Below are 57,671 nucleotides of genomic sequence, written 5' to 3'. Positions count from 1 at the left end.
GGGAGGTCGCCGAGGGCGGCGTCGGGGCCGCAGGCGGCGGACAGTCCGGCGTTCTTGCCGGGCAGCCACTCCAGGTTGCCGTGCTTGCCGAGGTGGATCATCGCGTCCGCCCCGAACCCGCCGTCCTCGGCGGCCGCGGCGATCCAGCGGTAGGCGGCCAGGTAGTGGTGGGAGGGCGGGAGGTCCGGGTCGTGGTAGATCGCGATCGGGTTCTCGCCGAAGCCGCGCGGGGGCTGGATGAGGATCAGCAGATTGCCGAAGCGCAGGGCCGCGAGGACGATGTCGCCCTCCGAGTTGCGGCTGCGGTCGACGAACATCTCGCCGGGGGCCGGGCCCCACTTCTCCTCCACCGCCGTGCGCAGATCCTCGGGGAGCGTGGCGTACCAGCGGCGGTAGTCGGCGGCCGGGATGCGGACCGGGTTGCGGGCGAGTTGCTCCTCGGTGAGCCAGTCCTGGTCGTGGCCGCCGGCCTCGATCAGCGCGCGGATCAGTTCGTCGCCGTCGCCGGAGGCCAGGCCCGGCACCTCGGTGTCCGTTCCGAAGTCGTAGCCCTCGTCGCGGAGCCGGCGCAGGAGGGCCACCGCGCTCGCGGGGGTGTCCAGGCCGACCGCGTTGCCGATGCGGGAGTGCTTGGTCGGGTAGGCGGAGAGGACCAGTGCGAGGCGCTTGGCGGCGGGCGGGATGTGCCGAAGTCGCGCGTGGCGTACGGCGATTCCGGCGACGCGGGCCGCGCGCTCGGGGTCGGCGACGTAGGCCGGGAGGCCGTCCTCGTCGATCTCCTTGAAGGAGAACGGGACGGTGATGAGGCGGCCGTCGAACTCGGGGACGGCGATCTGGCTGGCCGCGTCGAGCGGGGAGACGCCCTCGTCGTTCTCCTCCCAGGCGGTGCGCGAGCCTGTGAGGCACAGGGCCTGGAGGATCGGGACGTCCAGCGCGGTGAGCGCGCCCGCGTCCCAGGACTCGTCGTCGCCGCCGGCCGATGCCTCGGCGGGCTTGGTGCCGCCCGCGGCGAGGACGGTGGTGACGATGGCGTCGGCGGCGCGGAGTTCGTCGATGAGCTCGGCCTCGGGGGCGCGCAGGGAGGCGACGTACAGGGGCAGGGGCCGCCCGCCCGCCTCCTCGATCGCGTCGCAGAGGGCGCCCACGAAGGCGGTGTTGCCGCTCATGTGGTGGGCCCGGTAGTAGAGCACGGCGACGGTCGGGCCGTCGGCTCCCTCGCGGGCCGTGCGCTCCAGCGGGCCCCAGGTGGGCGCGGGCGCGGGTGCCTCGAAGCCGTGGCCGGTCAGCAGGACCGTGTCGGAGAGGAAGCGGGCGAGCTGCTCCAGGTTGGCCGGGCCGCCGTGGGCGAGGTAGGCGTGCGCCTCGGCGGCGATGCCGACGGGGACGGTGGAGGCGGCCATCAGCTGGGCGTCCGGGGCCTGTTCGCCGGTGAGGACGACGACGGGGCGGCCGTCGGCGAGGAGCAGGTCGAGTCCCTCCTGCCAGGCCCGGACGCCACCGAGGAGGCGTACGACGACCAGGTCGGCACCGTCGAGGAGACCGGGGAGGTCCTCAAGGGCGAGGCGGGCCGGGTTGGCGAAGCGGTACGGGACCGGGCCGGCCGCCGCGCGTGCGCTGAGCAGGTCGGTGTCGGACGTCGACAGGAGAAGGATCATGCGGCGTGTGGCCTTCCTCGGGGTGTCCGCGCCCCGGGCGGTGGTAGGACGGCGGGAGTTCCTGGCTCGCCCGGCCGGTGGGGGCCGGGCTCACAGTGGCGGGACCGCGCCGGACTCGCACCGGGCTTCCTCCCCTGTCGCCGTCGTGGCGTCGGCGGACCGGATGATCCGCCGCGGATCATAGTAAGGGGCAGGCGAAAAGGGCGGGGCGTACAGCGGGTGTGATGGTAGGTATGCTCGCCGCCATGTCCACGCCTGCCCTCCGTTCATCGCCCCAGGCCACAGCGGTCTCCCGGGACCGCGGTGACGCCTGCCCGGGGACGCTGCGGCTGCATGCGGCGGACGACGGCGCACTGGCCCGCGTCCGGGTTCCCGGCGGTGTACTGACCCTTCGGCAGGCGGAGGTGCTCGCCGACGCGGCGGAGCGGCTGGGCGACGGCGACCTGCATCTGACCTCGCGCGGGAACGTGCAGCTGCGGGGTCTGGCGGACGGCTGCGGCGGCGAGTTGACCGGGCTGCTGGACGCGGCCGGGATGCTGCCGTCGCACGCGCACGAGCGGGTGCGCAACATCGTGGCCTCGCCGCTGTCCGGCCTCGACGGGCGGGGCCTGCTGGACGTACGGCCCTGGCTGACGGCCCTCGACGCGGCGCTGTGCGCGAGCGAGGCGGCGCGGGCCCTGTCGGGGCGTTTCCTGTTCGCGCTCGACGACGGACGCGGTGACGTGGCCGGGCTCGACGCCGACGTGACGGTCCGGGCGACGCCGGACGGCGGGGCGCAACTCGGCCTGGGCATGGCCGGAACAGCGCTGCACGTCGCCGTCGAGGACGCGGCGCGGGCCGCGCTGGTGGCGGGCGAGACCTTCCTGGAGGCGGCGCGGACGAGCGGGGCGCGCGTCTGGCGTGTCGAGGAACTCGACCGCCCGGTGGACGAGTTGCTCGACGCGGTCGGCCGGCGTCTGACGGCCGAGGGCATCCGTCACGAGCCGCGCACCCGGGAGACCGGCCGCACCGACGGCCCGCCCCCGGGGGCCCTCGGCACGGCCCTCTCCGTGCACGTACCGCTGGGACGGCTCACGGTGCGCCAATGGCGCGAACTGACCCATACCGCCGCCGAGGAGCTGCGTCTGACGCCGTGGCGCGGTGTGGTACTTCCCACACAGGGGACGCCTGCGGACGAGTCCCTCGCGCGCCTCGCCGCCACCGGCCTCGTCACCGACCCCGACTCCCCCTGGCTGCGCGTGGGCGCCTGCATCGGCAGGCCCGGATGCGCCAAGTCGCAGGCCGACGTACGGACCGACGCGGCCGGGGCCCTCGGCGCGGTCGAGCCGCACGGGCTGCCCCTGTACTGGTCCGGGTGCGAACGCCGCTGCGGGCACCCCCGGGGCGACCGCGTCGACGTGGTCGCCGCTCCGGGAGGCGGCTACCGACTCTCCACCGCCGTGCACGGCCAGGAGTCCCGGACCACCTCGATGGACGACCCCGCCCGACTCGCCACCGCCCTGGCGGCGATCACCTCATGAGCCGTATGACGACCGAGAGCAGTGTGAAGACCACCGTGACCACGTACGACTACGAGAAGGACGGCCCGGCGATCTACCGCCAGTCCTTCGCCACCATCCGCGCGGAGGCGGACCTCGCGGCCCTGCCCGCCGACGTCAGCCAGGTAGCGGTCCGGATGATCCACGCCTGCGGGATGGTCGACCTCGTACGGGACCTGTCCTACTCACCGGCCGTCGTGGCCCGTGCCCGGCAGGCCCTGCGCTCCGGTGCGCCCATCTTCACCGACGTGCAGATGGTGGCCAGCGGGGTGACCCGCAAGCGGCTGCCCGCCGGCAACGACGTGCTCTGCACCCTCTCCGACCCGTCCGTGCCCGCACTGGCGGCGCGGCTCGGCACCACGCGCAGCGCCGCCGCGCTGGAGCTGTGGCGGGACCGGCTGGAGGGCTCGGTGGTCGCCGTCGGCAACGCGCCCACCGCCCTGTTCCGGCTGCTGGAGATGATCGAGGAGGGGGCTCCCCGGCCGGCCGCCGTCATCGGTGTCCCGGTCGGCTTCGTCGGGGCCGCCGAGTCCAAGGACGCCCTGGCCGCGCATCCGTCCGGCCTGGAGCACCTGGTCGTGCGCGGCCGTCGCGGGGGCAGCGCCATCGCCGCCGCCGCGCTCAACGCGATCGCGAGTGAGGAAGAGTGAGCGGCGAGCAGTCCAACGCGGGGCGGCTGTACGGGGTCGGGCTCGGCCCGGGCGACCCGTCCCTGATGACCGTACGGGCCGTCGAGGTCATGGCCGAGGCGGATGTGATCGCGTACCACAGCGCCCGGCACGGCCGTTCCATCGCCCGCTCGATCGCGGCGAAGCACATCCGCGAAGACCACATCGAGGAGCGGCTGGTCTACCCGGTCACGACCGAGACCACCGACCATCCCGGCGGCTACAAGGGCGCGATGGAGGAGTTCTACGCCGAGGCGTCGGCCCGGCTCGCCGCGCACCTGGACGCGGGGCGGACGGTCGCGGTCCTCGCCGAGGGCGATCCGATGTTCTACGGCTCCTACATGCACATGCACAAGCGGCTGGCCGACCGCTACGCGACCGAGGTGATCCCGGGCGTCACGTCCGTGTCCGCCGCGGCCGCCCGGCTGGGCACACCGCTCGCCGAGGGCGAGGAGGTGCTCACCATCCTGCCGGGCACCCTGCCCGAGGAGGAGCTGACCGCACGGCTCGCCTCGACGGACGCCGCCGTGGTGATGAAGCTGGGGCGGACCTTCACCAAGGTGCGGCAGGCCTTCGCGGATTCCGGGCGGCTGGGCGAGGCCCGGTACGTCGAGCGGGCCACCATGGCCGGGGAGCGGCTCGCCGAACTGGCGGACGTGGACGCCGAGTCGGTGCCGTACTTCTCGGTGGCCGTGCTGCCCAGCCAGGTGGACGCCGAGCGGCCTCGGACGCCGGAGCGGGGCGAGGTCGTCGTGGTCGGGACCGGGCCGGCCGGTCCGCTGTGGCTGACGCCCGAGACACGGGGTGCGCTGGCCGCCGCCGACGACCTGGTCGGCTACACGACCTACCTGGACCGGGTGCCGGAGCGTCCCGGACAGACACGGCACGGCTCGGACAACCGGGTCGAGTCGGAGCGCGCCGAGTTCGCCCTGGATCTGGCCGGGCGCGGGCGGCGGGTAGCGGTCGTCTCCGGCGGCGACCCGGGCGTCTTCGCCATGGCGACGGCCGTGCTGGAGGTCGCCTCCCGGAAGGAGTACGCGGATGTGCCGGTGCGGGTGCTGCCGGGCGTGACCGCCGCCAACGCGGCAGCGGCCCGCGCGGGCGCCCCGCTCGGGCACGACTACGCCGTCCTGTCCCTCTCCGACCGGCTCAAGCCGTGGGAGGTCATCGCCGAGCGGCTGCGCTCCGCCGCCTCGGCGGACCTGGTGCTGGCCCTGTACAACCCGGGCTCACGCAGCCGCACCTGGCAGGTGGGCAAGGCACGCGAGCTGCTGCTGGAGCACCGGGCGCCCGACACCCCGGTCGTGGTGGCACGGGACGTCGGCGGAACCGGCGAACGGGTGCGGATCGTACGGCTGTCCGACCTGGATCCGGCCGAGGTCGACATGCGCACGATCCTGCTGGTCGGCTCCTCCCAGACCCGGGCGGTCCGCCGCGGGGACGGCGAGGAGATCGCCTGGACCCCGCGGCGATACCCGGAGACCGGGCCCGGACCGCTCTCCTGACGATCCGGGACGCACGGCGCGGGGCCACGAGGAACGCCTGCCCCCGCGCCGTCGGCCGAAGGCACGGGCCCGGCGGGATCGGCTGAGGAGCCGGTGGGTAGGACGCAGGAGCCGCCAGAAGATCGCCCGGCGCCGGCGCCGCTCCCCGGGTCTGAGCCCGGCGGGTCTCCGGCAGGGCCGGGTCGTTCTCAGCCGGTGGTCCGGGAGTCACCCTCAAGTCGCTCCCCGACCCACCGGGCCGCCGACTCCGGGTCGGAGACGACCGGGACGCCCTCGGGGACGGGGGGCCGGCGGACCACGACCACCGGCAGCCCGGCCTCCCGGGCGGCCGTCAGCTTCGGCGCGGTGGCCCCTCCCCCGCTGTCCTTGGTCACCACGACGTCGATGCGGTGGCGGCGGATCAGCTCGCGCTCTCCGTCGAGGGTGAACGGGCCGCGCTCCAGCAGCACCTCCAGCCGGGCCGGGTGCGGAGCCTCGGGCGCGTCCACCGACCGTACGAGGAACCACAGCTCGTCCAGCGCGGCGAACGCGGCCAGGCCCATCCGCCCGGTGGTGAGGAACACCCGCCGGCCGAGCGCGGGCAGCAGCAGCGCGGCCTCCTCCAGGGAGCCGGCGTCGTGCCAGTCGTCCCCCTCGACGGGGACCCAGCCGGGGCGCCGCAGGGCGAGCAGGGGAACATGGGCGGTGGCGGCGGCCCACGCCGCGTGGAAACTGATCGTCCCGGCGAAAGGGTGGGTGGCATCGATGAGTACGTCCACCCGGTGCTCGCGCAGCCACGCGGTCAGCCCCTCCACCCCGCCGAAGCCGCCCACCCGTACCTCACCCGGCGGCAGCCGCGGACTCGCCACCCGCCCCGCGAGGGAGCTGGTCGGGGTCACCCCGGGTGTCGCGTGCAGGAGTTCGGCGAGACGGCGGGCCTCCGAGGTGCCACCGAGGATCAGTACGTGCATGGAAGTCCAGGTCCGTTCATGAGCAGCGAAGTGAAGGGCGGCCGCAGGGCCCAGCTGGAACACACCGGCCTGCGCCCCGGCTGGACCACCGGCGCGTGTGCGACGGCGGCCACGACGGCGGCGTACACCGCCCTGCTGACCGGCGAGTTTCCCGACCCGGTGACGATCACCCTGCCGAAGGGACAGACGCCGTCGTTCGCGCTGGCCGCCGAGGAACTGGGCGACGGGCACGCGATGGCGGGGGTCGTGAAGGACGCGGGCGACGATCCGGACGTCACCCACGGGGCCCTGGTCCGGGCCACGGTACGGCCGCTGCCCGCCGGGGCCGGGGTCGTGTTCAGGGCGGGGCCCGGGGTCGGCACCATCACCCGCCCCGGCCTGCCCCTGCCCGTCGGCGAGGCGGCCGTCAACCCCGTCCCCCGCCGCATGATGGGCGACCACGTCGCCGAGGTCGCCGCCCGGCACGGCGGCACCGGGGACGTCGAGATCACCGTCTCCGTGGACCACGGCGAGGAGATCGCCCGCTCCACCTGGAACCCCCGGCTCGGCATCCTGGGCGGCCTCTCCATCCTGGGCACGACCGGCATCGTCGTGCCGTACTCCTGCTCGGCGTGGATCGACTCCATTCGGCGGGGTGTGGACGTGGCCCGGGCGGCGGGCCGTACGCATGTCGCGGGCTGCACCGGGTCGACCTCGGAGAAGACGGTCGTCGCCGAGTACGGCCTGCCCGAGGACGCCCTGCTCGACATGGGCGACTTCGCGGGCGCGGTGCTGAAGTACATCCGCCGCCACCCCGTCGACCGGCTGACCGTCTGCGGCGGCTTCGCCAAGCTCTCCAAGCTCGCCGCCGGCCACCTCGACCTGCACTCCGCCCGCTCCCAGGTCGACAAGGGCTTCCTCGCCGAACTGGCCCGGCGCGGCGGCGCGGACGAGGCCCTGGCCGCCGAGGTGGCCGGGGCCAACACCGGCCTCGCCGCGCTCCAGTCCTGCATCGCGGCCGGGGTGCCGCTCGGCGACCTGGTCGCCACCACCGCCCGCGACGAGGCCCTGGCCGTGCTGCGGGGGGCTCCGGTGGCGGTCGACGTGATCTGCATCGACCGGGCGGGGACGGTGGTGGGGCGCAGCGCGGTGGCCTGACGGCCGCTCACCGTGCTCAGCACACGTGGCGTTCCCGCTCCGGCGAGTACAGGTGGCTGTCCCGGAACTGCTCCGCTCCCAGCGTCCGCCCCACCATGATCACGGCGGTGCGCAGCACACCGGCCTCCTTCACCTTCCCGGCGATCTCCTCCAGCGTGCCGCGGATGACGATCTCGTCGGGGCGGGAGGCGTAGGCGACGACCGCGGCGGGGCAGTCCGCGCCGTAATGCGGGAGGAGCTCCTCGACCACGCGGTCCGCGTACCTGGCGGCCAGGTGCAGCACGATCAGCGCGCCGCTGCGGCCGAGCGTGGCGAGGTCCTCGCCCTCGGGCATGGCGGTGGCCCGGTTGGCGACACGGGTGAGGATCACGCTCTGGCCTACGGTCGGCACGGTCAGCTCCCGCTTCAGGGAGGCCGCCGCGGCGGCGAAGGCCGGGACGCCCGGGACGACCTCGTAGGGCACCCCGGCCGCGTCCAGCCGCCGCATCTGCTCGGCCACCGCGCTGAACACGGACGGGTCCCCGGAGTGCAGCCGGGCCACGTCGTGCCCCTCCTCGTGGGCGCGCAGCAGTTCGGCGGTGATCTGGTCCAGGTCGAGCTGCGCGGTGTCCACCAGCCGGGCGTCCGGCGGGCATTCGGCGAGCAGTTCACGCGGGACCAGGCTGCCCGCGTACAGGCAGACCCGGCAGGCGGCGAGCGTGCGGGCGCCGCGCACCGTGATCAGGTCGGCGGCACCGGGGCCCGCACCGATGAAGTACACGGTCATCTGTCTGCTCCCGAAAGGGTGTCGAGTCCTGGGGTGGCTGGTCCTGCGGTGCCGAGTCCTGGGGCGCCGAGGCCCGCGGTGCCGAGGGTTTTCCGCACGGCCCACTGGGTCACCGGCATCGCCTGCCGCCACCCGGTGAAGCCCCCCACCGGCACGGCGTGCGAAACCGCGAGCCGCACCAGCTCGCCGCCGTGTCGCCGGTGGGCGTCGGCGAGCAGCGCCTCGGACTCCAGCGTCACGGTGTTGGCGACCAGCCGCCCGCCGTCGGGCAGCGCCTCCCAGCACGCGTCGAGGAGGCCGGGCGCGGTGAGTCCGCCGCCGACGAACATCGCGTCGGGGGGCGGGAGCTCGGCGAGGACGGCGGGGGCGGCACCGGTGACGACCCGCAGGCCGGGCACACCGAGCCGGTCCGCGTTGCGCGTGATCCGCTCGGCGCGCGCCGGATCGCGCTCCACGGTGACCGCGCGGCACGAGGGGTGGGTGCGCATCCACTCGACGGCGATGGATCCGGAACCACCGCCGATGTCCCACAGCAGTTCACCGGGCGCGGGCGCGAGAACCCCGAGGGTGGCGGCGCGGACGTGCCGCTTGGTGAGCTGCCCGTCGTGCTCGTACGCCTCGTCCGGCAGCCCGGGCACGGCGCCGAGCCGCAGGGTGTCGGGGGCGCGGCGGCAGTCGACGGCGACGATGTTGAGGGGGTCGCCGGGCGGGTGCTGCCAGTCGTCGGCGGTGGACTCGGCGGTGGCGTGTTCCTTCTCGCCGCCCAGTTGCTCCAGGACCCGCATCCGGCTGGGACCGAAGCCCCGGTCCCGCAGCAGGGCGGCGACCTCGCCGGGGGTGGTGGCGTCCGCGCTGAGGACGAGGAGGCGCCGGCCGTGGTGCAGGGCGGCGGCGAGGCGGGCGGCGGGCCGGCCGACGAGCGTGACGACCTCCACGTCCTCCAGGGGCCAGCCGAGCCGGGCCGCGGCGTAGGAGACCGAGGAGGGGTGCGGCAGGACGCGCAGGGCGTCCGTCTCCTCGGCGAGGGCGCGTCCGATGCCGTAGAACATGGGGTCTCCGCTGGCCAGCACGGCGATCCGGCGCCCGGCGTGCGCGGCGAGCAGGCCGGGGACGGCGGGGCGCAGCGGCGACGGCCAGGCGACGCGCTGTCCGGTGCACCGCGGCGGCAGCAGATCCAGCTGGCGCGCGCCCCCGATCAGGACCTCGGCCTCGCTCAGCGCGGCACGGGAGACGCCGGGCAGCCCCGCCCAGCCGTCGGCCCCGATCCCGACGACGGTCACGGTGGCGGTCGGTGCGGGGGGTGCGGGCGTCACTGCGCGGTACCTCGGCTTTCGGGGACGACAGAGGCGCACTCTACTGGGCGGTGACCAGCGCATCCTCGCTCGGGTGGGCCGTCGCCGCCCTCTCCCCGATCACGGTTGGGGTTTCAAGTATTGGTCCCGTGGCCGAGTCGGGACCACCCACGTAACATGAGTAGTCGCACACGCCCCGGGAATGCGGTAACACCCGGTGACCGTGGAACAAAGGTGCTCCGTATGACGACACTGACGGAATACATCGGGGAACCAACAATCGCGGACGGTCCCGCTGTCTGGCGTATCGCCCGCGAATCCGGAGAACTCGACGTCAACTCTCCGTACAGTTACCTGCTGTGGTTCCGCGATTTCGCGCACACTTCCGCGGTCGCTCGCGACGGAAACGGCGCACCGATGGGTTTCACCACCGGCTACCGCCGCCCCGACCGGCCCGACGTGCTCGTCATCTGGCAGATCGCCGTCACCGGGGCCGATCGCGGACGGGGCCTCGCCGGCGCCATGCTCGACCACCTCACCGGCCGACTGTGTGCGCAGAGCGTCATCGACCGGGTGGAGACGACCATCAGCCCGGACAACACCGCCTCCCAGCAGCTGTTCCTCTCCTTCGCCGAACGACACAGGGCACCGTTGAAACGCGAACTCCTCTTTCCCGCGGAGCTGTTTCCCGAGGCCCACGAGCCCGAGTACCTGTACCGCATCGGACCACTGCGCTGAAATTCGGCGGCGCCGCAGAAGTGCCGGTGCTCAGGCTCTTCCCGCACCTAGGAGTGTCATGACGAAAAGGCAGCCGGATCTGAGCGTATTCGAAAGCCTCGAATCCGAGGTACGCAGTTACTGCCGAGGGTGGCCCACCGTCTTCGTCCACGCGCGGGGAAGCCGCCTTCGCGACGAGCACGACCGCACCTACGTCGACTTCTTCGCGGGTGCCGGATCGCTCAACTACGGCCACAACGACCCCGCTCTCAAGCGGGCCCTCCTCGACTACATCGAGGCCGACGGAATCACCCACGGCCTGGACATGGCCACCACCGCGAAGCGCAGGTTCCTGGAGACCTTCCGGAATCTGGTGCTGCTCCCGCGCGAACTGCCGTACAAGGTGATGTTCCCGGGCCCGGCCGGAACCAACGCCGTGGAGGCCGCGCTGAAGCTGGCCCGCAAGGTGAAGGGGCGCGAGGCGATCGTCTCCTTCACCAACGCGTTCCACGGCATGTCCCTGGGCGCGCTGGCCGTCACCGGCAACGTCGTCAAGCGGGCCGGCGCCGGCGTCCCGCTGGTGCACGGCACCCCCATGCCGTTCGACCACTACCTCGACGACCGGGTGCCGGACTTCCTGTGGTTCGAGCGGCTGCTCGACGACCAGGGCTCGGGTCTGAACAAGCCCGCCGCGGTGATCGTCGAGACGGTGCAGGGCGAGGGCGGCGTCAACGTGGCCCGGGGCGAGTGGCTGCGGGAGCTGGCCGATCTCTGTCACCGGCACGACATGCTGCTCATCGTGGACGACATCCAGATGGGCTGCGGACGCACCGGGGCCTTCTTCTCCTTCGAGGAGGCCGGCATCACGCCGGACATCGTCACGCTGTCGAAGTCCATCAGCGGCTACGGCCTGCCGATGTCGCTGTGCCTGTTCGGGCCCGGCCTGGACGTGTGGGAACCGGGTGAGCACAACGGCACCTTCCGCGGCAACAACCACGCCTTCGTCACCGCGACCGCCGCGCTCGAGACGTACTGGACCGACAACCGGATGGAGAAGCAGACCATCACGCGCGGGGAACAGGTCGAGCAGGCGCTGCACACGATCCGCGACGAGCACCCCCGGCTCGGCGCCGCCGTCCGCGGACGCGGACTGGTGTGGGGGATCGAGTTCACCGAGAAGCACCGCGCGTCGGCCGTGGCCCGCCGCGCCTTCGAACTCGGGCTGCTGGTCGAGACGTCCGGGCCCGAGGACGAGGTCGTCAAGCTGCTGCCGGCACTCACCATCCCTCCGGAGGAACTCGACGAGGGGCTGCGGATCCTCGCCCGGTCGGTACGGGAGACGACGTGATAGTCCGGTCACTGAGCGAGATCGAGAACACCGAGCGCCATGTGAGGGCCGCTTCCGGTACCTGGGAGAGCAAACGCCTCGTGCTCGCCAGGGACAAGGCCGGCTTCTCGCTGCACGAGACCGTGCTGTACGCGGGCACGGAGACGTCGATGCGGTACGCGCACCACGTCGAGGCCGTGCTGTGCGTCGCGGGCGAGGCCGAACTCACCGACGAGGAGACGGGCGAGACCCACTGGATCAAGCCCGGCACGATGTACCTGCTCGACGGCCACGAGCGGCACACGCTCCGCCCCAAGACGGACTTCCGCTGCGTGTGCGTCTTCAACCCCCCGGTCACCGGGTGGGAGGACCACGACGAGAACGGCAGCTACCCGCCCCCCGAACCCAACGCCTGACGGAAGGGGACCGGCCAATGACCGCGACCACCACGGCCGTCCAGGACCTGTACCCCACCCGGGGCCCCGCGGAGGTCATCACACCCCGCAGGGATCCGGTCGTCTGGGGGCCGACCTCCCCCGGTCTGGAGTCGTTCGAACGCGACGGCTTCCTGACCGACGGCCACCTGCTGACCGACGACGAGACCGAGACCTACCGCACCGAACTCGACCGGCTGCTCCACGACCCGGGGCTCCGCACCGACGAACGCCGCATCGTCGAACCCAGGACCCAGGAAGTCCGGTCGGTGTTCGAGGTGCACAAGATCAGTGAGGTCTTCGCGAACCTGGTACGCGACGAACGCGTGGCGGGCACCGCCCGCCGCATCCTCGGCTCCGACGTGTACGTCCACCAGTCCCGGATCAATGTCAAGCCGGGCTTCGGCGCTTCGGGGTTCTACTGGCACTCGGACTTCGAGACCTGGCACGCCGAGGACGGCCTGCCGCGGATGCGCACGGTGTCGGTCTCGATCGCGCTGACCGAGAACTTCGCCACCAATGGCAGCCTCATGATCATGCCGGGCTCGCACCGAACGTTCGTCGGCTGCGCCGGCCGGACGCCGAGGGACAACTACAAGAAGTCCCTCCAGATGCAGGACGCGGGCACACCGTCCGACGAGGCGCTGACCCGCTTCGCCGACGAGCACGGCATCCGCCTGTTCACCGGCGCGGCGGGCTCGGCGACCTGGTTCGACTGCAACTGCATGCACGGTTCCGGCGACAACATCACGCCGTATCCGCGCAGCAACGTCTTCATCGTCTTCAACAGCGTGGAGAACACGGCGGTGGAACCGTTCGCGGCGCCGGTGCGGCGGCCGGAGTTCATCGGGGCGCGGGACTTCACGCCGGTGCGGTGACCAACCCCCTGCCGGGGGCCCGGGGGTCGCCCCCGGAGAACACAGCATCGGGGCGCGGGACTTCACGCCGGTGCGGTGAGATCAGGGCGACGGGGCCGGGGACCCCTCTCCTCCGGACACCGGGGTGAGGAGTTCCGCGCACCAGGCGAAGCTCGCCGTCCCCGCTTCGTGCGCGACGACGAATCCCGTGGCACAGGCGGCGATCGAGGAGACGGCGGTGGGCAGGTGGTAAGGCGCCGCCAGCTGCTGCCGGGTGACGAGATCCCAGAGGACGACACGCCGGTCCTCGCCCCCGCCGAGGGCGAGGACTCGGCCTCCGGGCAGCCGCACCGTGGCCAGGGCGGTCACCCGCTGCCGCAGGCCGGTGAGAGGTTCGGACACCCCCGGACGGTCCAGGTCCCACACGCGGACCGCGCCCCCGTCCCCACCGGACACGGCCACCGTCCGTTCCCCGGGCAGCACGGCGGTGGCCACCGCCTCGATGCGCCGGTCGCCGCGGGTCAGCGCCGCCACTTCGGACCCGGTCGACACGTCCCACACCAGCAGGGAGCCCCTGCGGTCACCGCTGACCACGAGGCCGGGGGTGCGGCCACCGTCGGCCAGGGATATCGCCGTCACCCGGCCGCCGTGCCCGGTGAAGGTCGGCAACCGCGTCCCCGTCCGCAGCTCCCACACGGTCGCGACGGCCGTGTCTCCGCCGGCGACCAGGACCTGCCGGCCGTCCGCGGTGCGGCCCACGGCCACCGCCCTGATCCGTCCCGGCCCGCCGGGAAACCTGTGGACCAGCTTTCCGGTCGTCAGCTCCCACATCCGCAGTGAACCGTCCCGGCCGCCCGCCACGACGACCGGCCCCAGGTCCGGCACGTCGGCCGTCGCCAGCGCCCGCACCAGCAACCGGCGCCCCGAGTCGTCCAGCACGTGTCGGTGGTCGCCCGTCGCCAGGTCCCGCACCTCCGCACCCCGCTCGCCGCCCCCGGCGACGCACAGGGCCGGCCGCTCCTCCGGCGCGGCGATGGCCACCGCCTCCATCACCTCCTCGTGCCCGGTCTCCGGGGCGTCGGGGCGGGCGTCCACGACGTCCCAGACGACGGCGTTGCCGTCGGCGCCGCCGCTCACCGCCACCAGCCGCTCGTCGATCAGCGCCACGTCGACGCTGTGCACGCCACCGGGATGCGCGGCGAAGACGTGGGTCCGCCGTCCGGTGCCGAGTTCCCACACGGCGACTCGTCCGTCGGCGCAGCCCGTGACGACCCGTCCGCCCCCGCCGTCCTCGACCAGCGCGAGGGAGGTGATCACCCCGTGGCCCGCGGTCACCAGCTCGTGCAGCCGCCGGCCCGCGGCGAGGTCCCACACCAGGACACGCCCCGCGCGGTCACCGCTCACCGCGACGTGCCGGTCGCCGGCGGTACCCGCGGCCACGCGGGTCACCCGGTCCGCGTGCCCCGTCAGCACGTGCGGCCTGCGCCCGTCCGCCGCGTTCCACACCAGCACACGGCCGTCGTAGCAGCCGGTGACGGCCACGACCGTGCCGTCGCCCAGCGTGGTCGTGGCCACCGCGCGGACGAAGTCGGCGTGCGGTCCGAGGGTGCCCAGCGGCTGTCCCGTCCGCACGTCCCAGACCCGGGCCGCCTGCTCCTCACCGACGGCGACGGCGACCGGGGTGCCGTCCGGCAGTCGCGTGGCGGCCAGTCCGGAGATCAGCACCAGAGAGCTGTCCAGCCGGGTCAGGCGGCCGTCGTCCGGGTTCCACAGGAGCAGCGTCTTGCCCTGCCCGGCGGCCACCGCGCGGGTGCCGCCCTCCGGGAGGGTGACGGTGACGAGCGTCCGGATCGGCCCGATGCCGGCCGCCCGCCGACGGACCCGGTCGCCGGTGCGCAGGTCGTGGACGTACAAGTGACCGTCCTCACCTCCGGAGACGAGGACGGGGCGGCCGTCCGCGAGCCGGGCCGGCGCGATCGCCCGGACCGGCCCCGACAGACCGCCGAGGGTGCGCAGGGTCCTGCCGCTGAACGGGTCCGACAACCGTGTCCGGTCGAGGTCCCCGGTGCTGACGACCGCGTACGTCCCGCCGCACTCCGATACCCCGGCCCCCTCGTCGTCCGGCACCTGAGTCAGCATCACCCGGGAGACCGGCCCGGCATGCGGGCCGAGGGTCTGCAGCCGTGCCGTGGTCGCCGTCCGGCTCGCCGCCCAGACCGGCCGGGTCGGTGCCGGGGGCAGGCCCGGCTGGGAGGCCAGCGTGTCGGACAGCCCGGTGTCCCGCCACACGGTCGCGTCGAGGCACAGCAGGTCCCGTCGTACGGCCGTGATGTGCCGGAGCGGATGGTGTGCCGTGGTCTGCCGGTAGACGTCGGCGTGCAGCCGGGCCCGGTGACCGCGGGCGCGGTGCAGGTGCCGTACGAGCCGCTCCGGGTCCGCGTGCAGCAGGTACGACACGTCCTCCAGCAGCGCGTCCAGTTGGTCCGGGCCGGCGTCCACCGCGTGGTCGGCCGCGTGTCGCCGCAGATAACGGTCCGCCCTGGACCAGTCGCGGACACCGTGCTCGGCCGGCACGGTCGACAGCAGGGCCCGCAGTACGGCTCCGGGATCCGTGCGCTCCGCCAGGTACTCGGCCGGCGCCCGGTGGAAGAAGCGGTAGAGCTTCCCGCCGTCCAGGGCCGGATCGGCACCGGGGTCGTGGGTGGACCGGAGGTAGAACCGCGCCTCGGTGAGAGCCTCGGCCGTGTCCCTCAGCCGCGGCGGCAGCGCCCCGTCACGGGCGTCGGGGCGCAGCGCGAGGGCCACCTGGTGCACGAGGCCGGACGGCATGCCCTGCCCGGCCGCCCGGGCGAGCGCCGCCAGCACCGCGCCGGTCCAGGGCAGTTCGGCGGTGAGCGTGCGCAGGTTCAGTTCGAGCATCCCCGGCAGATCGCACGGCAGGTCCCGGGCGATCTCGTCCCGGGAGAGGAGTGTGCCCGCCCGGGAGAGTCTGCGCAGGTGGGCGCCGTACACGGCCGCGGTCAGGAACGCCCCGTGCTCGGCGGGGCCCGACAGGCGGCGCGCGATCATCTCCGTGACGTCGGCGGGGTAATCGGTGTCCAGCAGCCGGCCCAGGTAGGTGGCGAGGTGCTCGGCCAGTGACGCGGGTCGTTCCGCGTCGAGGTCGAGGAGTCGATCGGGGTGGCCGGCGACGGCCGCATGCAGGTCGGGCAGGCTGTCCGGCCACAGCCGGGTACCGACCAGCACCCGGCAGCCGGGCACCGGATCGCCGCCCTCGCCCGCGAGCGGCAGCAGCACGTGCCGCAGCAGCCCGTCGGGGTCGTCGGCCTCGTCGAGCGCGTCGAGTACGACGGTGACGTCGCCGACCGCGCGCAGAGCCGCGGCCAGTTCCTCGGGGGTCGCGTTCGTCGCCTCCGCCCGCGCAGGCGGACGTCCGCCCAGTTGCCTGGGCGTGCGCAGTGCCCTCACCTGCCGGTGCAGCGAGTCCACGACGTCCTGGGTGGACAGGTGGTGCGCGTGCACGGCCAGCAGCCGGGGATCGGGCGGGGGGCGGAAATCACGCAGGTCGAGCCGGTCCCGCAGGGGACGCAGCTGGGGGTGGACGGTGCACACCGTCACCCCGAGGAGGGCCGACTTGCCCGCTCCGGGTCTGCCGATGACGGCCAGGAGGCGGTTCCGCCGGGGGTCGCAATCGCCGAGCCACTCCTCGATGCGCTTGAGCTCGGTACGGCGCCCGCTGAAGAAGAACGCCTCCGCGTCCGGGGTGCCGGCGGCCCGGGCGGCGAAGTGGTGCAGGTCCAGCCGGGGATCCAGTTTTTCGGCGTAGCGCCGCAGAGCGGCGACCGCTTCGGCCCGGAACTGCTCCGCGGCGTCGACGGCGTGGTGCGGGTTGCGGAGGAACGGCGCCGGTGGCTGGGAGGCCTCGTCGTGCTTGGTGCACACCACGTCCTGCTTCGGCATGCCCTCGGCGGCGTCGATGCGCTCCAGTTCGGCGTCGATCTCCTCCGCCAGCAGGGTCACGGGAACGTGTTCCAGGTCGGGAGGAACGTCCAGCGCGCGGCGGGCGATGCGGTCGATCACCGAGGCGGTCGCCTTGCTGAAGCGCGCTCCGTAGGTGATCTTCCTGGCGGCGCAGGCCGCGATCACCCAGGCGTTGCGACTCTCCATACCGAGCAGGCGCTGGGTGAGCTGCGAGGTCAGGGCCGTACCGCCGCCGCACACGTCGAGCAGGAACAGGACCGGCCCGCCCTCTTCGTGTTCGGCGTCCCGGAGCAGGTCGTCGAAGTCCACGCTGGTGCCGCGGATCTTCTTGGGGAGCGTCGTGGTTCCCGTCATCGCCAGGTACAGCACGGTTCCGACCGTCTGCGCATGGCCGCTGAAGTGCACCACGAGGGGATCCTGCCCGGCCCGGTGGCGCGCCGCCCGCCACGCGAGGCGGAACTCGAGGGGTGTCGGGTCGAGCAGGGGCCCGGTGACGTCCAGGCCGGCCCGCTGGAGGGCGTGCGCGACGTTCCGCACGGAGTCGGCCACGCTCGGCAGGGGTTCGAGCGGCAGCACCCCCTCGGCCTCTTCCTCCTCGGTCGGGACGCGCGCGGGGAAGCTCCCCGCGCCCACCACGAGTGCGTGCACTGTCACGGCCGTATTCCCCCTCCGTACGGCATGAGTTCCCGGGTGTGCGGCAGCTGGTGACGGATCAGTCCGTGAAGTAGGGCGCGAGGGCGGCCGCCGTCAGTCCGGCCGAGAGGTAGCCGCCGAGGGTGTGGGGATCGAAGAGGCCGATGTCCGTGGTCGCGTGCACGTCGACCGGGAAGGCACCGCCCAGTTCCCGCGGCACCGCCAGCAGGTCGCCCACGTCGGCGATGTTCACCCAGTGCCGCACGCCAGGGGGCCGCGTCCCGCGCCCGTCGACGGGTTCGGGGTCCAGCTTGCGCATGAGCGCGGGGAGCCCCAGCGGCGAGCCGAGGGTGAGCAACAGGTCGAGTTCCAGGTCCGGATGGGCGTGCAGGGTCTCGTACGCCACCACGCTGCCCAGCGAGTGGGCGACGACGACCCGTGCGTCGTGGTCGCGGACGGCCTGCGCCACGGTCGCCCGAACCGCCTTCCGGCGCCCGGGACGTGAGGTGTACGCGTCGGTGTCCTGAAGCATGGCCACCACGAGGCGGGACAGCAGTTCCGCCAGCCGCCGCCGGGCCTCGGACGGCGCGTCGTCCCCGGCGCGCTGTTCGACGAGCCGGTTCACGGCCCACCGCAGCGGCGAGAGCATGCCGGCCTGGCCTTCCCGGGGCGGCGCCACTCCGGCCGCCTCCAGCCATTCCCAGGCCTCGCCCTCCTGGGCGGGCGTCAGGTCCTCCAGAGTGCTCCCGTCCGCGGACTGCTGTTCGGGCCGGTAGTCATCGGCGAGTTGGTGGGCGTAGTAGGCCATGACCAGGCTCGGCACCGGCACATGGGACAGCCCTGCCGCGTTCAGGCCCCTGCTCAGCCGCTCCGCCGCGGCGGCGGCCTTGAGCTCCGCGGCCTGCTGCGGCGACGCGCCCCGCACGAGGTTCCCGATACCGTGCACAAGCACCACGGTTCCCATCCCCACCACCCCCATGGCCCGACCGAAGACCTGATGCGGGGAGTGTTCTACCCCGTGCGCGACCCGCCCAACACCGGACATGTCGCACTCGTCCGCTCCGCTCCGCTCTGCCGGCCGGAGCACGCAGTCGTCGCGCCTCAGCTCTCCGGCCCGCCGGCCCCGTTCCGCTCCGTCCAGCGCGCGCGGTGTGCCTCCGCCTGCCGCCGTGCCTCCCGCACGGCGGACCGGGGCAGCGGCACGGCGCACAGCTCGGCCAGCGACCCGCCCATCGTGGCGACGAACCGGCGCCCGGTGTCCGTCAGTTCGCTCCCGTCGGCCAGCATCGCCTCGTTGGTCTCCGACGCCGCCTCACGCCACCGGGCACACCGCACATACGCCCGATGGCGCTGAGCCGGGTCGGACACGACAGCGGCCTCCCGGGACCAGAAGCGGGCCACGGCCAGGAAGGCGTACGTGCCGTGCAGCAGGCCGTACAACGGCCTCGGGTCGTCCCGCCACGGCGCGTAGTACCGCGCTCCCGGCTCTGTCGCACCGGGCTCGGCGAGCAGGTCGACGAGGTGCATCACGGCCGCCAGCTTGCTGTGCTGCATCTCGTGGACCAGTGTCTCGGCCAGGTCGCGAGCGTGCGCGGGCCGGGACAGCGTCACTCCGCCGAACATCTCGGCCGCGCTTGCGCTGTGGCGCGCCCGGGCCCCCTCGGCGAGGGGCACCGGAGTCAGCGTGCGCAGGCCGGCATCCAGCTCGGCGGCGTACTCGGCGTGCCGGGCCCGCAGCAGCCTCATGGCCGCCGCGGCCATGGACCGCCAGGTACGCAGTTCGTCGGCGGGTAATCGGTACGGTCGCTCGGCGCCCGTCGCCACGGCCTGGTCGACGTCGTCGATCAGGAGGCACGCCTGCGGCTCGGCGGTCGCGCTCCGCAGCGGCCACCAGTCCGCGTGTTCGGCGCGCAACGCCGTCATCGGCGGAAGGTCCACGCGCAGGCCGGTCCCGGTTTCCAGGACTGAGCCCGCGCGGTTGCCGCGCAGCAGCAGGGCGGTCCCCGGAGCGGTGTCGGGCAGGCGGGCCGCGCCCAGCCCCGGCAGGACGGCTCCCGGTCGGACGGCGGTCAGGCCGATCGAGGTGTCCAGTCCGGTGGCGAGGGCGGACGCGGCCGCCACCTCGGCCAGCGGCAACGGGTCCGCGGTCGCGGGCGCGCTCGTGTCGAGCGCCCGCCAGGTCGTCACCAGCCGTGGCCCCACCGAGGGGTGGCCGAGGATGCGCCGGGTCACGTCGGGCGCCGTACGCCGGGCGTCGGACAGCACGCCGAACAGCCGGTTCACAGCGGTCTGCGAGTCTCCGCCGCACTCACCGGCCCGGTCCAGGACGGCCCTGAGCAGCAACAGCCGCCGGCTGTACTCGCTGTCCCCGAGCAGCCGTACGGCCGCGGCGCCCCCGCCGCCCCGGGCGAGCGCGGCGAGCCGCCGGCCGTCCAGACGGAACGCGGCCGGTGTCACCGTCGTGTGTTCCGGACTCAGGCCAGCTCCCGGAGCCGTGCGGTGTCCTCGGCCACGCGCCGGTGGACATGGCGGACCAGAGCCGCGAGGTCCGGGCAGTACACGCTCGGATTGCCGAATCCGCCGTCGGCCGCGTCGTAGCGGTCGGTGTAACGGCCGCCGCCGCACACCCGCAGCAGCGAGCAGGCCCGGCAGACGGAGGCCAGCCCCGCCGCGCCGCTCTGCCGCCGGGTCACCTCGGGGTGGTCCAGGGCCCGGCCGAACGAGTCCCTGGCCACGTGCAGTCCCGTGCGGGTGGCGCCCTCGTAGCTGACCCGCAGCGTGTCGTCGAGCGCGATGGAACCGTCCGTCTCCACCACGACGTAGCGAATGGGTTCCAGGCCCAGGCCCTCGACGCGGGCCCGCCCACCGAGGAGCAGGGCGACGAGGTCGCCCAGCATCCGCACCTCGGTCTCCCGGACCGGCGCGCTGTACCAGCGGTCGAACACCGCTGCCAGCCAGTCCCCGTACGGCGTGTCGGGCCGTCCCGCGACGCGCCCCGGGGGCGGCGCGGACCAGTTGCCCAGCGGCAGCAGGAAATCGATCATCGGAGGCCGGTGACGGAGCAGCTCCTCATAGGTGGCGACAGGGTCGTTGCGCAGGTCGACGGTGCACAGAAGCCCGGCGAACAGGCGCCGTCGGGGGGCGGCTGCGAGGCGCTGGACGGCCTGCGCGACCTGGTCGTGGCTGCCCCGGCCGTCGGGATGCCGACGGTGCCGGTCGTGCTCCGACCGGCCGCCGTCGATGCTCACCCCCACCCTTATGTCCAGTTCCGCGAAGAGGTCGAGCCAGGCGTCGGTCAGCCGTACCCCGTTCGTCTGCACGGAGGTGCGGACCCGGACCTCCGGCCCCACCTCCCGGGCGATCTCCGTCACGATCTGGCGCAGCCGCCGCGGACCGGCCAGCAGCGGCTCTCCGCCGTGCAGGACGACGGCCACCTGCCGCAGTCCGTGGACGCGGACGTGTTCGGCGATGCGGCGCGCCGTCCAGGTGACCACCGCGGGGGACATCACGCGCGGCTGCTGCCGCCAGGTCTGGTCCGCGGCCGTGTACATGTAGCAGTAATCGCAGGCGAGGTCGCAGCGGCTGTGCACCTTGAGTATGAAGGTGTGGAACGGAAGCGCCGCCGCCCGTCCCGGTGACAGCGCCACGGCGCTTTCCGTGAAATCCTCGCGCGCCACATCCGGCTCACCCGTTTCGGTACTCATCGAGCTCCCGTGTGCGAACGAAATTGCGCTCCGAACCAGGACGGTTTCCTGCGGCGTACCGGACGATCCGATGACCGCCCGAAGCGTCGCACTTGTCGGTAGACTCATTTGAGTCTGACAGCAAGGCATCAGTTTGGCAGCCGAGTTGAGGGGCCAAACCACAACTGTCCGGCAGTCCTCCACTCGTGGCGGATTCTCGACTCAATCGGGACGGTGGGGCTCCGTATGGATGATCAGGTCGAAACACGGGGGGTGCTGGATTCTCCCCTGGTTGATCTTTCGAATTTTCCCTTCGACGCAATCCAGTCACTGCCCGAATCCGTGATAGTGAGTGCCTTACGGCGTGTGCGGCAGGAAGCGGCACGCCCCGAGGCCATGTTCACCACGAATCACGACAAGGGGCCCAGCGGCGGTGACGTGCAGGAGGAGTGACCTCCCGGGTCTGCCCACCGCCCGTTCCCTGCGCCCGATCACCACCGACGAAGCGAAGCGGAGCCGAGATGTCTGAGGCGGACGGCCGGATCTCCCGCCCCCGTGTGGCCGCGTTCTGTTCCACGGCGGAGGACATCGGCCAGACGACCACCCTGCTCAACACGGCTGTACTGCTTGCCCGTTCAGGCCGCAAGGTGCTCGTCCTCGACGGCCGCAACGCCGACGTGCGCACCCGGCACTACGTCCGCTCGGTCGCCCCGGCCGTCGCTCTGCTGCCGAACGAGGAGGGCGGTCCGACCCTGGAGGAGTGGTCTCCCTCCCGTGTCGCCCATCCGATCGGACTGGCGACCCTGAAGGGCCCGAATCCGCTGGCCGCGCTGTCCGGGGCGGGCCCGGATCATGCCGCCTTCCAGGGGTACGACGACGTCCTCATCGACGCACCGATGCCGCGTACCGAGGAACAGACCGCACAGCTCGCGCGGCTGCCGGACCTGCTCGTGGTCTGCTTCACCGCCGACTCCTCCTTCATCGAGGACGCGGCCACGCTGGCCCGGCGCCTCCTGCGGCACGCCGACCGCCCCCTGGACGTCATCGCACTGGCACTGCAGACCGACTGGTCGCACGAGGACCAACTGCGCATCGCCCGCGACCGGGTCGGGCAGAGCTTCGCGCGGCTGCACGGCCGCCCGGTGCGCTACCTGGAGATCCCCTACCACGCGATGTCGGCCCGCAGCCCCCGGCTCGGCACCGAGCTGGACAACGGCAACGGCTTCGACGAACGGGTCCTGCCCGCCCTCGAACGCCTCGTCGCCGCCCTGGACCGGCCGCGCCCCGTCACTCCGAAGCAGGTCACGCTCGTCCACACCTCGCGCCACGCGGTCTGGGCCGACTGGATCGAGTCCCAGCTGCGCGCCGTCGGCGTCACCGTCGTACGACGGACCTACAGTGGCTGGCGTCCCGAGCGCCCGGCGGACGACGCCGCCGTGCTGCTGCTCCAGCCGACCACGGTGCGCCCCGACGAACAGCAGGCACTGCGGACCCTGTCCGATCCGGGGATCCGGATGGTGCTGATGGACGGCGAGGCCCTGCCGCCCGGGTTCGCCCACCACCAGCAGATCGACCTGCGCCGCCACGACGAGCAGCGGGCCGCCGAACTCCTGCTGCGCGGGCTGTCGCTCCCTGTCCCGCGCCGTCTGCCCTACTCCCCCCACCGCTTCCCCAGCCTCCCCAACCGCACGAACATCGCCGCCCGCAGCGTCACCTTCGTGGGCCGCGAGACCCTGCTCGACGACATCCGCGAGGCCCTGCGCAGCCTCGCCGACCAGAACCGCCCCTGCCTGCTCCTCGGCGCGCCCGGCGTCGGCAAGTCCGAAGCCCTGCTCGAGTTCTGCCACCGGTTCGGCGGTTCCTACGACGTCGTCTGGTGGTTGCGGTCGGACACCCCCGACAGCGTCCGGGCATCACTCGCCGCACTCGGTGACGCCCTCGGCGAACCCACCGTCCAGGACCCCAGCGACCACATCCGGGCGCTGCGGGCCAAGAGCGACACAAGGGGCGAGCGCTGGCTGCTGGTCTGCGACGAGATCGACGACGTGACGTCCCTGGGCGAGATGACGGCGATGCTGCCGACGCCGTCCGGCAACTGCCACATCCTGTTCGCCGCACGTTCCGGTCAAGGCCCCGCGCCGGCCGACGCCGTGCAGGCCGCGCCCTTCTGCCAGGAGGAGAGCGAGGCACTGCTCCTGACGCTGCTGCCCGGTCTCCAGCCGTCCCACGCCCGGGCTGTCGTCCACCGGGTCGGGCCGCTCCCGCTCGCCCTGCGCCTGGCCGCGTGCTGGATCGGAGCCGCGGCGACCCGGGCCGAGGAGAAGGACAACCTCACCGGCGCTCAGGCCCGGCAGGCCGCCGTCGAGGCCTTCATCGACACCTGGACCGACCAGCAACAGGCCCACGGCCCGGGATCGCTGACCGGCACACAGATCCTGCTGCGGATGGCCCGCTCCTCCGTACGCTCCAGCCCGGCGGCCGAGGCGTGGTCCCACGAACCGGCGGGCGCCGCGGCGCTGAGCTGGCTGATCGACGCCTGTGCGCTGATCACCGGTGCGGGGGTCGACCTGAGTGTGCTGCGCTCACGGCCCATGAGAGTGGCGCTGGCCCAGGCAGGGCCGGACGACACCGCGGACGGGCAGCCGGTCCGCCCGGCGGACGTCCTCCTGGTCGACGCCGCGTTGTGGGCACTGCACCAGCACGGCCTGGTCGAGTTCGACTTCGCCCGCCCCGGACAGGCCGTCCGCCAGCACCGGGTGCTGCGGGACCTCGTCGTGGCCGGGCTCGGCGACGATCCACGCGTCGAGACCCAACTGCGCGCGGCGCTCGGCGAGCACCTGCTCGGCATGGCCGCGAGCCCCGCTCCTCCCGACTCCGAGACGGTCAGCCGGCGCGGCAGACAGATCGAGGCGCTGCGGCTCTGGAAGGACCCCCGCCCCGCGGTACGGCAGTCGCTGCTCAGCCACCTGGCCGACCTCGTCCGGACCCAGGAGGAAGAGTCGCTCAAGGAGTGCCTGCGCCTGGCCCGGCTCGCACTGGGGTGCTGGACGGAACACGATTCCCCCGAGCACCGGCGGCTGCGCGCCCTGCTGTCCGACGCGCAGTTTCTGCGGGGCGAGTACGAGGAGTCCGGCAGTCTCGCCCTCGGCGTGCTGCGCGAATATCGGGGGCACCTCGGCATCACCCATCCCCGCTCCTTGGAGATGGCCGACGGCTATGCCGCGCACCTGGGCACCGCGGGCTATGTCGGCGACGCCCTCGACGAGGCCCTGCACGTCGCCCGCGGCATGACGAGGCTGCTGGGCCCCCGGCACAGCACCACCGAGCAGGTCCACCGCAACCTGGCCTGGTGCTACGCCGCCGCCGGCGACTACACCGAGGGCATGCGGCTGTTCCGCCAGGTCTACGAACATCGCCGGGCCATCGGCGGCGACGACGACCCCGCCGTCAGGGGCATGGTCCCCTGGCTGGCCGAGATGCACCGCCTGCTCGGCCAGGACGCGGAGTCGTACCAGTTGCTCAAGCACGGATGGACGCCGCGCAGCACGGCACGGCCCGCGATCAACCGCGTCCCGATCACGGTCCTGGCGGAGAACGGGCTGGCCGTGAGCGAGCGCAGGCTCGGCGATCCCGACCGGGCCTGGGAACGCGACACCCGTGCCCTGGACATGGCCGTCAGCGTGCTGGGCGAGCAGCACATGATCACCCAGCGATGCCGGTTCAGCCTCGCCATCGACCACCATCTGCTGGGCGAGCACCAACCGGCGGTGGACTACGCCGAACGCTGTCTGCACACTCTGACGGGCCGGTACGGCCCCGCACATCCGTCGACCCACCTGTGCCGTATGCGTCTGGGGGTTCATCTGCGGGGCGCGGGCCGGCTGGAGGAGGCCCGCGAGACCGGCCTGGCCGCCAACACCGGACTCGGGACGGTCCTCGGCGGACGTCACCCCTGGACCCTGGCTTCCTCCATCGCCCTGGCCGGCACCCTGGTGGCGTGCGGAGACCGGGAAGCGGCGGTGGAACTGGAGGAGACCGCCCAGCGCGGTTACGACCACCTCGGCCTGAACCGGCACCCGGCCAGGGCGATCGCCGCCGACAACCTGGCCATGACCCGCGCCGAACAGCGCGGCGCGGCGGGCAGCGGCGAACTGCCCCGGGTGCGCCGGGACATCGACGTGGAGCTGTTCGTGTGAACCAGAGGCCCAGTGCAGCGCATACGTCGTCTGCCGGAAGGAGTTGCACCTAGATGAACCCGGACGCCTCCGCGGCGGTGAGCGATCCCAGGCTCCTGATCGTGCCGCAAGTCAGCCAGAGCTACGGCCACCTGAGCAAGGAGTGCCGTGCCACGGTCGCGGCCTGCCCGGAGATCCGGTCGATTTCCCACGTCGTCAGCAACACCGTCGTCTTCGCCGTCCGCGAAGCGGATGCCGTGCCGTTCCCCACCGGGATGTCCTGGGAGGACGAGGCCGACACGGAGGGCCGGCCCGGGCGCCGGCTGGTCCGCTGGGTCCTGGAGACCGACGAGGCGATGCGAGCGCTCGACGTGGGCTATCTGATGCGGACTCTCGTCGTCACCCCGGAAGGCGGGATGCAGTGCTCACGTCTGCACTCCGCCCAGTACCTGGTGGGCATCAGCCCGTCCGGCCCCGGTTGCGACGCCATGGACACCACGATGAACAGACTGGTCACCAAGATCAGGACTGGGCGTCAGATGGTCGACGAACTGCCCGGGGGTCGCCCTGGGGAGGTGAAGGAGCCGCTGGTCCAGGGGAGTTCACTGTTCATGCACGTCCTCTCCCGCGACGCCCAGGAAGCACAGCGGCTGCGGGGCATATGGCACCGCCACCTCAACCCGCGCGACCTGCACTACGCCGCCTACTACCGCGACTGGTCCCTGGTGTGCTCCGGTGACGCCTTCGAGCACCAGGAGCTGGAGGACTCCTTCGCGGTCGTCTCGGTCGCGGCCCGCCGGGCGATCTACCGCGACCTCGTCAGCCGCCTGCGTGAGCAGCTGACCGATCTGGCGGGCATCATGGCGCCCGTCACCCGTGCCCCGATCCGGCGTCTCGTCCTCGATGTCGTGGACGGCGCCTTCTACATGCACTGGCTGGGCGACGCGGCGGGCGACTTCGTCGTCGGAGTCACGTTCCGCCAGCCCCAGGTGGCCGTGGCGGAGGAGCGCCTGCTCGATCTCATCGCAGAGGTGCGGGTCCCTCACTGAACGCTTCGCCCAGCTCGCGCAGTACCCGGTCGGCGAGCTGCGCGAGCATGTCCTGCGCCCGCTCGCCAGGCCCGGTCGCGGGTGCCGGCGGGCCGCTCAGCGGAGCGGCACCGCCCCGGTCCAGGCGGGGCAGGGACTCCATCGAGATCTCGAAGCCTCGGCAGATGGCGAACAGCTCTCCCTGGTCGCGTCCGGAGGGTTCCGCCTCACCACCGCCCGGACCGGCCTCCTCCCACCAGCGGACGATCGCCTCGCGGAACGCCTCCAGCAGTCTGCGGGCCAGTACGACCGCTCCCATGCTCTTCAGTGCGGAGTCGTCGACGAGCAGCAGGCGCGGCCGCGGCGGCCGCCCGGCGGCCGTCCGGGCGACGGGCACGAGGCTGGGCCGTGGCCCCTCCCCCTCCTCCAGCAGCCGGTCCAGCGCTTCCTGGGCTTCCCGGAAGTGCGCCCGCACCGGCTCCGGCACCCGCTCGTGCGAGGGACCGGCCACCGGATGCGTGGCGACGACGCGCGGGTTGTCGAGAGCGTGATCGATGCTGTCCACACGTTCCAGGAGGGTCTGCTGCTGTCCCTGGAGGACGTCGAGCCGGTGGGACAACTTCTCCAGCACGGTGTTGTCCTGGCTTGCCCGTAGTCGCTCCGCGAGGCTCTGGACACCGCTGCGCAGTGCGGTGTCGAAGCGGGGGTCGTCAAGCACCAGGGGCATGGTCCCGGTGACCTCGGCGACCTGCCGGCGCATCGCTCCGCACGCGTGACCGTTGACCACGACGAGCATCTCGATGCCCTGGGCCGCCGCGGCGTCGCGCGCGTTGCCGAGGAAATTCTCGATGCCGGTGACACTCGCACGGGTCAGCAGCGAACGCACCGGCAGCACTACGATCCACGCGGTCCGGGTGACCTCGATCCAGCGGGGCTCGCCCGCGCCCGGCGGCCCCTGAAGGTCCCCCAGGCCACGCGGCGACGCGTTGTGCCACCACTGGTCGCCGGCGAGCACGCGTTCGAGCCGACGTGCCGCTTCGCTCATCGGCCGCTTCTCGTGGGTCGTCCGGATCGCCTCGTGCACGGCCTCGACGTCGATCCTCGGGCTGCGGCCGAGCGCCGCCTGGTCCCAGGCCCCTTCGCAGATCCGCAGGATCTGCCGGGGCACCCCGTCCGAGAGGATCACGATCTGCGCCACGGCCGGGTCGGAGAAGGGCGCACAGGGCGCGTCGGACGGCGCGCGCCCCGACCGGAGCAGGTGTTGTTTGATCAGCTCCTCGGTCGCGGGCCGCTCCCAGCTGTCGAGCCACAGCGGCAGCACCCGCTCGTGCAGGGAAGCCGGCAGGGAGCTCCAGAGATCGGGCCGGACGCAGAAGATCAGCAGGCCGCCCTGGTTGACGTACCGGTTGACGAGCATCTCGAAGGCGTTCAGGAACAACGCCCGGTCCTGCGCCGTCCATTCGACGATCTTGTCGACCTCGTCCAGGACGAGCGCGTACGGCCGGTCGCTCTGCCCGTAGACGAGGCTGAACACCGAGAACGCTTCGAAGACACCCTGGATGCCCTGAATCGGCTGGGTGACACCTCGCTGTTGCAGGGGAGCCGCGGGCGCCTCTCCGGACAGCCAGCGCCAGATGTCGGCCTGGTACGCCTTGTTGGGGAGCAGGGCGAGGGCGGTGGCGAAGGCGCGGTGGTCGGTGACGCCGCGCAGGTGGCGGCGGAGATGGCTGTGGATGAGCTCTTCGTCGAGGTCGAAGGCGCGCGCGATCTTCTGCGGATCCAGCCTCCGGTCCCGCAGCCCGCGCAGGAACTCGTCGCGGGCCGCTCCCAGGCGACCGGTGTCGTCCTGTTCGAGCAGCTCCGCCGTGACGTCCGCGTAGAAGTCGGTGATGGCCTGCTCGAAGTCGGCCATGGCTTCGAGGTTGTCGCGAGGGCTCATGATGCGGTGCTGGAAGACGGACCGCATGTCCAACGAGGGCTGACCGATCACCCACAGCGCAGGCGTGGGGGTGCTTTGCCTGAGCATGTCCGTGACCTGGGCGGCGAGGTGGCTCTTGCCCAGTCCGAACTCACCGACGAGGGCGAGGACGCGCCCCCTGGTGGAGGAGTCTCCCGACTGGTTGAGGTAGCGCTGCACCTGTTCCATGAGCTGTTCGTTGATCCGCCTGCGCACATGGATCGCCGGACGCGGGGGACCGGTTCCGACCTGGGTGGTGTCGTCGAATCCCTCCAACTGGACGCTCGTACTGCCTCGGAAGGGGTTCTCCTCCGCGACTGGGAAGGCGTCAGGGCTCATCTCGTCGGTCCTCTTCGTCATCAGGAAGTTCATTGGGTTCAATACCGGCCGTCTCGCCTTGTTCCTTCGCGGGGTCGTCCGGATCGGACGGCTCCTCTCTCAGGAATGCGTCCGGATTCGGGGCTCCTCCTCTGAGGAAGTTGTCCGGGTTCGGTTGGTTCTTGTCGAACCGGAGAAGTACGCGACTTCGCCGCAAGTAGGCTTCGTCGGCCTGCAGTGCGTCGTCCGCCGCCTCGCGCAGAAAGGTCTGGAGCTTCGAAATGCTGACGAAGACCCAGGGCGCCGGCTCGCAGTCGAGCAGATCGTCGTGGATGGCGACCTTGGGGTTCGGGATTCCGGGAAGGTCCATCCACAGCCGCAGGTACTTGCCCCAGTCCTCACGCGCGAGCCCTCCTGTCTTGAGGAGTGTGACGCCCCGCAGTTCACTTTCGTCGAATATCAGGCCGATCTCTTTCTCCAGCGCGGTGTATTCCGTCTCGACGAAGAACACCACCCCGCGATCGGCCTTCTGATGGCAGAACCGGAGGAAGGCCCATCGGGAGTCCTGGTCCTCCCACTTGATGTGCGGAATGATCACGGCGAGTCTGCGGCCCAGTTGCGCCAGCGCGTCGGTGAGCGCGTGCCAGGAGTGGTAATGGTCGGGCGAGTCGATCTCGGGACCACAGACATCCGTGAAGCCGGGTGTTCTCCTCAACTCGGCCACGACGGTGCGGAAGATGCGGTTGATCACCGTGCTCAGCTCGGGCGCCTCCTGGTGCCCGCTGGGCGACGACTCCAGATCGCGCCCGTTGTTGCGCACACCGGTGACCGGCACGACGGAGATCGCATCGGACTGCTCGCGAAGACGCCATGGGCGGGGCGTGTCACCTTGCCGCTCGACATCGGGCCGGCCGTCGTCGCCGCTCTCGGGCTCTTCGAGCCCTCTGACGAACTCGTGGACGCAGCGGTGCAGGAGACTGCTCTTGCCGGTGCCGGGCAGCCCGCTCACCACGACCAGGTGCCCGCGTCCGTCACGGTCCGGGGTGATGTTGCGCGCCACCTGTATGAGCTGGTTGCGGAAGGCGTGCACGGCCGGGGGCACGTGGTCGAGCTCCACCCACAGGTCTTCGTGACCTTCGATGCACCACGGAACCAGCGGCTCATAAGGGAGCCACGGCGGTTCGCCTCCCGCGGGAGGCGTTCCGAACATGTTGCAGTGGATGAATGGCATGGTGTGTTCCCCCGAGGTTGCGCTCCGGGCGTCCCGTCCCCTTGGATCGCCCGGTGTCGTACGTGGTGTGGCGTGCCGCCGGGATGCCGGTGACACCGTGCGCGGCACCGTCGGCGCAGGCGCGTGGTGGGTGGCGAATGGTTGGGCACCGCCGGCACACGGTGCGGCCCGGTGCCGTGCGCGGCCTTCTGCGATCGGTTCACGCCTCCCCCTTTCGCTCCAACTCGATTGACGGAACACCTGTGATGACGATCCGTCTGTTGTCAGTCGCCCCGCCGAGCGTGCGACTCCGCCCATCAGCTCACATGAGCCGCCGCAGCCCTCTCAGGGCGATCCCCGCTACGGAGACCACGTACTCATTCGGGTTCCGGTTTCAGACCCTGGCCTGTTGGCTGGGCGTGCCGGGGCGGCGGTGCGATGGCGGGCTCCGCTGCGAGGGCGGGGTCCCGGGGGCGCACCGGCAGCCGGCTGATGAGCCGCGTGACGAGGATCTGCGCGGCGAAAAGGATCAGTGCGACGACCAGCGCCAACGCCACTCCGTCGGCGGGCTGCCGGGCGCCGGGACAAACGGTCGATCTGGGCCACGACAATACCGAGAACGAGGAATTCCGGCTTAGGGAAGGCCCACACCACGACGAGGGCGATCAATGTGGCCTTGAGGAGGACGCCGGCCGTCACGGCGACCAGGACGCTCTTCAGGGAGCGTTTGACCTCGGCGGCCAGGGCGACGCCGGCACCGACGACCATGCGTGGCAGGCCGATACGGGATCTGCCTCGTAACAGTCTCAGTCCCAATGCCTTCGCTCCGTCCGCCCTGGTAACGGGTTCCGTCGCGCGGCACAGGTATGGAAACCGTGCGGTTCGTCATTGTCGCAGCCGCGCGAGTGGCTCATCATGCACCACACGCGCACCATCGCGGTCGCAGATCGGCTCACAAACAACGCCTTCTCACCCCCGTAGCCGCCCGCTCGACAAGGCGCACCCAATTCAGCTTATCGGGATACTCGCCTGTCGGGCAGGGGATCGGCGTCTCTCTTGTCGCTCATACGGATCATTCAGCCCAGGGGCGCCGTTCGGGCACGCACAATACGCGGTCGGGGGACATCGCGGGGTTGACACGAGGTATCCGCTCGCTTTCCGGTGGATCGGCGAACCGAAGCGACCGCGAAATGAGACGGTTCTTTCACCGGACGCCGAAACAGACGACGTCACGGGTTCAGCGGCAGGTGTAGGCGAAGGACGCGGACGCCGTGTGCCGGCTGGGGGACTTGATGACCAGCCACGCCGTCGCCTTGCTGGTGCCCTTGCCGTGGAAGGTCCACAGCAGGCGCAGCCGCGTCTCCTCCTGCCCCTTGCCCAACCGCTCTTCGCGCGGACCCGACGAGGTGCCGTCGCTGCGGTTCCACTCGTAGGTGAACGTGCCGGCCGCGCCGTTGGTGTTCACCACCGCGACCACCTCGGCCGTTCCGTCGCATCCGAGGACGCTGCTGGTCTGCGCCGTGACCTGGGTGATCCGCAGGTCCCCCGTCTGCCGTTGCCAGAGCAGCCAGGCCAGCACGATGACCAGGACGGCCGCCGCCAGGCCGTATCTGCGCAGCCAGTGCGGTCGGCCGCGGGGGGCTTTTCGGCTCCCGCGCTCCCCCGTGCCGTGCCAGACGTCGACGGCGGTGTCCGTCAGCCCCAGGGGCGGGACGCCCGGTCCGAAGTGCAGGACTTCGGACTCGGGCGCGGGCTTTGGCGCGGGCGCGGGCTCTGGCTCTGTCTCCGGCCCGGGCTCTGAGTCGGTACTGGTCCAGTGGGCGTCGAGGGCGGTCGGAACGTAGGTGGCGTCGACGACGTCCCTGATGGTCGGTTGCACATCCGGGTCCTGCAGGGTCGGCTGCAGGGCCGGCTCCGGTAACTCCCACGGCACCACCGGGCGCTCGCCGCGGTCCGTCATCCTCGCCCCTCCGTTCGGCTCGCTCTCAGAGACTCAGATCGACCGGCATCAGCCGGGCTCACCCTCCACGGCCACCGGAGCCCCCTGCCGCGGAGTCACCGCCGAAGTCCCTGCCGACCCCGGGCCGGTGCCGCTGCCGGCGACGGAGGTGCCGGAGTCGGTGCTGCTCTGCCTGGTGGAGTTGAGTGACTGCGTGCTGGGGCTGGGGCTGGTGTTGTCGTCATCCCCCGGGCCCGTGCCGTTGCCGGTCCCGGGTTCGCCGTCGCCGGTACCCGGGTTTGCGTGGCCGTGCCCCGGGCGCGGGGTGGGGTCCTCTCCGGTGCCGGAGCCGGTGCCGGTGCCGGAGCCGTCCGGCCCGGTTCGGGGCTCGTCTGTGACTCCTGTCCTCGGGTCCTCGTGCTCGTCAGGAACCCCGTTGTCCGGTTCTTCGGTCACATCGCGGGGAGGCTCGTCTTCGGGAGAGTCCGTGACTGTGGGGTCGATGTCGTTGAGCTCGGTGGGGCTGGGGTGCGTGTCGTTCTCCACACCGGTGCCCCCATCGGTGTTGGTTCCGGTGTCGCCGGGCCCGCCGCCCTTCTCCGTCCCGGAGCCGGTATCACCCGCCCGGGTCCGGGCGTCCGTGCCCCTGTTCCCGGCGTCACTGCCGGAGCCGGAGCCGGAGCCGGAGCCGGTGGCGTCATCGGCGGGCGCCGCGCCCGCCCCGTCGGAGTCCGCGCCCGCCTCGGGCGTGCGGTCAGGCTCGCTGCCCCGCGTCCCGTTCGACGAGCCGGTGTCCTTCCGCGCGTCGACCCTGGTGACCGCCTCGGTGTGGGCACCGGCGTGCGCTTCGACCCCGTCCGCCGAGCCGTTGGGCATCACGCTGAGCAGCCCCGCCACCGCCACGGCGGCCGCGCCGGTGAGCACATCGGCCCGCCTGCGCAGCCGCTTGCGGCGCCGTGCGGTCAGCACGGTGCGGGCCAGTTCGGCCGAGGAGCCCACCAGACGAGCGTCCAGGCGTGAGATCGCCGACGGCACGAGGGCCGCCGCCACCGCGGCCAACCGACTCTGGCCACTTTCCTCCCAGTCGGCTCCGTACGCGTTCTCGGCCACCCATTCCAGTTCCCGCAGGAAATCGAGAGCGCTCGCGGGCCTGAGCGCCGGGTCCTTGGCCATGCCGTGCAGGACCAGCCCACGTACCTCTTCCGGCACTCGGTCGATCCGCACCGGCTCCTCGACGTGCTGGCGCAGGAAGTCGACTGGTTCCGGCCCTTCGAACGGGCGCACGCCGGTCAGGCACTCGTAGAGGGTGGCGGTCGCCGCGTACACATCACCGGCCGGGGTGGCGGCCTCCGTCCTCCACTGCTCCGGGGGCATGTACGCGCAGGTGCCGCTGAGATTGTGGCGGTCGCCGGTGCGCGCGGAAATCCCGAAGTCCACCAGCTTGGTCTGGCCGTCCCAGTTCACCAGCACGTTCTCGGGCTTGAAGTCGCGGTGCACGACGCCGACACCGTGCGCGGCGGCCAGCCCGCGCAGGGAGCCTTTCAGCACGACGAGTGCGGCCTCGGGGTGCGTGGGCCCCTCTTTCCGCAGCAGCGCGCGAAGTGCGGCGCCGTAAACCAGTTCCATGACGATGGCCGCGCCCTGCTCGGCTTCGACATACTCGTACAGTCGCGTCACATGAGGCGACGTCAGACCACTGAGAAGCCGGGCCTCGTTTCGCAAGGCAGCGCGAAATTCCGTCTTCGAACACAGTTCCTCATTGAGGTACTTGATCGCGACGTTCCGGCTGGTCGCGGTGTGACGGGCGATCACCACCCGCCCGTTCCCACCCTTACCGAGTTTCCTGAGGTCGACATATCCGGGAACGGTCCACGAATCGTCATCCCGTTCGACTTTCCACCCGTCGCGCCCGGTCGCTCCTGCCACATTTCCCCCTGGTGTTCAGTTGCGCTGCGGCTCCTCCGACGAGGCAACCGGGGAAATTCTTCCAGCGGAAAAAGATCCAATACACCAAGAAATTTCACAGTTCTGCAACCGTCATCACGCACGTCAATGTGTGCCATGCCTGGAGGTGACGAACCGCACCAGCTGCCAGGGCAACCGGTACGGCTCACGTCCTGTCAGCCAGCCCTCACGCGTCGAGCGCCACACATTCCCGCAACAGCGGCTCCAGGCGCATTTGAGCACCTTCGCGGTCGAAGACCTGAAGGGCGTCGAGGCAGGCCACGATCCACCGCGCCTCCTCCTCGTCGACCTCACTCTTGACCGCCACGGCGGTCAGCGCGCTCTCCCAGTCGAACCATCCGTCCTTGTACTCCTCCGTCAGGGCCCGGTATCCGGTCGCGAGCAACGGATCCGCGTACAGGCCCGTGTCCCTGGCGAAGGCGTGGGCGCGGGCCCGGTCGGTACGCAGGTCCGCCATGCGGCGCAGCGCCTCGTCGGGGTCGTCCAGTTCGCGGTGCAGCCGATGGGCGTCGCCGACCAGTCGCGGCCAGCCGCCGGTCAGCTCGTGGAGCCGGTCCAGCCGGTCCTCGCGCTGGAACATGTCGACACGCTGCGCCCAGCCGCGCAGGCTGCGGTGGTCGTGGCGGCGCAGCACCACCGGGTCGGCCGTGGTGGGTTCGGCGCCGGTCAGCAGGGGGCGCCACAGGGCCAGCTGGCTGGTGTCGGTGACGAGGACGACCGCGCGGGTCACACCAGGGGTGACGGGCAGCAGCGTCTCGGCGAGGTCGGCTGCCTCCCTGCAGGTCTCGGGGCGAACCGGGTCCCGGTAGTTGACGAAGTCGCTGATGACGACACGTCGTTCGCCGGGACGCCCGCCGGTGAGTTCCTGCTTGTAGACGCTGGGCTTGCCTACGGGTGGCAGCATCCAGCCCGCGATGCCCGCGGTGAGCGTCCGCAGGGTGTGGGCGACCTCGCCGACACCGGTGGCGGGGCTGCCCAGGACGATCCTCGTCTGGTTGGACCGCCGGCCGAGGAGATCGTCCAGCTGGGTGTTGGTGAGCGGTGCGGGCCGGCCGTCGGGCAGTTCGGGACGGCCTTCCTGCACGATGCTCTCCTGGAGTTTGTAGTCCTCCTCGGCCCTGAGCAGTCGGGCTTCCACTTCGTGGGAGGTGCCGATCATGCGCAAGGCGTTGGGGCCACGCAGATGCCAGCCCAGGCCGTCGTGGTTGGGCGCGAGGATGCCGAGACCGACCATTTCGGAGAGGTAGGCGCGGAAGCCCTCGGTGTCGAGTTGCTCGAACCCCTTGCGCCAGTACGTCTCGCACTCCTCGCGCAGTTCGGTATCGCTCAGCCGCACCTCCAGCCCCCGGTGGCGAGCGTGGTACGCCAACACGTTGGCGATCACGTCGTAGCGGTGGTCGAGGCTGAGGGTGTCCTTGAAGGCGGCCGAGATGCTGTCCCTGAGTCCGGCGTCCGACTCCACGACCTCGATATCGGCGAGCTCTACCACGTAAGGGGGTTCGTTGAGTCCGTCCGGGCCGCGCCGCGCACGCTTGCGGTGCATCAGCTCCACCAACCGATGGCCGAACATCTGGAGCAGGAACGGCTGGTACGAGCAGTAACCGAGCACCCGGTTGACGAGATCCAGGTCCTGGAACTCGAAACCGAGCGCCCGCATCGGCTCGACCAGCAGCTCGGCCGCATACTGGGGAGCCAGCGGGCCGATCACCTTGGGGGTCTGCGCGAGGTGACCGAACGGCCCGTTGCTCGCGAGTTTGGAGAAGCGCTGCACGGAATGCAGACCGGCGAAGACGACCTTGGCCCGGTCCTTGGTATCGTCCCCGAGGCCCTTGAGCTTCTTCGTCTGGTTGAACCGGGGTGCGTCCGCCTCGAAGAACTGGTCGCACTCGTCGAGCAGGATCAGCAGTCGGCGGCGTGAGTCCGCGTCGGTCCAGGCCCGGATGCCCGCGCGCACGCGCTCGGAGATGTCGGCGTTGTCCTTCGCGGCCTTGCGGCCCTGCGGCGGGTCAAGTACCTGTGCCTCGGTCAGCTTCCGGACCAGGACGCTCCACAGCGCCTCCGGGCCGAGCGAACTGCCCTTGCCGATGTTCTCCTGGTCCAGGTTCACGTACACCGCTTGGTGATAGCCCGGGCGCTGCTCGACGAATTTGTCCCCGGCGTCGGCGAGCAGTGCGGACTTGCCGAGACCCCGGCCGCCGTAGATGACCTGGGTGCCGCGCGGGTCGATGATGCTCTTGCGTTCGGCGTCACGGCCGTAGAACATCTCACCACCGATCCGGCCGCGCTTCTCCCTGATGTACGGGTTGACCCCGGAGAACGGCAGCAGCGTCTGCGTGGACGTGCTGACCTGCCGGTTGCCCCATGCCGCGAGATAGGCGAGGGCCGCGTCGTCCACGACCAGGAGTGGTTGCAACCGGTCCGAGCCGACGGCGAGTTCCACGCGGGCCTCGCGGCTGAGCGTGCCGAAGTAGGCGACCAGGAGACCCGCACCACTGGTGTCGCGTTCCGCGAGGCTCATGACGACCTTGGCGGGCGGGCGGCCCCAGACCATCAGTACCCGCAGCGTGCCACCCTGCTCCCGGATCTGTGAGCCAAAAGCGGGTGCCTTCGCCCTGCCGTTGATCTCGACCTCGGTGGCCTCGAAGAAGCGGTACTCGCGCCGGCGCAGGTTCGGCGACCGCTCGTCCAGCGGCCTGGCGCTCTTGGCGTCGTAGCCGAGGAGCTTGAGGAGTGGGGGCAACTGACGCCGCCCGGACACTTCGAGCCGGTCCTTCGGCTCGGTCGCGCCGAGCTCCCGCCACGCGTCCAGGGCGTCCGCCGCCAGTGCCGCCTCGTCGCTGGAAAGAGCACTGTAGTCGAGGACGGACAGCGTCGGATGCTTGCCGCCGGACCGGACGAGGTCCACAAGCTCGCGGTCGATGCCTCGGGGAAGGCTGTCGGGTACCGCCGGGAAGAAATCCGTCAGGTGGGGTTCGCTGCCCTCGATCTCCGGGACGGGTTCGCCGATCTCCAGGAAGTAGACGAGGTCCGCCGCGGTGGCCAGGCCGCCGGTGTCCAGGTGGCGCAGGACTTGAGCGCGCCCGTCCGCGGTGAGGTCCAGCGCGTCGAGCCGGGCACGGATCCGGGCGGCAGCCTGCTGCCGGAAGTCGGGCAGGTCGTTCCGCACGGTGTCCAGAGCCCGGCGTACGTCCCTCAGGTCGTGCGTGCCGGTGCCGTCGAGCCGGTCCCGGGCGTCGGCCAACAGTTCCTGCAGGCGCAGATCCTGGTCGTCGGTCACAGCACCGTCGGCCTGCGCGCGGTGCAGCTCGGCGACGAGTTCGTCGTGTTCCCCGCGCAGCTCCGTGCGCCGGACGGCCTCCTGCTCGTCGATATCGGCCAGGGTGGGCGGGGTGAAATCGCCGGACTGCGCGGCGGGCAGCAGCCCACGTCCAGCCAACTCGACGACGGTACGGGCGGCGCTGAAGGCATCGCGGGAGAGCCGCTCGGTGAGGGCGTCCTGCCAGGTGCGGTCGACCGCGGTGAGGAGCAGGTCGAGCGAGGGCCGCTCGTCCGGGGTGTCGCAGACCTTCAGCAGTTCCGCGTCCAACACCTTCTCGGGGACCATCGAACCGCCGGGACGTGTGGTCGCGGAGTCACCGGCCAGCAGGGCGAACAGCTCCTCCATGGAGGCGCGTGCAGCCCAGGCGGTTGCGGCGGCGTCGGCACCCGAGCGCCGCGCCAGCTGTTCCAGCTCCGCGATCACCGCATCCTTGCCGTCCAGCAGCGACCGGCGCAGGGAGGAGATCTCCTTGACCGCCCTGTTGCTGTCGGAGCGATCGCCGCGGCGGATACCGTCGACCGCCAGACACCACTCCTTGACCAGTCCGACAGCCCGCTCCACGAGGTGCACCAGGTCCTGACGCCCGGAGCCTTGGAGCGGCTTGCCGCTGACCGAGCGGTGCTTGCGGTCCATTCGGTCGATCTCGTTGTTGATCTCGGTCAGCTTCGACAGGCGTTCGGCCTGGTCCCGCACCTGCGGTACCGCGTCGCGCTGATCGCGGACCACGGTCGTCAGCAGCGATCCGAGCATTCCGCCGTCAGGGGCCAGCCAGCGCTTGGCGATCTCCGTCGCCCGCGCGAACCGCAGCTTCGGCGGCACCAGCAGCGCACGGCACTGCTCGCCGAGCTCTCGCAGCCGGGCCTCCGTCTCGGAGACATCGGCGATGACGACCAACGGGGAGGCGATCATGAGCACACCGCTGAGGGCACGGTCGGCGACAGCGGCCGCGGCCTCGGCAAGCCGGTCCGGCAGACGGGGCACCAGCGCCTTGAGCTGGGCGCCCGCCAGGTGGTCGCCGGTGACCAGTGCCGTACGCAGCAGGGCGGGCAGCAGCAGGAGCTCGCTGCCCTCCGTGTCATGGCTCGCGTGTGCGCCGTACTGCTGGAGCAGGCCCGTGGTCAGCCGGGCGCCCTGGCTGTCGCCGGAGGTCAGCAGCGCGGCGGCACCGGCCAGGCGGAGCGCCGCCACCTGCGGCTCGGGGTGGCCGCCGGCACGTGCCACATGGTGGGCGAGTCCGAAGCGCCGCTCGACGACGAGCCGCGCCAGAGCCCGCTCGGCGTCGGTCTCCTCCTCGTCTGCCTCGTCTTCGGTCATGGCCGTGACCGGCGCGGGAGCCGTCTCCGGATCGGGAGCCGATTGCGGCACGGGAGCCGCTTCCGGAGCCTTCGCGTGCCGGTCGTGTGGCCTGCTCGGACCGTCGACGGTAGGCGTGGGCGCGGCGTCACCGTCCGGGGAAACGAGCGGTGCCGGGTCACTGGAGGTACGTGTCTCGGTCAGCGCGTCGCCGGTGTCGGCCTCACCGGGGACCGCCGCAACGGGCTCGGCGGCTTCCGTACCGGGGGCGGGGTCAGGCGCGGTTCCCCGCGTGGAGCGGTCGGCGGACACTCCCGTCGCCTCCCCGTCCGCCCGTTCACCCTCCCGGCCGGCCTCGCGCTGCTCGATCACCGTACTCTCGGCGGGATCGCCGGCCTCTGCCTCCGCCTGCGCGAGGCCCTGATCGAGGCCCTGATCGAGGGCCTGATCGAGGGCCTGATCGGGGGCCTTCAACTGGGGCAACGTCAGTTCCGGAGCCATGACCGCCGCCATGGCACAGGCGGGCAGCCCCCGCACGACCTGCTCCTGCAGAGCCAGGATCTCCGCCGCGGCGTCCGCCTGCCGCCCCAGACGGATGAGCTTGGCCAAGGCGGTGAGTGCGGCGCCCTCCTCCCGTTGCGCCTGCTCCCACACCGGTGTGTCCAGCAGACGGCGGGCCGCGCCTCTCACGGCTTCGGCGGCAGAGGCCGCGGGGCTGTCCGGGCGGCAGACGACAGCCAGCAGTTCTCGCAGGGTCTCCCGTGTCCGAAGGTCATGTTCGTGCGCCGCCCGGTGGGCCTGCGCGGCGCGCGTCATGTCCTCCAGCCGACGAGGCACCCCCTCGATCCCCGTCGCGCGGAACACCGCCTCGGCGCTGTCGAACACCGCGCTCAGCGCGGTCAGCGGTACCAGGTCCTCGTCCTGCGGAGGGCGGCCGTCCGCAACCGCGTCCGCCACTTTCTCCACGGCTTGCCGGGCTCGGGCGAGGGCGAGTTCCAGCTCCCCGCAGACCTCGTCGGGCCGTCTCGCCCCGAAGGGCCGGTCGTCGGCCGCGGTTCCGGACATCTCGTTCGAGGAGGCCGCGAGCGGCGGCCCCTGCTCCTGCTCCTCCTGCACCACACCGGACAGGAAACCCGGGTACGCCGCCGCGATCGACCGTGCCACCTCAGCGACAGCGGAGAGCCGTGCCCCCTCGTTCTCGCCGGCCATCGCCACGAACCAGTCCTGGTCCGCAGCCCAGGCAAGGATGTGGGCATCGGCGACGGAGGCATTGCACCACGCGAACACCGTGGCCCGGACCAGCGTCGCTCCCCACCGGGAAACGGGGTCGGCAGCGGACTCGCCGTCCGACGCTATGACAAACGCGACGAGCTGGTCCATCACCGTCTGGGTGAGACCCCTGAGCCCGCAGTTGCAGGCGCGTTGCCGGGCTTCGCGCCGCAGCCGGGCGAGAACGTCCTGACACAGCGCATGGCCGGCCCGTCGAGGGGCCGCCATGCGGATGCCCAGGTTGCCGAGCAACTTCTGCCGGTCCTTGGGCGGCAGAGAGTTGAAGGCGAGTTCCACCATGTCGACCGTGAGGTCGCTCAGAGCGGCGGCGGCCGGGTGCTCCAAGGCGTTGAGGGCGGCGGCCAAGCCTGAGAGTTCCTCGGCCGAGACGCCCGGCGGGGACAACGGCGGCCCCGTCACGACGTGGTAGCGGTCATGCATGTATACGAACTCCGTTTCTGTGGCTGGCTCTACGGGATCGGCTCACCCAATGCCGCGGAGCTTGGGAGAGGAGGTGAGCGTGAGGCCAGAGGAAGCCTTGGACACCCTCAGCGGCCGCGTATGTGCTCGGTGACGAAGGTGTAGCCGTAGGGCAGTTCCCAGCCGTCCGCCTTGCCGAGCCTGCGGCAGTACTCCCGGAAGGCCGCTCGCTGGGCACCGCTGGGCGAGCAACCCGGCCGCAGACGGCGGAGGTGGCCGGAGACCAACTGGGCGGACAGCGGGCCTGCGCCGCCCGGTTCCGTATCCGTCCCGCCCCAGGGGCGTATCACTCGCCGTCGTGCCGGGCGGTAGCCGATGAGCGGTATCGTCGCCTCCCTGTCCCGGGCGGGGAAGTGCGGTTGGCCCCAGGCGTCTCGGCTGCCGAGGACCGGCTCCAGGAGCCGTTCGGCGAGGAGTTCCGCGACCGCCGATTCCAGGGCGGCGGCCTGTGACCGGACCGGTCGACGTCCGTAGACCGCGCTCGGCAGGGCCGAACGGTCCATCAGGGCATGACCGTCCAAGGTGAGCAGACCGCAACGGCGCACGGTGCGCATCACCAGCAGGCGTGGGCCGAGTCCGACCGCGCTGTCACCGTGGCGATCACTCCCCGGGACGTCCTCCCTGGTGAGCACACGAGGGTCGTAACCGTGCCCGGTCTCGCGATCGCCGACCTGGAACCGTTCCTCGAGCAGCGTCGTGGCCAGGTGGATCACCGTGTCGCCGTGGAGACGGCGCAACTCAAGCATCAGGCCGGGGAAGAAGTCGTGAGGCCAGGCTATTCCGGTCAACCGGCCCGATTCGCCGACGAGTTCAGCGGTGACTTCCTGTGTCGCCTCCTTCTCGTCCAACACCTCACCGGCATGGTCGAGTTCGAGGACTATCGCGGGGGGCGCGCCCTGGGACCGACGAAGTTCCTGCACGACGTACGGATGCAAGGGAAACCAGCCGTCGATGAGATGGGCCAGCCGCAGGGGTGCCCGCCAGACGGTCTCCTGCGCGTCGTGCCGCAGGAGATCGCCGGTGCCGAGGGCGGCGTCGTCGGCGAGGGGCAGATCGATCGGGTCGGGCTCCGCTCCCGGCTCCGGCTCCGGCTCCGACTGGGCCTCGGGCAACGTGGACTTCCAGCCGCGTCCGCCGGGGGTCAGGGGACCCCCGGGTGCCTCCGCGTCACCGGGATGGTGGGACCGCCACACGCCCCCGCCCTCGAAGGCGTCGTCGAGAGTGATCCGGGATCCGTTCTCGAACAGCCCGTGGTCGCTGTCTCCCTGGACGACATCGGCGAGTGCCACGTTCGCCCGGCAGACCGCCGCGGCGTACCCCACTCCCCTGAGGCGTTCGGCCGCGCCCGGGAACCCGCGAAGCCGCGGTCCGACCGCTGTGTACACGGTGACCGGAGCGGTGAGACCGTAGCGCCGTCTCCCCGGGGTGGCCGCGCGTTCCACCGCTGCGGCGAGCGACCTGAGGTCGTCGCCGCCCAACGGTCCGGTGTCCCGCCAGCAGTCCGCGAGGGAGGCCCGGGTCATGGCGTAGTGACCCCAGGTGCGCAACTCGGCGCTGGAGTCGAGGATCCCCCGCACCGTGTCGAGGAGACCGAGCAGCCCCGCGCGCAGGTCGTCGTCGTGCGTGCCGCCCACCAGAGCGGCGAGTGACACGGGAACGAAGGGACTGAGCAACTGCTCCCGTGCCGTCGTCAGAAGATGGTCCGCATAGGTCGTCAGGTCATCGCGCCGGGCCGCCTCCGGGGACGGATAGCACACGTCGACGACGACATGCCCGTCCTCGTTGATCCAGCGCCGGCGCGTGCGTAAGCGGTGGAGCTGGGCCGGTGACAGGCTCAGGGCCGGGCCGAAGGCGTGGAGATCCGGGACGAGGAGTTCCCTACGCCGTGGCTCGGCATCGGTTCCCGGCGCGCCCGGGCCCTCGGCACCCGCCGGCGCCCCCGACACCCAGGCCGGTACGTCACCGAGGGCCCCCACCTGCGGGTGGGCACCCTCCCGATGGACGATCTCGGCGTACAGCGGGTCCGATCCGGTAGCGACACACACCATGGCACCGACCGGGAGCACGGGAGCACACTCGCCGAAGGTGATCACGGGGAAGTCGTCGAGACGCAGTGGGCTGCCGCCGTAGCCGTCACCTCCGAGGTCGTACCCGAAGTACACGGCGTTGAAGGCGACGGTGGTGTGCACCGGCGCCGGACGGGCCGCGACAACGGCCTCGAGATAGCGCCGCAGCCGATCCCGTTCCTCGTCGGGTACGGCGTCGTAGCCCTTCGTCATGACAGAGCTCAGCAGGGCGCAGTCACCGTACGGATCCGGTACCCCCGTCCCCCCGCGTTCGCCGATCGTTGCTGACACGTACGGGTCCCCACCCATGACACCTCCGCCGCACTACAGGTCACCCCGGCCCGCCTGCGGTAATCCCGCAGACTATGCCCGCGCTTGGGGTTCCTGTGGCACTTTCATCACTTTGCGATGGCCGAGCTTCTTGTTCAGGGCGTATGCGCCGAAGCGGCGCATGGGTGAGCGCACCTGAAGGACATGAAGGTCGGGCACGCCGCTGTAGAGCTTGTTGCGGGGGTCCTACGAGCATGGTGAAGCGTTGGCGAGGGCACTGAGCACACTCGACCGGCACGGCTCGGGCAAGCTCGGCTGAGAGGATCCCTGTGGCGACAGGCTGTTCACGAGCAGGAAGCTCAAGTCGCCCGTCAGGAAGTCGTCTCTGATCTTGTGGTGGGTGGGGTGAGCTGACGGATGCAGCGTGCGAGCGGATGGCACCACTGCGCCGCGGGTTGACGGCCGTGGGAGGCCGTGACGGGATCACCGCCAGGTGGTCAACAGCGCGCTGGGCGGTTGCGGACCGGGGCCCCTGGCGTGACCTGCCCGAGCCGAGGGTCTCGTGTGACCCCTCGGATCAGCCGGCGCTCCCACCGCAGGCCGCGGCCCTGGTCACCAGACGGCGGTGCGGCCCCAGGAGGAGCACGTCCCAGTACAGGTTGTCGTAGCCCAGGCTGAAGGCCACGACGTCCCGGCTCATCAGCCGCTTGTAGAACCCGTTCTCCGGGGCCGGGTCGGTGGCCTTGTCCACGAACCATCCGTCGTGGTTGTAGCCGTAGAGCAGGTGCTCCCTGTAGTACGAGGAGAAGAGACTGGCATCGTTGAGCCGGTCCCGCGTGTTCCTGCCGTCGCTGCCGACGAAGCTGAGCCGCCCCAGCTTGTTCATGTCGGCTGCGTGACTCCTCGCCACGTCGGACGCGCGCTCGGAGATCCGAAGCGCCGGCAGGCCCTGACCGGCCCGCTCCTTGTTGATCTCACACGTGATGTAGTCGATGTTCGGGCTGTACGTGGGGCGCTGTGCGGCCTGCTGTGACCGGGCCCCGTGGAGGGGCTCCGCGGCCCCGGCGGCGGGCAGCGGAGAGACCAATCCGAACATGGCGGCCGCCGCAAGCACGGCGGCCCTCATCGTCAGGCGATTCACCTTGGCACCTCTCTGGGCAGCACACCGGGCCGAGCGACCCGTCGGCCGCAGTGTTCCCGCGCCGACCGGACGCCGACGCACAAGACGAGGCCATGTCACACGGACGAATCAACGGTTGAGGACAGATGGGCGTGACGGGGCCGGTGAGACTGGCCTGGAACGGAAACGCCAGGGACGACTTCCCGCTACCCGAGAACGTCGCGGTCGACGTCGGTATCGGTCGCCGCCAGCACCGCGACCCGAGTCCGGGTGGGATCGAGCACGGCGAAAGCCAGGTCCGAGGTGTCATGGTGGAACCAGTCCGTGAACGCCATGAACCGCAGCCACCGGTGATCTGCCGCGCGCCGCACCGCTTCCAGGAGAGGTACCCCGGTGGGCAATCCCATGAGCGCGTAGAAACCCTCCCAGGCGTACAGCCGCGCGTACGCACCGCCCTGCCCCTGGCCGTTCACTCCGCCGACGTACGAAGCCGAGAAGAGTTCGTTGAGAACATCGTCGGGTGTCGTCGCGCAGGCGAGCGCGCTTCCCCGGCGGCTGCCCTCACTCGCCAGACAGCGCAAGGGCAGTTCCTTGATGAAGGAGATGCCGAAGTCGTCGGGGCTGAGCGGGCTCGGCAGCGTGAAGAACCGTGCCTCGGTCTCACGGGCCCATCCGCCGGCCCGGAAGGGTTGGGCAGCCGCGTTCGCCCGTCCGTCGTCCCGAGCGTCCCCGGCACCGCGACCGGCGACCGCACCGCCGTCGGTCGAAGGAGCCTCCGGGAAACGCGACCGAAGCTGCTTCGCGGTCTTGATCGAGCCCAGCCCCCGGACACGAACCCCGAACCGATGCTCGATGTCCAGTCGCGTCCTGGGCAGCCGAGCCAGCGGGTGCCCCAGCTCACCCAGCTTCTCGGCGTACGCGTCCAGGGAGCGCCGGCCGGTCCCCGAGCCGATCAGCGCCAGCTCTCCGAGGAGACAGGCCCGCATCTCGACCGCCGACCCCTGGATCCCGTCCGGCAACTCGCCGAACAGAGGCTCGATGTCCCGCAGGTGCTGAGCCTTGACGAGCTTCGCGGCCACGGACCGCAGCAATCGGTCGCCCTCGCCAGGGGGCATGGCCTCTTCGGGCAGCAGCCGTCCCACAAGGTCCGCAGCAAACCTCACAGCGTCCCGCGAACGCGTGTCGGCGAGGGTCTCGGCGATCCGCCCCACAGTCCACGCCACGGAGGCTCCACGGGGCCCGTCGCCGCCCTCCGTCCGGCACAGTCGCTCCGCCGCTTCGTACATTCCTTCCGGCCCGAGCTCACCCAGACGCTGCGATTCCGGCCCGGGCCGCTCCTGGCGATGTCGTTCGCAAGCGGCGTCGCCGGGCGGCACTTCGTTGCGGCTCACACCCCCGAGTCTACGAGCAGGAGATCAAGTAACTTTGCTGAGACGGCGACGCCCACTCGGACCTCTGGCCGAAGCTGGAGCGCGCCCAAGCGCTGGCGAACGGAGCGCTGGTGAGGTCACGCGAGGCCCGCGCGGACCTCTCCTCGGAGGAGTCGAGGTCTCGTCGGCCGACTCCTGGGTGACCCGGGCGTCCAAGGAGGCCGACAAGTACGAGGACGACCCGACCGGCAGTAAGTCCGACGCCGACAAGCCGGATGAGGCGAAGGTGCGGGCGGCCACACGGGACGTTCAGCACGCCAAGACGGCGCAGACCAACGCGGCGCCGGCCGTCAATGACGCGCAGAGCGCGCTGGACGCGGCGAAGAAGATGGCCGAGGATGCGCGCGCGATGCGCGAGGACGCCGCTCGCGAAGCCAAGAACAGAACAATGACCGGCCTTCTCACCAGGCCACCCACTCCGTGGTGCCGGAACCGGTGAGCCCGAGTTCGCGCGCGCCGAGGGAGACGAAGAAACGCTCCACGTCCGCGTCGGTGACCTCGCCGAGAGTCGGCGGTGACCAGCGGGGGTTGCGGTCCTTGTCGATGACCTGGGCACGGATGCCCTCGACCAGGTCGGGCGTGCTCAGTGTCGCGCAGGAGACCCGGTACTCCTGCTCCAGCACCCGCTCCAGTGAGCCGAGTCGGCGGGCACGGCGCAGGGCGGTCAGGGTGACCTTGAGCGAGGTGGGCGACCGGGCGAGCAGGGTCTCGGCGGTCTCCTTGGCCCCCGGGTCGCCGTGCGCGAGCAGCCGCTCCACGATCTCCTCGACCGTGTCGGAGGCGAAGCACGAGTCGATCCACTCCCGCTGCCCGGCCAGTTCCCCTCCCGGTGCGGGCCTCACATGCCGGTCCAGAGCTCCCCGTACGGGCGTGCCGGCGAGGTCGTCGACGAACCGCCCCAGCGCCTCGGACGGCAGGTAGTGGTCGGCGAGCCCGCACAGCAGTGCGTCCCCGGCGCCGATCTGCGCGCCCGTCAGCGCGAGGTACGTGCCGAGTTCGCCCGGGGCGAGGGCGAGCAGGTAGGTGCCGCCGACGTCCGGGACGAAACCGATGCCGGTCTCGGGCATGGCGATCCTCGACCGCTCGGTGACGACCCGGACGCTGCCGTGCGCGGAGACGCCGACGCCGCCGCCCATGACGATGCCGTCCATGACGGCGACGTAGGGCTTGGGGTAGCGGGCGATGCGGGCGTTGAGGTGGTACTCGTCGCGCCAGAACGCGGCCGAGGCGGTGCCGTCCCCGTCGCGGGCGTCGTCGTGGATGCGGCGGATGTCGCCGCCCGCGCACAGGCCGCGCTCCCCCGCACCGGTGATGACGACGGTCTCGACGGCCGGGTCCTGCTCCCAGTCGGTCAGCGCCTCGTCGATGCGGCGCACCATGGCGTGGGTGAGGGAGTTGAGGGCCTTGGGCCGGTTGAGGACGATGTGGGCGGCCCGGCCCTCCGTACGGAACTGGACATCGGTCACTGGAGTACCTCCGTCAGGCCTCGGGCCACGATGACGCGCATGATCTGGCTGGTTCCTTCCAGGATGTGGTGGGCTCGCAAGTCACGGACGATCTTCTCGATGCCGTACCTGCTGAGGTTGCGGTACCCCCATGCGACTGGAGGGTTCGGTCGGCCAACGAGTACCCGGTGTCGGTGGCGAACCGCTTCGCCACCCCGCGACTACGTGTCAGCTTTCTTCGACCTTCACCTGCGGGACAAATCCCAGCCGCTCCTCGACGGCCCCGAGACCACGCATCCTGAGGACGCATCCCAGCAGCCGTGACCTGGCACTCGAAGCACGATCCGCGCGCAGGGCCAGGCCAGGCCTGCGCGGTCGTCCAGGCACCGGACCTCCGGAGCTGTGGACGCATTGCACAGAAACAGTGGACCGAGCGCTAACGACTCCCTGCCGCCGGCCCTGACACCCTGGCAGCCAGCCGGATTCCATAGCCGGTGCTGACTCATTCGGCAGCAGGTGCTGACTCATTCGGCCGCGAACGTCCGTGTTCGACAAACCAAAAAAAACGGGGACCAAAATGCACAGTAGCCGCACTGCTACATCCCTTGCCGTGACCGCATTGACCGCCGGAACACTCATGCTCGGCACCGGTACCGCCCAGGCCGCCGACAAATACTGCACTCTTGCCGAGAATTTCAGGGCCGGCCAGGCGTGTTTCTATTCATACGGCGACAAGCTCACCGTGACCGACATGCTCGGCGATGGCTACCGCACCGTGTCCGTGTGGAAGCTCACCGACCGAGCGAACGACAACAAGGTCATCCGCACGGGTGAATGCCACAACTACTCAGGCGCCGGCACGACGAAAACGTGCAACTACAACTTCCCTGAAGGGACTTACGGCGCCAGCAGTCGGTACCTGATCATCTTCTCCTCCGAGTCCCGAAACGGCCCGTACGAGAAAACTGGCTGGGTCAGCAACGTGATGACGGGCTACGTGTCGGGGCGCTGAGAACCACCAGTCCCCCTTTGGTGACCTGTTGCCGGTCAGTCGGCGACATCGACGCCGTAGCCGCGGGCGAGGGCGGCCAGGCCATGGTCGTACCCCTGCCCGACGGCGCGCAGTCGCCAGCCCTGTCCTCGACGGTAGAGCTCGGCGAGAATCATGGTGCGTTCGGTGGTGGCGGCGTCGAGGGTGCCCCGGGCGGTCGGGGCCGCACCGATCCCGCACGTGGCGGTGATCTCGACGGCCCCGACGTCGGAGAAGGTCGCGGCACCGTCGACCGCGGCGGCGATGACGATCTTGTGGATCTCCAGGGGCAGACACTCCAGGTCGGTGGTGACCGCCTGTTCCGTCGGACCGTCCGTGGAGAGCCGTACGGTGCCGCCCGGGTGCTCGGGCGTGCCGTAGAACACGAAGTCCTCGTCTCCCGGGACCTGTTCCTGTGCGTCGACCGCGAAGGCGACAACGTCCACGTCACAGACGGTCTGCTGCCGCCACGTGGCAGCCACTGTCCAGGGGGTGCCGGTGTCGGACAGGTCGATGACGGCGCCTCGGACCAGCACCTCGGCCGTGTCCGGCCGGCTTGCGGCCGCCGCAGTCGGCACCGGTGCAGGGGCGGGCGCGAGGAGCCAGTCCGCGTCGTGGACGCGGAGGCCGAGGGTGGCGATGCGGCTCATGCGCCGGTCCGATTCGCCTCCGGGAAGCACGACGACGTCGGAGACACTGGCCGAGAGGTTGACTGCCGCGGAGGCGCCGAGAGCGACGGCACGAGCACGTGCTTCCGCGGCTGCCTCGTGGGTGCCGCCCAGGACCAGGACCCTGCGTCCGGTGAGCGACTGGACCGCACCGGCAGTGGGCGCGGTTGGCGTGGCCGTGCGCTGCGCCGGGAAGCTCAGCACGGGTTCAGGCCCTGCGGTCGTCGCGTTCCCGGGCGTCTCGACCTTGCGACGCTGCCGGGCGGTGCCCTTGGCCTGGCCGGGCTGTACGTTCTCCAGCAGCCGCAGATACATCGGCTCGTCGAGCAGGGGGACGCCCTCGTCCGCGGCACGACGCAGTTTCCCGGACGCGGTGCTGGGGTCGTTGGTCACGACGACGCTGGTCTGGCCGCTGACCGAGGTCATCATGTTCAGCCCGGCCGCCACCGAGCGGGCGACCAGTTCCTCACGCGAGACCTGGGTGTCTCCGGTGATGGCGACCTTCATGCCCTGCGTCAGGGGCCCGCCCGGAGTGAAGCGGCCCGGATTGCGGTACGCACAGGGCGTCTTGGGAACATATGGCTGGTAGTCCTGGCGAGGCGGGCAGTCCAGGAGGGGCAGGGACAAGCCCAGCCGTTCGGCGGCACCCAGCGAACCACGCAGGATGCCGGAGAGGACCCGTACGTCGTCCTGCGCGTCGTGGGCCCGCTCCTGGCGCACCCCGTAGTGAGCGGCGAGGGTGCCCAGCTTGAGATCGGGCGTCGCGGACCCGACCAGACGGTTCAGGGCCAGCGTGCACAGCCGCCTGCTGACCGGCACCCAGGAACGGACGTGGGCGAACTCATGGGCCAGGAAGTCGTAGTCGAACTGCGCGTTGTGGGCGACCAGGACACGGCCGCTGAGCAGCGCCCCCACCTGCGGCGCGATCTCCTCGAAGGTGGGCGCCCCGGCAAGCCGGGCGGGGGTGAGACCGTGGATGTGCACCGGACCGGGGTCGCAGCCCGGATTGAGGAGCGTGGCGAATTCCCCCGTCTGGTTGCCGCGTGCGTCCAACGTGAGGATCGCAAGCGAGAGGACACGGTCCCGGCCCGGCCTCAACCCGGAGGTCTCCACGTCCACCAGCGCCCAGTCGTGGAAGTAGTCCGACACGGTGGGCCACTTGGGCTCCGACGACAACAGGGCCATACGAGACTCCCCTCCCCCGAGGGTGGCAAACTGCACACCTTCTCCACAGTGATGATCAATCGGTGGGATTTTCGCATACTGTGGACGCTGTTCGTGGTCGGCCTGTCACGGAAGGCCGGTTCGGCAGCACAGTCCGAGATGTCGATCCCTGGTCACGCCGGCGACGACACCATCAACACCGAGCCCGGGCTAGGCCATTACCGCCGTCGCGGCCACCGACCACCGTCATTCCGCTGCACTATCGTGGCTGCCCAGATTGGGGGCCGGGACGAAATGCTCAACAGGTCAGGTGCCGAGAATTACTTCTCGGGGTATGGATCGCGGGTCATCGAGCTGCCGATGGACTTGCGCGGGCGACCTGTGGTGATCGAGGCGTGGGGCTGGATCGCCAGCTTGGGTTTCGAGGTCGTCGGCGTGACCGAGCCCCGGGGGCGGTACACGGAGAAGTTCGCCGGCTCGTCGGGGATCGGGCGGGAGAGGGCGCACATCCTCCTTGAGCCCGGGCAGTGCGAATCGGTGCGGATCATGCGGGGCTGGAGGATGCGGGGGCGGTGGAAGATCCGCTTCTTGGACGCGATGTCCGTGGGGCCGCTGCCGCAGAAGGTCAAAGGTGGCGCCTCGCGGTTCTTCCAGTGCCCAGCGCCGGGCACCCGACTCGCCGTGGAGTTCGGTGATGCCGGCGGGCGGCTGGGCATCTACAACGAGAAGGGGCGGTGCATCCGGGTCCTCGCGGGGCGTGACCACAGGTTCGATGACGTGGTCGTCGTACCCGACGTGAAGGGCGTGCTCTCAGTTGAGGGGCCGGAGTTGAAGTGGGGGTCAATGACTGATTGGTCGTTGCGGATCGAGGACTCCGCCCCGCGATGAACCGCACTGGTCCCCTCGTTCGCCCTCGCCACATGATCAACGGCGAACCCTGACGCGGGCACGCCGGTGGCACCGGCATGGTCGACCGCGAGACCGTCGTCTTGCTGACCCCGGCCCGCGCGGCCACGTCGTGGACAGTGACCCCCATGTCACCACCCTTCCCGGCCACCGAAGTTGCCGGGTGCCACCCACACCACCCACCTGACCTGCACGTCCACCGAACCCGAGCCCGCCACGGCAAGCCCGTCGACGCCTTCCCCTGCAACTGGCGACACCCGATGAAGTGCGGGTCATGCCCGAGCAATCACGCCCGGACCGTTGACGCGGTGGCCGGATGGGGCTTCATAATCGGGCACTCGCTGTCATCGATGACACAAGTCAACGATGACACTCCGGGCCACGGCACTGATGGTCGGCTCGGCCCGGGGTGCACTTTGTCGGTCCGTCGCGCAGAAGCCGCAGTCACCGCTGCGCGGACGGCCGCGGGACAAGGAGACACCATGAGCTCTGCACGCGTATCCCGGCACGTCCGCATACGGATGATGGCGGCGGTGGCGACCGTCTGCGCCGTGTCGGCAGCCCCGCTCGCCCGCCAGGCCGTCGCAACCGACACCCCGGCGTACACCGAGACCTTCAGGCCCCAGTTCCACTTCACCCCGCAGAAGAACTGGATGAACGATCCCAACGGCCTCGTGTACTACCAGGGCGAGTACCACCTGTTCTACCAGTACAACCCGAACGGCAACTCCTGGGGCGACATGTCCTGGGGGCACGCGGTGAGCAAGGACCTCGTGCACTGGAAGGAGCTGCCGCTCGCCCTCTCGCACGACGACGAGGAGATGGTCTTCTCCGGCAGTGCGGTGGTCGACCGGAACAACACCACCGGGTTCGGCACGAAGGAGAACCCGCCCATGGTGGCGATCTACACCAGCGCCTACAGACACGGCGGCAAGCAGGCCCAGTCGCTCGCCTACAGCACCGACCGTGGCCGCACTTGGACCAAGTACCAGGGCAACCCCGTGATCGACATCGGCTCCACCGACTTCCGCGATCCCAAGGTCCAGTGGTACGCGCCGACCAGGAGCTGGCTGATGACGGTGTCGCTGTCCGCCGAGCACAAGGTGCGGTTCTACTCCTCCAAGAACCTCAAGGACTGGGAGCCGCAGAGCGAGTTCGGGCCGGCCGGCGCGACGGGCGGCGTGTGGGAGTGTCCCGACCTGTTCCCCCTCGCGGTCGACGGAGACCCGAAGAAGATCAAGTGGGTCCTGGTCGTCAACATCAACCCCGGTGGCATCGCGGGCGGTTCCGCCGCCCAGTACTTCGTCGGAGACTTCGACGGCAAGAAGTTCACCCCTGAGGACAAGGGCGCCTACACCCCGCCCACAGGCAAGGTCGTGCAGGACTTCGAAGACCCCGGCTTCGGTGACTGGACGGCGACCGGGACCGCGTTCGGCGAGGGGCCGGCAACCGGGGCGGTGGACGGCCAGGGAACCGTCTCGGGCTTCGACGGCAAGGGCCTCGCCAACAGCTTCCACGGCGGTGACGGCGCCACCGGCTCCCTCACCTCGCCCTCCTTCACCGTGACCAGCCCGTACCTGAACTTCAAGATCGGCGGCGGGCGGCATCCGCACGAGGCCGGAACCGTCCTGGACAGCCCTCCGCCCGTGGGCACGGTCCTCGCCGACTTCGAAGGCGGCACCTACGGCGGCTGGACGGCGACCGGGGACGCCTTCGGCACCGCACCGGCCCACGGCACCCTCCCCGGCCAGCAGCAGGTCTCCGGGTTCCTGGGAGACGGACTGGTCAACACCTTCCTGAACGGCGACGCCACCACCGGCACCCTCACCTCACCCGAGTTCACCGTCGACAAGAAGCACATCAACTTCCTCATCGGCGGCGGCAACCACCCCGCCGGCTCCGGCAACCCCACCGCCGTCGAGCTCCTCGTGGACGGGCAGGTCGTCCGCAGCGCCACCGGGAAGGACGCCGAGGCGCTCAACTGGGCTTCGTGGGACGTCAGCGACCTCGCCGGCAAGAAGGCGCGGATCAGGATCGTCGACGACAACACCGGCGGCTGGGGCCACCTCAACGTCGACCACATCGTCATGTCCGACACCCAGGCCCAGCGCGTCTCCACGGAGACCTCCGTCAACCTGCTCGTCGACGGCAAGGTCGTCCGCAGCGCCACCGGCTCCGACAGCGAGGCCCTGGACTGGGCGTCCTTCGACATGCGCCCTTACGAGGGCGAGAAGGCACAGATCCAGATCGTGGACATGAACACCGCCGGCTGGGGTCACGTCATGGCCGACCCGTTCACCGCCGCCGAGAAGCCCGCCAAGTCCGTCGTGCACCGCGCCGACTGGGCCGACTACGGCAAGGACTACTACGCGGCGGTCTCCTGGGAGGACGCGCCGGGCGGCAAGCGCTACATGATCGGCTGGATGAACAACTGGGACTACGGCCAGTCCGTCCCCACCTCCCCCTGGCGCGGCGCGCAGAGCATGCCGAGGGAGATGGCCCTGCGCACCGTGGACGGCCGGATCCGGCTGACCAGTGAGCCGGTGCGCGGCCTGGAGTCCCTCCGTCCGAAGCGCCCGGTGAGGGCGTCCGGCGTCACCGTCACGAGCACGTCCAAGCCCTTGATCCGCCCCGCTGTCGGAGGCAAGGCACTCGACATCGAGGCGACCTTCTCCCTGAAGGACGCGGAGCGCTTCGGCCTGAAGGTGCGTACCGGAGCGGGCGGTGAGGAAACCGTCATCGGCTACGACACCACCACCCAGGAGCTGTACGTCGACCGCACCCGCTCCGGCGCCGGGGACTTCAACAGCACCTTCCCCGGCATCCAGACCGCGCCCCTGAAGGCCGAGAACGGCAAGGTCAAGCTGCGTGTCCTCGTCGACTGGTCGTCCGTCGAGGTCTTCGGCGGCAACGGCGAGGCCGTGATCACCGACCAGATCTTCCCCGACCCCTCCAGCACCGGCGTCGAGGTGTTCGCCGAGGGAGGCGGCGCCACCCTCGACCACCTCCAGGCGTGGCAGCTGAAGTCCATCTGGAGGTGACGCGGCGTGGCCGCGCGCCGGTCGGCCAGGAGCGGCTTCCGGCGCGTGGCCACGGATGCGTGGCCAGGTGGGTCGAGGAGCGTCAGGACTGAGGCGTCCTCCTCGATCAGCGGGATGAGGGCGGCGTTGAACGGGGCGCCGTACGGGGCGTTCAGGTGTGCCTGGAAGGCGTCCTCGTCCCGGGAGACCTCGATGAAGGAGGCGGACACCCGATGACCGGCCTTATCCCCGTGGCCGTCATCTTTGCTGCTCGAGCGGCTGGTCAGCCGTTGGAGGCGCTGCGGGATGCCCGGCGCAGCGCTCGCCACCGGGCCGCCCCGGACGCGTCCGGGCGAAATCCGGGCGCGATGCGTACGGGCCGACACGGTGGGCCGGTGATGAGGCTGGACATCAGGACCGACTCGTCGCCGAGTCTCACCTCGTGCACATCGGCGGCCGCCCCCGGACTCCTGCCCGGGTGTGGCTCAGGCGTCGATGATGACGGGGATGATGAGGGGCTTGCGGCGGTGGGTGCGGAACGCCCAGTTCGCCACGGCGCGGGCGACGAGCTGTTCGAGTTGGCGCGCATCCCCGACGCCTTCCTCGGCGGCGGTGGCCAGGGTCTTCTCGATGACCGGGACGACCGGCTCGAAGGTGGCGTCGTCGTGGACGAAGCCCCGGGCCAGGAAGTCGGGAGGCTCGGCGAGGGCGCCGGTGTCCGCGTCGACGATCGCCACCACCGTGACCACGCCTTCGGCGGCGAGGGCGAGGCGGTCCTTGAGGGACGCTTCGGTGGCGCCGCCGACCTCCATGCCGTCCACGTAGACGTTGCCGGCGGGGACCTTGCCGGTGATGGATGCGCGCCCGTCGACCAGGTCGACGACGACGCCGTCCTCGGCGATGACGACCCGCTCGGGGTCGACACCGGTACGGATGGCGAGGTCGGCGTTGGCCCGCAGGTGGCGCCATTCGCCGTGCACGGGCATGACGTTGCGGGGTTTGACGATGTTGTAGCAGTAGACGAGTTCGCCGGCACTGGCATGCCCGGAGACGTGCACCTTGGCGTTGCCCTTGTGGACCACGTGGGCGCCCCACCGGGTGAGTCCGTTGATCACCCGGTAGATGGCGTTCTCGTTGCCGGGGATGAGGGAGCTGGCGAGCAGAATGGTGTCGCCCTTGCCGATGCGGATCTGGTGGTCTCGGTTGGCCATCCGTGACAGCGCGGCCATCGGTTCGCCCTGGGAGCCGGTGCACACCAGAGTGATCTTGTGGTCCGGGAGCTTCTCCAGCTCCTTCGTGCTCACGACCAGACCGGAGGGGACCTTCAGATAGCCCAGGTCACGGGCGATGCCCATGTTGCGGACCATCGACCGGCCCACGAAGGCGACCTTGCGGCCGTGCTGGTGGGCGGCGTCCAGGACCTGCTGGATGCGGTGCACATGGCTGGCGAAGCTGGAGACGATGACCCGGCGTGGCGCGGTGCGCATCACCTGCTCGATCGCCGGGTTCAGCTCACGCTCGGAGGTGGTGAAGCCGGGTACTTCGGCGTTGGTGGAGTCGGTGAGGAACAGATCCACGCCCTCCTCGCCGAGACGGGCGAAAGCACGCAGATCGGTGATGCGCTCGTCGAGAGGGAACTGGTCCATCTTGAAGTCGCCGGTGTGCAGCACCATCCCGGCCCGGGTGCGGATCGCGACCGCGAGGCTGTCGGGGATGGAGTGGTTGACCGCCACGAACTCGCAGTCGAAGGGCCCGAAGCCACGCCGGTCGCCCTCCCGCACCCGCACCGTGCGCGGCCGGATGCCGTGTTCCTTGAGCTTGGCCTCCAGGAACGCCAGCGTCAGCTTGGAGCCGACGACGGGGATGTCGGACCGCTCGCGCAGCAGGTACGGCACGCCGCCGATGTGGTCCTCGTGACCGTGGGTGAGGACCACGGCCACGATGTCGTCCAGCCGGTCCCGGATCGAGGTGAAGTCCGGCAGGATCACGTCCACGCCGGGCTGCGTCTCCTCGGGGAACAGCACGCCGCAGTCGACGATGAGCAGCTTGCCCGCGTGCTCGAAGACGGTCATGTTGCGGCCGATCTCACCCAGGCCGCCCAGGGCGATGACCCGCAGCCCTCCTTCAGGAAGGGGCGGTGCGGCTTTCAGCTCGGGGTGCGGATGACTCATACCCTGACGGTACCCGGAGAGCGGCACAGGATGATCCACTACCTGTGCGATCTCTTCCTCCCGACAGGGTCGGGGCACCACCACGGGTTTCCGGGGACGATCCGACGAAGCCGGCGGCCGGACAGGGAGGGGTCAAGGCGGTACCGCCTTCGGTGGGTCAGCCGTGCGCCCGGTGGTGCCGGCGAAGATCTCGTGCCCCCTGTCGTGGCGGCCTTCACCGCGCACTACATCGCCGTCTCCCTCGCCGTCTCCCTCGCCGTCTACTGACGGTGGAGCCGTTCGGACACGAGCATCCTCTCTGCGCGTCACACCCCCGCCGCGCGCGGGTGTGACAGCCCGCCGATACCGGCGGGCCCGCTCACCTCAGGCTGCGGCCGATGGACTGGACGATTCGCCGGTGCGCCGGTATTCGGCATTGATGCTCTGGGCTTCTTCGAGCTGGTCTTCGAGGATGATGATCCGGCATGCGGCCTCGATCGGGGTGCCCTGGTCGACGAGCTCACGCGCGCGGGCCGCGATGCGCAGTTGGTAGCGGGAGTAGCGGCGGTGTCCGCCCTCGGAGCGCAGTGGTGTGATCAGTCGCGCTTCACCGATGGCGCGGAGAAAGCCGGGAGTGGTACCGAGCAACTCGGCAGCCCGGCCCATCGTGTAGGCGGGGTAGTCGTCGTCGTCGAGACGGCTCAGCGATTCGTCTGCTGTCATCTCACCTCTCTGTGGAACGCGTGGAGGGGCCTTGGTGCCGTTTGGCACCAAGGCCCCGAAGGAACTGCAACACCATCTGCCGGCCCTAGTGCTGCGCCGGCCTTCTGTTTCCGCCCAGCCGTCTGATGCTCCGACGGGGGTGCGGGGATCGCGAATGCGTGACCGGAGACCACCTACCTATCGATGTCCTGCGGCACCCGGGCTCACGTCTACCGCCCGGGCGATCCTGATGGTGCTCGACTCCTCCGTTCTTCCCTCGGACTCAATCACTTGCAAACAGGGACTACGTACTGCTGGTACTGCAACCGCGTCTACTGCGGTCCTGCTCACGGCGGCCCCTCGTCACTTCGGGCCACCCGGTCCGGTCGTCAGTCCCGTCGCCGTCGTACACAACCTGGCTTCGAAACTCCACCACCGCACCGTCATACGTGGACTGCTGCCCGGCAGTTCGTGTCTGCCGGGCCTTGCTCGATCTCGGCTACGAAAGAAACCGTAACCCCTAAGGCATCGAATGTCTACTCCAGCGAGTGCAGATTTGCTGCGGCTCGACGATGAGGTATCCCGCTGAGCTGCCTCGAAGCACGCCCCTGGCTCGCAGCCGCCGCACATGCGCACTCCTGACCTGTAGTGCGGCACCAGGGGAGCCGTATACGCCCGTCTCGCCCGGTTGCGTTGCGCCAGCGTCCACGCCGCCCTGGCGTGCCGGTGCATAGAATCCGATCCCATGCCGAAACCTGACGAGCTGCTCGTTGCGATAGCCGCCCTCGTGGAATCCGGGCGGAGCAATCAGATGCCCCTGACCGTGGTCACCAGTGGTGCTGTCATCACCGGTCGACTGGCTCCGGAAGCCATGTGGAGGCAGAGGGTGTCTGAGGTGCTGACGGACTCCGCCGACCTGGGCGAGTTCTCCGCCGTCTTCGACACCCCCACGAGGAAGGACGGACCGCCCACGCATCTGCATTTCCACGTCGCCCGGATCCTGCAGGGTACGGTGGGGATTCCGGAGACAGGCGGGATGTACCGCGTCGCGATCGAGGACGTCACTGCCTGGACCGTGGGCGACTTCAGCTACTCCGACCACTGACTCACCGACCCACGGCACACAGTGAGGCCGCACCGGCACGCTTCCGTTCTAGTGGTCGTCGCAACACCCCAGTTCAAGGGGTGCAACGGACGTCGAGATCCGGACGGAAGCCTGCCGGATCATCGGCATCAACCGCCGCACCGGCAAGCGTTGGCTCCACGGCCGGCAGGCATCCGGGACGTACAGGGCAGCCCCGCCCATCGTTAACACGGGGCTGCCCTGTCAAGCACCCGAACCCCCGGCTCGCCCCGAGGAACCCGTCGGCCCATCGCGCTACCTCACCGAGGCCGACCGCATCCCATCGCTGACCGGCTCCGGGAGAAGGCGTCCGTCCGCGAACCGCGCCCCAAGCCCGGCAGGAACGGCGTACCCCCAGGCTGCGGGAGTTCCTCCAGGACCACGTGACCCGGCGGTGGAGCCCAGAGCAGATCTGCCACGCTCTACGGGCGCGCTTCCCCGCCCACCGGGAGATGCACGTGGTCCACAAGAGCCTGCTCGA

At 71.0% G+C, this 57,671-nt stretch carries 37 protein-coding genes, 4 pseudogenes and 1 riboswitch (2 of these 42 cut by a window edge); of the genes and pseudogenes, 18 read left to right on the top strand and 23 right to left on the bottom strand.

All coding sequences use genetic code 11. The features are described 5' to 3' along the window. On the bottom strand, positions 1 to 1,655 hold the 5' end (the start) of the coding sequence (gene cobN / locus SSQG_RS29505) for a cobaltochelatase subunit CobN (protein WP_003993582.1). Its footprint begins 1,942 nt before the window's first position; only the first 1,655 of its 3,597 coding nucleotides appear in the window; it begins with the start codon at positions 1,653 to 1,655; its stop codon lies beyond the left edge, outside the window. A 56-nt stretch (positions 1,656 to 1,711) separates the two neighbouring features. After that, a riboswitch (cobalamin riboswitch) is annotated at positions 1,712 to 1,786 on the bottom strand. 102 nt (positions 1,787 to 1,888) lie between these two features. Here cobN and cobG point away from each other — a divergent pair. The 3 genes from cobG to SSQG_RS29490 are packed head-to-tail and all read left to right on the top strand — an operon-like array spanning position 1,889 to position 5,366. After that, on the top strand, positions 1,889 to 3,175 hold the full coding sequence (gene cobG / locus SSQG_RS29500; RefSeq protein ID WP_208865679.1) for a precorrin-3B synthase: 1,287 nt from the start codon (positions 1,889 to 1,891) through the stop codon (positions 3,173 to 3,175). Beyond that, positions 3,172 to 3,843: a precorrin-8X methylmutase gene (locus SSQG_RS29495; RefSeq protein ID WP_003993580.1), complete on the top strand. Its 672-nt coding sequence runs from the start codon at positions 3,172 to 3,174 to the stop codon at positions 3,841 to 3,843. The genes cobG and SSQG_RS29495 overlap by 4 nt, the downstream gene beginning before the upstream one ends. Beyond that, the gene (locus tag SSQG_RS29490) at positions 3,840 to 5,366 is read left to right on the top strand and encodes a precorrin-2 C(20)-methyltransferase (protein ID WP_003993579.1); all 1,527 of its coding nucleotides are present in this window, start codon (positions 3,840 to 3,842) and stop codon (positions 5,364 to 5,366) included. Before SSQG_RS29495 ends, SSQG_RS29490 begins: the two co-directional genes overlap by 4 nt. 188 nt (positions 5,367 to 5,554) lie before the next feature. Here the strand turns inward: SSQG_RS29490 and SSQG_RS29485 are convergent, their stop codons facing one another. Next, positions 5,555 to 6,316, bottom strand: a complete 762-nt coding sequence (locus SSQG_RS29485; protein ID WP_003993578.1) for a cobalt-precorrin-6A reductase — start codon at positions 6,314 to 6,316, stop codon at positions 5,555 to 5,557. Positions 6,317 to 6,334: 18 nt separating this feature from the next. Here SSQG_RS29485 and SSQG_RS29480 point away from each other — a divergent pair, with 18 nt between their 5' ends. Further along, a complete protein-coding gene (locus SSQG_RS29480; protein WP_003993577.1) occupies positions 6,335 to 7,453 on the top strand; it encodes a cobalt-precorrin-5B (C(1))-methyltransferase in 1,119 nt (372 codons plus the stop codon). 16 nt (positions 7,454 to 7,469) lie between these two features. On the opposite strand, the gene cobM is transcribed toward SSQG_RS29480, so the two are convergent. Together cobM and SSQG_RS29470 are read right to left on the bottom strand one after the other, a co-directional pair. Then, positions 7,470 to 8,219, bottom strand: a complete 750-nt coding sequence (gene cobM, locus SSQG_RS29475) for a precorrin-4 C(11)-methyltransferase (RefSeq protein ID WP_003993576.1) — start codon at positions 8,217 to 8,219, stop codon at positions 7,470 to 7,472. After that, positions 8,216 to 9,532 (bottom strand): bifunctional cobalt-precorrin-7 (C(5))-methyltransferase/cobalt-precorrin-6B (C(15))-methyltransferase, encoded by a 1,317-nt coding sequence (locus tag SSQG_RS29470; protein ID WP_039933874.1) that lies wholly within the window; start codon positions 9,530 to 9,532, stop codon positions 8,216 to 8,218. Before SSQG_RS29470 ends, cobM begins: the two co-directional genes overlap by 4 nt. 222 nt (positions 9,533 to 9,754) lie before the next feature. Between SSQG_RS29470 and ectA the strand changes: the two genes are divergently transcribed. Genes ectA through thpD form a run of 4 tightly spaced genes read left to right on the top strand, consistent with a single transcriptional unit; the run spans position 9,755 to position 12,867 of the window. Continuing rightward, positions 9,755 to 10,249, top strand: coding sequence for a diaminobutyrate acetyltransferase (gene ectA, locus SSQG_RS29465; RefSeq protein ID WP_003993574.1), 495 nt, complete (start codon positions 9,755 to 9,757; stop codon positions 10,247 to 10,249). 58 nt (positions 10,250 to 10,307) lie between these two features. Then, positions 10,308 to 11,576, top strand: coding sequence for a diaminobutyrate--2-oxoglutarate transaminase (gene ectB / locus SSQG_RS29460; RefSeq protein WP_003993573.1), 1,269 nt, complete (start codon positions 10,308 to 10,310; stop codon positions 11,574 to 11,576). Further along, complete coding sequence (locus SSQG_RS29455; RefSeq protein ID WP_003993572.1) at positions 11,573 to 11,971, top strand: ectoine synthase; 399 nt, start codon at positions 11,573 to 11,575, stop codon at positions 11,969 to 11,971. Before ectB ends, SSQG_RS29455 begins: the two co-directional genes overlap by 4 nt. Before the next feature lie 17 nt (positions 11,972 to 11,988). Further along, the gene (thpD, locus tag SSQG_RS29450; RefSeq protein WP_003993571.1) at positions 11,989 to 12,867 is read left to right on the top strand and encodes an ectoine hydroxylase; all 879 of its coding nucleotides are present in this window, start codon (positions 11,989 to 11,991) and stop codon (positions 12,865 to 12,867) included. 81 nt (positions 12,868 to 12,948) lie between these two features. On the opposite strand, the gene SSQG_RS29445 is transcribed toward thpD, so the two are convergent. The 4 genes from SSQG_RS29445 to SSQG_RS29430 all read right to left on the bottom strand — a co-directional run bounded on the left by SSQG_RS29445 (position 12,949) and on the right by SSQG_RS29430 (position 21,164). Further along, the gene (locus SSQG_RS29445) at positions 12,949 to 17,481 is read right to left on the bottom strand and encodes a WD40 repeat domain-containing protein (RefSeq protein ID WP_003993570.1); all 4,533 of its coding nucleotides are present in this window, start codon (positions 17,479 to 17,481) and stop codon (positions 12,949 to 12,951) included. Positions 17,482 to 17,539: 58 nt separating this feature from the next. Further along, positions 17,540 to 18,424 (bottom strand): hypothetical protein, encoded by an 885-nt coding sequence (locus SSQG_RS29440; RefSeq protein WP_039933870.1) that lies wholly within the window; start codon positions 18,422 to 18,424, stop codon positions 17,540 to 17,542. A gap of 137 nt (positions 18,425 to 18,561) precedes the next feature. Further along, a complete protein-coding gene (locus SSQG_RS29435; RefSeq protein WP_003993568.1) occupies positions 18,562 to 19,917 on the bottom strand; it encodes an HEXXH motif domain-containing protein in 1,356 nt (451 codons plus the stop codon). A gap of 17 nt (positions 19,918 to 19,934) precedes the next feature. After that, positions 19,935 to 21,164, bottom strand: coding sequence for an FxsB family cyclophane-forming radical SAM/SPASM peptide maturase (locus tag SSQG_RS29430; protein WP_003993567.1), 1,230 nt, complete (start codon positions 21,162 to 21,164; stop codon positions 19,935 to 19,937). Between the two features lie 225 nt (positions 21,165 to 21,389). On the opposite strand from SSQG_RS29430, the gene SSQG_RS41525 reads away from it, so the two are divergent. From SSQG_RS41525 to SSQG_RS29420, 3 genes are all read left to right on the top strand, one after another. Next, on the top strand, positions 21,390 to 21,596 hold the full coding sequence (locus SSQG_RS41525) for a hypothetical protein (protein ID WP_158681138.1): 207 nt from the start codon (positions 21,390 to 21,392) through the stop codon (positions 21,594 to 21,596). 68 nt (positions 21,597 to 21,664) lie between these two features. Next, entirely contained in the window at positions 21,665 to 25,339 is a 3,675-nt protein-coding gene (gene fxsT, locus SSQG_RS29425; protein ID WP_003993566.1) for an FxSxx-COOH system tetratricopeptide repeat protein, read from the top strand. A gap of 53 nt (positions 25,340 to 25,392) precedes the next feature. Then, positions 25,393 to 26,367: a hypothetical protein gene (locus tag SSQG_RS29420; protein WP_003993565.1), complete on the top strand. Its 975-nt coding sequence runs from the start codon at positions 25,393 to 25,395 to the stop codon at positions 26,365 to 26,367. Here SSQG_RS29420 and SSQG_RS29415 read toward each other — a convergent pair. The 7 genes from SSQG_RS29415 to SSQG_RS29385 all read right to left on the bottom strand — a co-directional run bounded on the left by SSQG_RS29415 (position 26,339) and on the right by SSQG_RS29385 (position 42,375). Beyond that, on the bottom strand, positions 26,339 to 28,663 hold the full coding sequence (locus tag SSQG_RS29415) for a hypothetical protein (RefSeq protein WP_244299285.1): 2,325 nt from the start codon (positions 28,661 to 28,663) through the stop codon (positions 26,339 to 26,341). The genes SSQG_RS29420 and SSQG_RS29415 overlap by 29 nt on opposite strands. Further along, entirely contained in the window at positions 28,632 to 29,852 is a 1,221-nt protein-coding gene (locus SSQG_RS29410) for an ATP-binding protein (protein ID WP_158681136.1), read from the bottom strand. The genes SSQG_RS29415 and SSQG_RS29410 overlap by 32 nt, the downstream gene beginning before the upstream one ends. 356 nt (positions 29,853 to 30,208) lie before the next feature. Further along, positions 30,209 to 30,382, bottom strand: coding sequence for a hypothetical protein (locus SSQG_RS41520; RefSeq protein WP_158681133.1), 174 nt, complete (start codon positions 30,380 to 30,382; stop codon positions 30,209 to 30,211). 686 nt (positions 30,383 to 31,068) lie between these two features. Next, entirely contained in the window at positions 31,069 to 31,791 is a 723-nt protein-coding gene (locus SSQG_RS29400) for a hypothetical protein (protein ID WP_003993560.1), read from the bottom strand. 48 nt (positions 31,792 to 31,839) lie between these two features. Further along, complete coding sequence (locus tag SSQG_RS29395) at positions 31,840 to 33,696, bottom strand: serine/threonine-protein kinase (protein WP_003993559.1); 1,857 nt, start codon at positions 33,694 to 33,696, stop codon at positions 31,840 to 31,842. 205 nt (positions 33,697 to 33,901) lie between these two features. Beyond that, complete coding sequence (locus SSQG_RS29390; protein WP_039933863.1) at positions 33,902 to 40,057, bottom strand: NUP-1; 6,156 nt, start codon at positions 40,055 to 40,057, stop codon at positions 33,902 to 33,904. Between the two features lie 107 nt (positions 40,058 to 40,164). Then, positions 40,165 to 42,375 carry a hypothetical protein gene (locus SSQG_RS29385; protein ID WP_244299282.1) on the bottom strand — a complete coding sequence of 737 codons (2,211 nt, stop codon included), beginning with the start codon at positions 42,373 to 42,375 and terminating at the stop codon, positions 40,165 to 40,167. Between the two features lie 491 nt (positions 42,376 to 42,866). On the opposite strand from SSQG_RS29385, the pseudogene SSQG_RS44095 reads away from it, so the two are divergent. Beyond that, positions 42,867 to 42,983 (top strand): annotated as a pseudogene (locus tag SSQG_RS44095) (transposase); the annotation flags it as partial. A 26-nt stretch (positions 42,984 to 43,009) separates the two neighbouring features. Here the strand turns inward: SSQG_RS44095 and SSQG_RS29380 are convergent. Beyond that, on the bottom strand, positions 43,010 to 43,573 hold the full coding sequence (locus SSQG_RS29380) for a CAP domain-containing protein (RefSeq protein WP_158681131.1): 564 nt from the start codon (positions 43,571 to 43,573) through the stop codon (positions 43,010 to 43,012). A 185-nt stretch (positions 43,574 to 43,758) separates the two neighbouring features. Then, the gene (locus tag SSQG_RS29375) at positions 43,759 to 44,928 is read right to left on the bottom strand and encodes a DUF6183 family protein (protein ID WP_003993555.1); all 1,170 of its coding nucleotides are present in this window, start codon (positions 44,926 to 44,928) and stop codon (positions 43,759 to 43,761) included. 193 nt (positions 44,929 to 45,121) lie between these two features. On the opposite strand from SSQG_RS29375, the gene SSQG_RS29370 reads away from it, so the two are divergent. Then, positions 45,122 to 45,421, top strand: a complete 300-nt coding sequence (locus SSQG_RS29370) for a hypothetical protein (RefSeq protein WP_003993554.1) — start codon at positions 45,122 to 45,124, stop codon at positions 45,419 to 45,421. Here the strand turns inward: SSQG_RS29370 and SSQG_RS29365 are convergent. Next, positions 45,384 to 46,448 carry an enoyl-CoA hydratase/isomerase family protein gene (locus tag SSQG_RS29365; RefSeq protein ID WP_003993553.1) on the bottom strand — a complete coding sequence of 355 codons (1,065 nt, stop codon included), beginning with the start codon at positions 46,446 to 46,448 and terminating at the stop codon, positions 45,384 to 45,386. The genes SSQG_RS29370 and SSQG_RS29365 overlap by 38 nt on opposite strands. Continuing rightward, positions 46,445 to 46,641, bottom strand: a pseudogene (locus tag SSQG_RS39825) (acyl-CoA dehydrogenase family protein); the annotation flags it as partial. The gene SSQG_RS29365 and the pseudogene SSQG_RS39825, both read right to left, overlap by 4 nt. A gap of 396 nt (positions 46,642 to 47,037) precedes the next feature. Here SSQG_RS39825 and SSQG_RS38335 point away from each other — a divergent pair. After that, entirely contained in the window at positions 47,038 to 47,439 is a 402-nt protein-coding gene (locus tag SSQG_RS38335) for a hypothetical protein (RefSeq protein ID WP_158681129.1), read from the top strand. 35 nt (positions 47,440 to 47,474) lie between these two features. Here the strand turns inward: SSQG_RS38335 and SSQG_RS29355 are convergent, their stop codons facing one another. Next, positions 47,475 to 49,310 carry a TerD family protein gene (locus tag SSQG_RS29355; protein WP_039933857.1) on the bottom strand — a complete coding sequence of 612 codons (1,836 nt, stop codon included), beginning with the start codon at positions 49,308 to 49,310 and terminating at the stop codon, positions 47,475 to 47,477. A gap of 48 nt (positions 49,311 to 49,358) precedes the next feature. On the opposite strand from SSQG_RS29355, the gene SSQG_RS43110 reads away from it, so the two are divergent. Together SSQG_RS43110 and SSQG_RS29345 are read left to right on the top strand one after the other, a co-directional pair. Next, the gene (locus SSQG_RS43110) at positions 49,359 to 50,177 is read left to right on the top strand and encodes a hypothetical protein (RefSeq protein ID WP_244299544.1); all 819 of its coding nucleotides are present in this window, start codon (positions 49,359 to 49,361) and stop codon (positions 50,175 to 50,177) included. Between the two features lie 500 nt (positions 50,178 to 50,677). Further along, a complete protein-coding gene (locus tag SSQG_RS29345; RefSeq protein ID WP_039933855.1) occupies positions 50,678 to 53,236 on the top strand; it encodes a GH32 C-terminal domain-containing protein in 2,559 nt (852 codons plus the stop codon). 68 nt (positions 53,237 to 53,304) lie between these two features. Here SSQG_RS29345 and SSQG_RS43100 read toward each other — a convergent pair. The 3 genes and pseudogenes from SSQG_RS43100 to SSQG_RS29325 form a co-directional block, all read right to left on the bottom strand. Beyond that, positions 53,305 to 53,427 (bottom strand): annotated as a pseudogene (locus tag SSQG_RS43100) (putative quinol monooxygenase); the annotation flags it as partial. A gap of 273 nt (positions 53,428 to 53,700) precedes the next feature. Then, entirely contained in the window at positions 53,701 to 55,386 is a 1,686-nt protein-coding gene (locus SSQG_RS29335) for a ribonuclease J (RefSeq protein WP_039935496.1), read from the bottom strand. Positions 55,387 to 55,749: 363 nt separating this feature from the next. Next, complete coding sequence (locus SSQG_RS29325) at positions 55,750 to 56,088, bottom strand: MerR family transcriptional regulator (RefSeq protein ID WP_003993547.1); 339 nt, start codon at positions 56,086 to 56,088, stop codon at positions 55,750 to 55,752. Positions 56,089 to 56,812: 724 nt separating this feature from the next. On the opposite strand from SSQG_RS29325, the gene SSQG_RS29320 reads away from it, so the two are divergent. Together SSQG_RS29320 and SSQG_RS44090 are read left to right on the top strand one after the other, a co-directional pair. Next, positions 56,813 to 57,172 carry a hypothetical protein gene (locus SSQG_RS29320; RefSeq protein WP_003993546.1) on the top strand — a complete coding sequence of 120 codons (360 nt, stop codon included), beginning with the start codon at positions 56,813 to 56,815 and terminating at the stop codon, positions 57,170 to 57,172. Positions 57,173 to 57,278: 106 nt separating this feature from the next. Beyond that, positions 57,279 to 57,671, top strand: a pseudogene (locus SSQG_RS44090) (IS30 family transposase) (its annotated part continues 25 nt past the right edge of the window); the annotation flags it as partial.

This window comes from Streptomyces viridochromogenes DSM 40736, assembly GCF_000158955.1.
GTDB classification, from domain to species: domain Bacteria; phylum Actinomycetota; class Actinomycetes; order Streptomycetales; family Streptomycetaceae; genus Streptomyces; species Streptomyces venetus.
This window is presented reverse-complemented; position numbering and strand designations above follow the sequence as displayed.

Excerpts from the sequence above, each read along its gene's own strand:
- cobG (WP_208865679.1), top strand. The coding sequence starts at position 1,889 with ATGCTCGCCGCCATGTCCACGCCTGCCCTCCGTTCATCGCCCCAGGCC.
- SSQG_RS29495 (WP_003993580.1), top strand. The coding sequence starts at position 3,172 with ATGAGCCGTATGACGACCGAGAGCAGTGTGAAGACCACCGTGACCACG.
- SSQG_RS29485 (WP_003993578.1), bottom strand. The coding sequence starts at position 6,316 with ATGCACGTACTGATCCTCGGTGGCACCTCGGAGGCCCGCCGTCTCGCC.
- SSQG_RS29480 (WP_003993577.1), top strand. The coding sequence starts at position 6,335 with ATGAGCAGCGAAGTGAAGGGCGGCCGCAGGGCCCAGCTGGAACACACC.
- cobM (WP_003993576.1), bottom strand. The coding sequence starts at position 8,219 with ATGACCGTGTACTTCATCGGTGCGGGCCCCGGTGCCGCCGACCTGATC.
- ectA (WP_003993574.1), top strand. The coding sequence starts at position 9,755 with ATGACGACACTGACGGAATACATCGGGGAACCAACAATCGCGGACGGT.
- ectB (WP_003993573.1), top strand. The coding sequence starts at position 10,308 with ATGACGAAAAGGCAGCCGGATCTGAGCGTATTCGAAAGCCTCGAATCC.
- thpD (WP_003993571.1), top strand. The coding sequence starts at position 11,989 with ATGACCGCGACCACCACGGCCGTCCAGGACCTGTACCCCACCCGGGGC.
- SSQG_RS29440 (WP_039933870.1), bottom strand. The coding sequence starts at position 18,424 with ATGGGAACCGTGGTGCTTGTGCACGGTATCGGGAACCTCGTGCGGGGC.
- SSQG_RS29430 (WP_003993567.1), bottom strand. The coding sequence starts at position 21,164 with ATGAGTACCGAAACGGGTGAGCCGGATGTGGCGCGCGAGGATTTCACG.
- SSQG_RS41525 (WP_158681138.1), top strand. The coding sequence starts at position 21,390 with ATGGATGATCAGGTCGAAACACGGGGGGTGCTGGATTCTCCCCTGGTT.
- fxsT (WP_003993566.1), top strand. The coding sequence starts at position 21,665 with ATGTCTGAGGCGGACGGCCGGATCTCCCGCCCCCGTGTGGCCGCGTTC.
- SSQG_RS29420 (WP_003993565.1), top strand. The coding sequence starts at position 25,393 with ATGAACCCGGACGCCTCCGCGGCGGTGAGCGATCCCAGGCTCCTGATC.
- SSQG_RS29415 (WP_244299285.1), bottom strand. The coding sequence starts at position 28,663 with ATGACGAAGAGGACCGACGAGATGAGCCCTGACGCCTTCCCAGTCGCG.
- SSQG_RS29410 (WP_158681136.1), bottom strand. The coding sequence starts at position 29,852 with ATGCCATTCATCCACTGCAACATGTTCGGAACGCCTCCCGCGGGAGGC.
- SSQG_RS29400 (WP_003993560.1), bottom strand. The coding sequence starts at position 31,791 with ATGACGGACCGCGGCGAGCGCCCGGTGGTGCCGTGGGAGTTACCGGAG.
- SSQG_RS29390 (WP_039933863.1), bottom strand. The coding sequence starts at position 40,057 with ATGCATGACCGCTACCACGTCGTGACGGGGCCGCCGTTGTCCCCGCCG.
- SSQG_RS29385 (WP_244299282.1), bottom strand. The coding sequence starts at position 42,375 with ATGACGAAGGGCTACGACGCCGTACCCGACGAGGAACGGGATCGGCTG.
- SSQG_RS29355 (WP_039933857.1), bottom strand. The coding sequence starts at position 49,310 with ATGGCCCTGTTGTCGTCGGAGCCCAAGTGGCCCACCGTGTCGGACTAC.
- SSQG_RS29345 (WP_039933855.1), top strand. The coding sequence starts at position 50,678 with ATGAGCTCTGCACGCGTATCCCGGCACGTCCGCATACGGATGATGGCG.
- SSQG_RS29335 (WP_039935496.1), bottom strand. The coding sequence starts at position 55,386 with ATGAGTCATCCGCACCCCGAGCTGAAAGCCGCACCGCCCCTTCCTGAA.
- SSQG_RS29325 (WP_003993547.1), bottom strand. The coding sequence starts at position 56,088 with ATGACAGCAGACGAATCGCTGAGCCGTCTCGACGACGACGACTACCCC.
- SSQG_RS29320 (WP_003993546.1), top strand. The coding sequence starts at position 56,813 with ATGCCGAAACCTGACGAGCTGCTCGTTGCGATAGCCGCCCTCGTGGAA.